This window comes from Pseudoalteromonas arabiensis (assembly GCF_001550155.1).
Classification (GTDB): domain Bacteria; phylum Pseudomonadota; class Gammaproteobacteria; order Enterobacterales; family Alteromonadaceae; genus Pseudoalteromonas; species Pseudoalteromonas arabiensis.
In genome coordinates this window covers 229,692-287,362 of the sequence record NZ_LRUF01000021.1, presented here as the reverse complement: position 1 = coordinate 287,362, position 57,671 = coordinate 229,692, and the positions used below count along the sequence as shown (strand labels likewise).

Below are 57,671 nucleotides of genomic sequence, written 5' to 3'. Positions count from 1 at the left end.
TTCATTGCATCTGTCATCGCAGTGCGGATAACACCTGGTGCGATTGCACCAACACGGATACCAAAGCGACCTAATTCTTTCGCCCAACCCGTTGTCATCGCAACAACACCGGCTTTAGACGCTGCATAGTTAGTTTGGCCAATGTTACCAGCACGGGCAACACTCGACATATTAACGATAACGCCGCCTTTGCCAGACTCAATCATGTGGCTTGCAGCTTCACGACCGGCTAAGAATACACCGGTTAGGTTAACATCAATTACAGATTGAAACTGAGCCAACGACATTTTATCAACCACTTTGCCTTCTTTTGCTTTGATAAACATACCATCGCGTAAGATACCTGCGTTATTAATTAACACACCAATATGACCAAAGTCTTTGTTAATCGTGTTAAACGTTGCTACCACAGCGTCTTCATCGGTCACATTAGCAGCATACGCCATCACTTTTGTGCCATGCTTAGCAAGCGCTGATACTGCAGTATCAAGTACGTCTTGTTGCATATCGATAAGGGCGATGTTCGCGCCAAGCGATGCAAATTTTTCAGCCATCGCAAAGCCTAAACCTTGCGCACCACCAGTAATTACAATGTTGTTGTTTTTAACTTCCACAACAAACTCCTACTTCGAGAATAATTTAAAAATAGCGCTAAAATCATCACTACCTGCACCTTGATGCTGAAGCATAGTGTATAGATTCTTCGCCATTGACCCCATTGGGGTAGATGAATTACTTTGTTGAGCCGCTTCCATAGCAAGGCCTAAATCTTTAGCCATTAAATCAACCATGAAGCCAGGTTTATAATCATTACTTGCTGGCGCCGTTTCCATTACACCAGGGCATGGGTTGTAAAGCTCAAGTGTCCAGTTACGACCAGAGCTGGCAGTCATAATGTCGCTTAACACTTTTGGATCAAGCCCATTGTTAATCCCCATTTGCAGGGCTTCACTAGTACCTGCCATTAAAATGCTCAGAAGCATGTTGTTACAGATTTTTGCCACTTGGCCAGCGCCAATATCACCAGCATGGAAGATGTTTTTACCCATATCAACTAAAGCAAGCTTAGCTTTTTCAAAATGGCTTTGCTCACCACCAACGATAAAGGTTAAAGTACCCGCTGTTGCACCTGCAACACCACCTGATACCGGCGCATCAACAAAATCAATGCCTTTTTGAGCAAGTTCGCTACCCACTTGACGCGCTGATTCTGCATCAATGGTTGAGCAGTCAATGACTAGGGTTTTGCTATCAAGTAAGTTGATAAGACCCGTTTCACCTAAGTAAAGCGACTTAACATGCTTACTTGCTGGTAGCATACTGATAAAAATATCAGCGCCAATAGCACACTCAGCTGCATCATTTGCAGCAACCGCACCTTTATCGGCAAGTTCACTGACTGCTGTTTTATTTAAGTCAAACACACGAACTGTGTGACCTGCATTAACAAGGTTTGCCGCCATCGGGCCACCCATGTTGCCTAAACCAATAAATCCTATTGTTAATTTAGCCATTTGTTTACCCCTTCGACTTAAGATGACGTTAATGAGTTAAGTGGGTGAGATTGCTCATCCCAGCGTGGTGTAAAGAAACTATCTACAACTGCTGCGTCAATATCGCTAAGCGATTTAAACTGCCAGTTAGGTGCACCGTCTTTGTCGATTAGTAGCGCACGAACCCCTTCTTGGAACTCGCCTACTTCGCCACAGCGTACCGACATGCCTAGCTCCATTTTGAAGCACTGTGCTAACGTCATCTCTTTTGAGTTTGCTAATTGACGTTCAACCAGCGCACAACTAAGCGGACAACCATGCGCTAATGACTTTTGCGCACGAGTAAGCCATTTGTCTTCGGTATCTAAACCTTGGATGTAGTCGATTTTGCCCTGCAATGAGTCAAATTCAGCCAACTTTTGAATAACCTCAAGGTTATCTTTTACGTTTCCTTTAGGTACACGGCCTGAAATATTATCGATTGAGATTAAAATTTTAGTCAGCTTTTCGTGATTTAATGAAGCCGTTTTGCCCCACTTTTCAGCTGTGATAGCCGTTAACATAGCATCATATTTATCGGCAGTTGCATAGTGATCAGCAAGATTAACAAACAATGCGTCTTCAGCATTGATAGACGCTGCAGTTAATCCTAAAAAGAGACCCACTTGCTCAGGCATTTTATGTAAGAAATAACTGCCACCAACATCAGGGTATAAACCAATGGTAAGCTCAGGCATTGCAATACGAGAGGTTTCTGTTACCACGCGGTGACTTGCCCCTGCCATTAAACCTAAGCCGCCCCCCATAACAATGCCATTACCCCAAAGTAATATTGGCTTTTCATAGCAATGAATTAGATAGTCTAATTTATACTCAAGTGAGAAAAAGTCTTCGATGTAATTAGCTGGCTCACCCGTGCTCATTGCCTTGTGAAGGCTTACTACATCGCCACCGGCGCAAAAGGCTTTTTCGCCAGCCCCTTTTAAAATAACCATGGCAACAGTGTCATCTTCAGCCCATTTTCTAAGCTGCGGCTCAAGCAGTTGGATCATGTCGTAATTTAAGGCGTTTAACGATTTTGGCGCATTGAGTGTCGCAATTGCAATGAGGCCACTTGCGGCCTCTGCAGTTTCAAACACCACAGGCGCATCTTGATGATTTAGTAGTGTTACGTTAGTCATTAGCCATTTACCCAATTAGCTTTACGCTTTTCTAAGAACGCATTCACACCTTCTTTTTGGTCTTGCGTATCGAATAATTGTACAAATAACTCACGCTCTAATGGCAATGCATGAAGCATCGGTTGTGTACGACCTTTTTGAATAAGTTCTTTACATGCAGTCACAGCAACTGGGCTTTGCTCGCCAACTTGGTTAGCAAGTTTCATTGCCGCCGCTAAACTTTCACCAACGCCAACCACTTCTTCAACAAGGCCTATCTCGCGTGCTTTGTCTGCTTTAAGGCGCTCGCCACATAAGATCATGCGTTTTGCCCAGCCTTCACCTACAAGCCATGCAAGATTTTGCGTACCACCAGCACAAGGCAGTAAGCCAACTTTTGCTTCTGGTAATGCCATTTGTGCTTGCTCTTCGGCAATACGAATGTCACAAGCAAGTGCAACTTCAAGGCCGCCGCCCATGGCATAACCATTAATTGCTGCAATTGATACGCCACGGAAATTGGTTAGTGCTTCAAATGCATCACCAAACACTTTTGACATAGTGGCAGCTACGCCTTTGTCACCACTGGCAAACACGTTTAAATCGGCACCAGCGCTAAAGAACTTTTCACCTTGACCTGTGATCACTAATGCATACACATTTTTGTTGGCATTTAGCTCAGTCACAGTCTCTTTAAGTGCGGTTAATGTATCTTGTGTCCAGGTATTCGCTGGCGGGTTGTTCATGGTTAAAACCGCTACGTTACCTTCAATATTTAAATCAATCGATGGATTAGACATAGTATGCTCCTTATAGAATGTCGCCAGCTGACTCGGCTAAGATACGACGTGCGATAATCACACGCATGATTTCGTTTGTGCCTTCAAGAATTTGATGCACACGTACGTCTCTGAAATGACGCTCTAATGGGTATTCTTTGATGTAACCGTAACCACCGTGAATTTGCAGTGCATCATCACATACTTTAAAACCAACATCTGTTGCAAAACGTTTTGCCATTGCACAGTACGTAGTTTTTTCACTGTCACCGGTATCAAGTTTAAATGCGGCTAAGCGCACCATTTGACGAGCCGCAACAAGCTCTGTGTTCATATCGGCAATCTTAAATTGCAATGCTTGGAAAGCAGCTAATGGCTTACCAAATTGCTCACGTTCTTTTAAGTATTCGCGTGCGGTGTTAAGTGCTGCTTGCGCTGTACCTAACGAACAGGTAGCAATATTAATACGCCCCCCGTCTAAGCCTTGCATTGCAAACTTAAAGCCTTCGCCTTCTTGACCTAGTAAGTTAGCCGCAGGAATTCTTACACCTTCAAAGCTAATTAAACGTGTTGGCTGGGCATTCCAGCCCATTTTTTCTTCAGCTTTACCGTATTCAATACCCGCTGCGTCAGCAGGTACTACGAATGCCGAAATACCGGCTGCGCCTTCGCCACCAGTGCGCGCCATAACAACGAGTAAGTCAGTTTCACCAGCACCCGAAATAAACATCTTAGAGCCTGAAATCACATACTCATCGCCCTCTTTTACTGCTTTGGTTTTTAGCGATGCCGCATCAGAGCCAGAGCCAGGCTCTGTTAAACAGTAAGAAGCAAGTAACTCACCCATTACTAATTGCTCACAGTACTGGGCTTTAACATCATCAGTACCAAAACTTGCAATCATCCAGGTCGCCATATTATGAATGGTCAACATAGCTGTCGTTGCTGTACAGCCCATCGCAAGCTGTTCAAAAATAATGCTTGAATCTAGGCGAGATAAACCTAAACCGCCCGCTTCCTCAGGGGTATATAAACCACAAAAGCCAAGCTCACCGGCTGCTTTTATCGTATCTTTAGGGAAAATGTGTTCTTGGTCCCACTTAGCTGCATGTGGAGCAAGTTCAGACTCTGCAAACTGACGGGCTGTTTGTGCAAATGCTTGCTGATCTTCGGTTAAATTAAAGTCCATAGTAGACCTCTATTTTGTTGTCTTATTCTTGTGTGAATACCAACCCACAATAATACTTAAGTATTTTGAGGGATTAAATCTGTCGCTACCTGCGTTAAAAATTTCTCATTTAGAACAACTAAATAACGAAATTTTTGCCTTGTTATCAACTAGATTTATTTGCCTCAAAAATCTCACTTAATTAAGTGAGTTGGTATAACTCTTATTGTCGTTTAAATGTGTGTTCTTTGAGCGAGCGTGTGCTCGCTCAGCAGTAAATTAATTACGGCTTATTTAAGGTTGATACTCATGTTCGGGCCTGAGGCGATATCATCCTCGAACCAACGTGAAGTAATCGTTTTCGTTTCTGTGTAAAAACGAATACCTTGCTTACCATAGGTGTGTTGATCACCGTAGAATGAGCCTTTCCAACCTGTGAAAGAGAAAAACGGGAGTGGCACAGGAATTGGCACGTTGATACCAACTTGACCTACTTCGATTTCATGTTGGAATTTACGTGCAGCAGCGCCGCTTGATGTGAATAACGAAGTACCGTTACCGTAAGGCGAGTTATTGATAAGCGCAATAGCCTCTTCTAGAGTATCTACAAACATACAAGCCAATACAGGACCAAAGATCTCTTCTTTGTATAAACCCATCTCGGTTGTTACATCAGTAAATAGCGTTGGACCCACCCAGTTACCTTGCTCGTAACCTTCAACAGTAAAGTCAGAGCCATCAATTAAGCACGTTGCACCTTGTTCTTTACCACTTGCGATAAGTGATAAAATACGATCTTTAGCTGCTTTAGATGTTTGTGGACCATAAGCCGCGTTTGCATCATCCCATACACCTGGGCGTACGTTTTCAAAGCCTGCTTTAATTTCATCAACCCAGTCTTTTGCTTGACCAACAAATACAGCAACCGAAATACCCATACAGCGCTGACCCGCAGCACCTACAGACGCACCTACTAGGTTGTTTACAACATGCGATTTACTTGCATCAGGCATAATAACCATGTGGTTTTTTGCACCTACACACGCTTGCACGCGTTTAAGGTTTGCTGTGCCTTTTGAATAGATGTATTCACCTACACCACACGAGCCAACAAATGAAATAGCGCGTACTGCTGGATCTTCTAATAAACGGTCAACTTGTGGTTTTGTACCGTGAACAACTTGTAACACCCCTTTTGGCGCGCCCGCTTCAACAAATAGTTCAGCTAAACGCATCGGTGTTAGTGGATCTTGCTCTGAGGGCTTAAGAATAAAGGTGTTACCACACACAATAGCCAGTGGGAACATCCATAATGGGATCATTGCAGGGAAGTTAAATGGCGTAATACCTGCACATACACCCAGTGGCTGCATGTAAGAGTAAGTATCGATTTTACGCGCTACGTTTTCCATTGTTTCGCCCATCATCAGTGATGGTGCATTGGCTGCTTGCTCAACCACTTCAATACCACGCCAAACATCGCCTTTGGCATCTTCAAATGTTTTACCCAGCTCATGACAAATAATCGTCGCAAGCTCGTCATGGTTTTCTTTTAACAGTGCTGCGTATTTCATCATAATACGCGCACGCTCAGAAATTGGCACTTCTTTCCATGTTTTAAACGTTTCTTTTGCAGAGGCAATAGCTGCATCCATTTCTGCATCCGTTGCACACGCCACTTGCGCTAACACTTCTTGGTTTGCAGGGTTGATAACATCAATCAACTGCGTTGAACTTGATTGGGTAAATTCGCCGTTGATAAATAAAGGTACTTGGTGCATGAGGCACTCCTCCCCAGTGGGTATAAAGAGGCCGCAACATGATAGTTTTTAAAATACGTTGCGGCTGTGAGAGATTTAGTTCAAAAACGTAATTAAATTACTTCGACTGCCATAGCAACAGCTTCACCACCACCGATACACAGTGAGGCAACACCTTTGCTAAGACCACGATTCTTTAATGCATGAATTAACGTTACTAAGATACGCGCGCCGCTGGCACCAATTGGGTGACCAAGTGCACAGGCACCGCCGTTAACATTTACTTTGCTTTCATCAAGTTTTAACTCGTTAATTGCAAGCATAGTCACCATTGCAAACGCTTCGTTGATTTCCCATAAATCAACATCATTAACAGACCAACCGGCTTTTTCTAAAAGCGATTGCATCGCGCCAACCGGTGCTAAAGTAAACTCGCTTGGCGCTTGTGAATGTGTGCTGTGAGCTACGATACGGCAAAGTGGCGTTAAACCTTGTGCTTTAGCATCTGATTCACGCATTAACACAAGCGCTGCTGCACCATCAGAAATTGATGACGAGTTTGCAGCTGTAATCGTACCGTCTTTTTTAAATGCAGGACGTAAACCTGGGATTTTATCAGGGCGAGCATTGCCTGGTTGCTCATCAATCGCAACGGTCACATCACCTTTGCGTGTAGAAATAGTGTGCGCGGCAATCTCGTTTGCAAATGCGCCTGTTTCAATCGCGCTGTTTGCTTTAGTCAGTGAGCTAAGTGCAAAATTATCCATTTGTTCACGACCAATTGAATACTGATCGGCAGTGTCTTGAGCAAAACAACCCATTGCTTTGTTGTCGTAAGCATCTTCAAGGCCATCACACATCATGTGATCTTTTACTTCGCCATGACCCATACGCATTCCTGAACGTGCATTCGGTAACATATAAGGCGCATTACTCATGCTTTCCATGCCACCAGCAACTGCGGTATTGATAGAGCCTGATTTAATTAAGTCATGGGCAAACATTGCAGCTTTTAAGCCAGAGCCACATACTTTGTTGATTGTTGTTGCGCCAGTACCTTGATTAAGGCCCGCTTTTAACATTGCTTGGCGCGCAGGTGCTTGACCAAGACCAGCTGGTAATACACAGCCCATGATCACTTCGTCAATCTTATCGGCAGATAAACCGGCTTGATCTAAGCTACTTTTAATAGCTGTAGCACCTAGATCAGTTGCGTGTACACCACTTAGTGCGCCCATAAACCCCCCCATTGGGGTACGTTTTGCGGCAACAATAACAACGGCTTCAGTAGTCATAATTGGCTCCATGTAAGTGGTTATCATCATGTGTTCAAATCATGTGTAACCAAACAGTTAATTTGTTATAGTTTAATTTCGATTTAATTCAGCATACATAATATTTACGTTTACGCCAACGTAAATCTAAAATCAACTTTTTTGCGGTCGTTAAAACTGTAAACTTATCTGTATTTTGTTGTATTAAAAATCGAACATCTGCTTACAAGGCTAGATAAATAAAGCTTTTCAACATATCCAACCAGTTATCTTTATAAGTCTAAAGTATAACACCCAAATCACCCTTTACCTTTACGTAAACTTCACTTATATTGGTGTTATTCGAATGAGGTAAATAAATCATGAAACAAGACAATCAAACAAACTTCGAAAGCGCAGCAGTTGAACCTGCTAGCAATGAGCAAACGTTTAGTATCAGCGAACTAGCAAAAGAATTTGATATTACAACTCGCTCTATCCGCTTTTATGAAGACCAAGGGCTGATCTCACCTGATCGCAATGGTCAAACCCGTATTTATTCAAAACGCGACAAAGTAAGACTAAAGCTTATTCTACGCGGTAAACGCTTAGGTTTTACCTTAGCTGAAACGGGCCGTTTGTTTGAACTTTACGATGCAGATAAATCAAGCGCTAAACAGCTAGTGACTATGCTTGACCTTATCGCAGAGAAAAAAGCAGACCTAAGCCAACAGATGGACGACATTAAAGTTGTACTGATGGAATTGGTTACAGCAGAACGCCGCTGTCGTGAAACCCTTAATAATTTAGACGAATAACCTGACAACAACCTCGTCAACAGACTCTCACAGGAATACACATTATGAGCACTATTTCACTATACAAAGAAATGAACTTCGGACTTGGCGAAACAGCAGACATGATCCGCGATCATGTTAATAGCTTTGCTAGCCAAGAAATTGCCCCACTTGCAGAACAAACTGATGTAGACAACGCCTTCCCTAATCAACTTTGGCCACAGCTTGGCGAAATGGGTTTATTGGGTATGACAGTGCCGGAAGAATTTGGCGGTGCAGGCCTTGGTTACCTTGAGCATGTAATCGCAATGGAAGAAATTAGCCGTGCAAGTGCATCGATTGGTTTAAGTTATGGTGCTCATTCAAACTTATGTGTTAACCAAATTAACCGTAATGGGTCTCAGGCACAAAAAGAAAAATACCTGCCTAAGCTAATCAGTGGTGAGCACATTGGTGCCCTTGCGATGAGTGAGCCAAATGCGGGTTCTGATGTTGTATCGATGAAATTAAAAGCTGAGAAAAAAGGCGATGTGTTTGTGCTTAACGGTAACAAGATGTGGATCACTAATGGTCCAGATGCCGATACCTTTGTTATTTATGCAAAAACAGATTTAAATGCTGGTCCTAAAGGGATCACCGCTTTCATCGTTGAACGTAACACGCCAGGATTCTCTACTGCGCAAAAGCTCGACAAACTAGGTATGCGTGGCTCTAACACCTGTGAATTAGTGTTCGAGAACTGCGAAGTGCCCGCAGAAAACATTCTAGGTAACTTAAACGAAGGCGTAAAAGTACTTATGAGTGGTCTTGATTATGAGCGTGTTGTACTAGCAGCTGGCCCGCTTGGCATTATGCAAGCATGTATGGACATTGTTGTTCCTTATATTCATGAGCGTAAGCAATTTGATAGCCCAATTGGTCAATTCCAGCTTATTCAAGGCAAAATCGCTGACATGTACACGCAAATGAATGCAGCTCGTTCATACGTTTACACGGTAGCGCGTGCCTGTGACCGCGGAGAAACAACGCGTAAAGATGCCGCTGGTGCGATTTTATATGCAGCAGAGCTTGCTACTAAGATGGCCCTTGATGCTATCCAAATCTTAGGGGGTAATGGTTATATTAACGAATACGCGACAGGTCGTTTATTACGTGATGCAAAACTGTATGAAATTGGCGCTGGTACGTCTGAAATCCGCCGCATGCTAATTGGCCGCGAATTATTCACTGAAAGCCGATAGGACCTTGTTATGACGATTTTAAAATCGAGTGTAAACCCACACGATCCGCAATTTTTGCAAAATCACGACAACATGGCAGCACTCGTAAGTGACTTACGTGAAAAGGTAGCTGATATCCGTTTAGGTGGTGGCCCAGCCCTGATTGAGCGTCATCAAGGCCGTGGTAAATTGTTTGTTCGAGACCGTATTGAAACGCTACTTGACGAAGGCTCACCATTTTTAGAGATTTCTCAATTTGCTGCCTTTGGCGTCTATGAACAAGCCATTCCTTGTGCTGGAGTGGTGGCTGGTATTGGTCGTGTTAAAGGCGTTGAATGTATGATCATCGCCAATGATGCCACCGTAAAAGGCGGGACTTACTTTCCGCTTACAGTAAAAAAACACCTACGTGCCCAAGATATCGCAGAGCGTTGTCATTTGCCGTGTATTTATTTAGTTGATTCAGGCGGTGCAAACCTGCCCGAACAAGATGATGTGTTTCCAGATAAATTACACTTTGGCCGTATTTTCTACAACCAAGCACGTATGTCTGGTAAAGGCATTCCACAAATTGCGGTCGTAATGGGTTTATGTACCGCAGGTGGTGCATATGTACCTGCTATGGCTGATGAAAGTATTATAGTAAAAGAACAAGGCACAATTTTCTTAGCAGGCCCACCGCTGGTTAAGGCGGCTACGGGTGAAGAAGTGAGCGCTGAAGAGCTCGGTGGTGCCGATGTTCACTGTAAAACATCAGGAGTTGCCGACCACTACGCTGAAAACGATGCTCATGCACTTTCAATTGCACGCCAATGTATCGAACGAATTAATTATCAGCGCCCTACTGCACCCTTACTTGATGATGTTAAACCGCCGCGTTACGACATTAACGAAATATACGGCATTGTTGGTACCGACCTAAAAAAACCATTTGATGTACGCGAAGTGATTGCCCGTGTTGTTGATGATTCATCATTTGATGAATTTAAACGCTACTTTGGTGAAACCTTAGTAACAGGCTTTGCAAAAATCTTTGGTCACCCTGTGGGTATTGTTGCCAACAACGGCATTTTATTTAGTGAGTCAGCGCAAAAAGGCGCGCACTTTATACAGTTATGTGCACAACGTAAAATCCCTTTGGTGTTTTTACAAAACATTACTGGCTTTATGGTTGGTAAGAAATACGAAGCAGAAGGCATCGCCAAACATGGTGCGAAAATGGTAACCGCTGTGTCATGTGCTGATGTACCAAAATTCACAGTGTTAATCGGTGGCTCGTATGGAGCTGGTAACTACGGTATGTGTGGCCGCGCGTTTGAACCAACCATGATGTGGATGTGGCCAAATGCCCGTATCTCTGTGATGGGTGGAGAACAAGCAGCAGGCGTTCTTGCACAAGTTAAACAAGACGGTTTAGCCCGTAAAGGCGAAAGCATGACTGATGAGCAAGTCAGTCAGTTTAAAAAGCCAATTATCGAGCAATACGAAAAACAAGGTCATCCATATTACGCCAGTGCCCGCCTTTGGGATGATGGTATTATCGATCCTGCTGATACTCGCAATGTATTAGGGCTGGCCTTAAGCGCAGCTAAAAATGCACCAGAGCGCGATTCGCAGTTCGGCGTATTTAGAATGTAATGGAGGCCTTATGTCAGTAACACTCGAAATAACAAAATCAAATGTGGCTGTGCTGGTACTAAGTCGCCCTGAAAAACACAATGCATTTAACGAAGAAGTCATCAGTGAGCTGATCCGTTTAATTGAACACGCAAATAGCTGTGATGTGCGCGCACTGGTTTTAAAAACCGAAGGTAAACACTTTTCTGCTGGCGCTGATTTAAATTGGATGAAGTCGATGGCTGGCAATGACTTTGCAGAAAACTTAGCGGATTCAATGCAGCTAGCAAAGCTTATGAAAGTCCTTGCTACAAGCCCACACCCAACAATTTGTGCCGTACAAGGTGCTGCATTTGGCGGTGCATTAGGCTTGATTGCGTGTTGTGATATCGCGATTTGCCAAGACGATGCACAATTTTGCTTAAGTGAAGTAAAGCTGGGTCTTATTCCTGCGGTTATCAGCCCTTATGTTATTAAAGCTATTGGTGAACGCGCTGCACGTCGTTACTTTTTAACGGCAGAGATTTTTGACGCGCATACAGCCAAGCAACTGGGTTTAATTCACCAGATCACCGGCGATTTGCAAACAGCGCTCGACAAACATTTACAAAACCTTGTTAACAATGGCCCTGTAGCTGTCAAAGCAGCAAAGCAGCTTATAAATGATGTGGCTGGTAATGTAATTGATGATGCACTTATTGAGTTAACCGCAGAGCGCATTGCACGCATTCGTGTATCTGAAGAAGGCCAAGAAGGCCTCACTGCTTTTTTTGAAAAACGTGCCCCTAACTGGCAGAAATAGGAACCATTATGACAACAAAATCATTGAAAAAAATTCTCGTTGCCAACCGTGGTGAAATTGCCTGCCGTGTTATGCGTACAGCTAAACAAATGGGCTTAACGACAGTCGCTGTGTACTCAGATGCGGATAAACATGCTCAGCATGTAAAGCTAGCTGATGAAGCGTATCACATTGGCCCTGCACCGAGTAAAGATTCGTACTTAGTGGCAGATAAAATCATCGATGTTGCAAAACAAGCAGGTGTTGATTGTATTCACCCGGGTTATGGCTTTTTATCTGAGAACTCTGACTTTGCTCTCGCGTGTGAGAAAAATGATATCGCCTTTATTGGCCCACCAGCATCAAGCATCGAAGCCATGGGTTCAAAAACCCGCGCTAAAGAAATTATGCACCAAGCAAATGTACCTTTAGTGCCTGGTTATTATGGTGACAATCAAGATACTGATTTTTTACAAGCTGAAGCTGAAAAAATTGGTTATCCCGTTCTTATTAAAGCGGCCTTTGGTGGCGGTGGTAAAGGCATGCGAGTTGTAGAACACGCAAAAGACTTTATCAGTGCTCTTGAAGGCGCAAAACGTGAAGCAAAAGCAGGCTTTGGCAACGATTTAGTGCTTTTAGAACGTTATGTCACTAAACCTCGCCATGTTGAAGTACAAGTTTTTGCTGATAGCCATGGTAACTGTGTGTACTTAGGCGACCGTGACTGCTCTTTACAGCGTCGTCACCAAAAAGTAATTGAAGAAGCCCCAGCACCTGGTTTATCTGATGCACTTCGTAAAAAAATGGGTGAAGCTGCGGTACGTTGTGCCCAAGCGATTAACTATCGCGGTGCAGGTACGGTTGAATTTTTACTATGTGGTGATGAATTCTTCTTCATGGAAATGAACACCCGTTTACAGGTAGAACACCCAGTAACAGAAATGGTAACCGGTGTTGATTTGGTGAATTGGCAAATCAACATAGCGGCAGGTGAAGCATTACCTCTTAACCAAGCAGATATTCAGCTACAAGGTCACAGCTTTGAAGCGCGTATTTATGCTGAAGACCCAAGTAATGATTTTATTCCGTGTTCGGGTCATATTGATGCCCTATTCACACCGGATGAATCTGAGTTTGTTCGTATCGATACAGGCATTGCAGCAGGTGATGAAATTAGCCCGTTCTACGACCCTATGATCGCTAAGTTAATTGTTCATGACGATAACCGTGAGGCAGCGCTTGGGCGTTTATCAAAAGCACTTGAGCACTTTCACTTAGCGGGTTTTAGCTGTAACGTTAATTTCTTACATAATCTTGCTAACCACCCTACTTTTCAAGCAGGTGCACCCGATACGCACTTTATTGAAGACCAAGGTGAGCACCTTGTTGCTAAAAGCGAGCAACAGTCTGTTATTGCGACCGTTGTTGCAGCTTATGCGTATGCTCATCAACTAAAAGGTGAAAGCAGCAGCCCATGGCAACAATTAACAGGCTTTATGCTTAACAGTGACGCTAAAACAACCATCCCGTTTGTTGATTTAACTATTCATGCCATTAAGACTTCAGATGGCTTTAAAATCAGCCAAGATGGGGTTGACTATACAACCTCAGGTAACCTTGATAATGGCCTTGCTAACTTAGTGATCAATGGCGAAAAGATCGTCGCCCATGTTAATCAAACAGACACTCACATCACAGTGATGTATAAAGCACAGCAAACGATACTTGAGCTTGTTGATAAACATTACATTAGTGAACACGAAGGTGAAGCACTACCTCTAGCTGCACCACTCAATGGTACTGTTGTTAAACATTTAGTTGAGGTTGGTAGTACGGTTACTAAGGGGGACGCGGTCGTTATCATTGAAGCTATGAAAATGGAATACACCCTTAATGCCCCGCATGATGGTGTATTAACGAGCTATTGCTTTGCTGAAGGCGAACTGGTGAGTCACGGTGATATGCTCGCGATTGTTGAAGAGCCGGAGGCGTAATGGCACAGTTTCCTGATTTTGTTCGCATTGTAGAAGTTGGCGCCAGAGACGGTTTGCAAAATGAAGCCGCCGTTAGCACGCAAGATAAAGTCGATCTTATCAACGCCCTAGCTGAAGCTGGTCTTAAAGATATTGAAGCAGGCGCATTTGTGTCACCTAAATGGGTGCCACAAATGGCTGACTCTAGCGATGTAATTAGTGCGTTAAATTTACAAGACGTTAATTTAAGTGCCCTCACCCCGAATTTACGGGGTGCAGAGGCAGCAAAACTAGTCGGCATACAAGAATTTGCTATCTTTACAGCAGCAAGTGAAGCGTTCTGTCAAAAGAACATCAACTGCTCTATTGATGAAAGTATTGATCGCTTTAAAGATGTCATGGATTTTGCCAAAGCGAATAACATTCGTGTTAGAGGTTACGTTAGCTGCGTTATGGGTTGCCCATATCAAGGTGATGTCGACTACAATGATGTATTAAACGTATCAGAGCGATTACTCGAGCTTGGTTGTTACGAAATTAGCCTAGGTGACACCATTGGTGTGGGTACGGCGAAAAAAGTCGATGAGTTATTAGATTTACTCTTGCAACATATTGATAAATCAAAACTCGCTGTACATTTTCACGACACCTACGGACAAGCGCTCACAAATATTTACACCGCCCTAAACCGCGGTATAGCAACGGTTGACAGTGCAGTTGCAGGCCTTGGTGGCTGCCCTTACGCAAAAGGTGCGTCAGGAAATGTTGCCACTGAAGATGTAGTTTACTTACTACAAGGGCTTGGCATAGAGCATGGAATTGATTTAGAAAGACTGGCGAAAGCTGGTTGGGCTATTTGCAGTGCATTAAATAAACAACCTGTCAGCAAGGTATCACTTGCTCTAAAGAACACTCAGAATAATTAAGGAGTAGGCTCATGGCCGGTTTCGATAAAGTAGTTTCAAGTTATGAAGCTGCAATGGAAGGTTTAAAAGATGGCGATACTATTATCGCTGGTGGCTTTGGCTTGTGTGGTATTCCTGAGGGGCTTATCAGTGAAATTAAGCGTAAACAAACTAAAAATCTAACCGTTGTTTCAAACAACTGCGGTGTAGATGATTTTGGTTTAGGGGTTTTACTTCACGATAAGCAAATTAAAAAAATCATCGCTTCTTATGTGGGTGAAAATGCGCTTTTCGAAAAACAACTACTTGATGGCGAAATTGATGTTGTTTTAACACCACAAGGTACACTCGCTGAGAAGATGCGTGCCGGTGGCGCTGGTATTCCTGCGTTTTATACTGCTACAGGTTACGGCACTCCGGTTGCTGAGGGCAAAGAAGTCAAAGAATTTGATGGCCGTCCGTATATCTTAGAAGAATCAATTACTGGTGAGTTTGCCATTGTTAAAGCATGGAAAGCCGACCGCTACGGTAATCTTGTATTTCGCCATACAGCAATGAACTTCAACCCGATGGCCGCGACAGCAGGTAAAATTACTGTTGCTGAAGTCGAAGAGATTGTAGAACCAGGTGAACTTGAGCCTAGCCAAATTCATACCCCAGGTATTTATGTTAATCGCGTGATCAAAGGCGACTTTGAAAAACGCATCGAACGTGTAACAACTCGCGATTAAGGAGCAATAAAATGGCATTATCACGTGAACAAGTTGCAATGCGTGTTGCACAAGAGCTACAAGATGGCTATTACGTAAACCTAGGTATTGGTATCCCTACCCTAGTTGCTAACTATGTCCCAGATGGCATCGAAGTCATGCTGCAGTCTGAAAATGGCTTACTGGGTATGGGTGCGTACCCAACTAAAGACCAAGTTGATGCAGATATGATCAATGCGGGTAAAGAAACCGTGACAGCAGCCACAGGTGCAGCAATATTTAATAGTGCAGATAGTTTTGCCATGATACGGGGTGGTCATGTAGACTTAACAGTATTAGGTGCATTTGAAGTTGACCAGAACGGTAACATCGCATCGTGGATGATCCCAAAGAAGCTAATTAAAGGCATGGGTGGCGCGATGGACCTCGTTGCTGGCGCGAAGAATATTATTGTTACGATGACTCATGCAAGCAAGCATGGTGACTCTAAGTTATTAGAAAGTTGCACTTTACCGCTAACTGGGGTTAACTGTGTAAAGAAAATCGTAACTGATTTAGCCGTACTAGAAGTTAAAGACGGCGCATTTCATCTAATCGAACGCGCTCCGGGCGTGTCGGTAGACGAAATCATTAGCAAAACGGCAGGCAAATTGCTTGTTGAAGGTGATGTTCCAGAGATGGTTTTTTAATCCACTCACATCCCATGTACCGACCTCATTCCCAGTGCCAATGGCGCTGAGTTACCCAAAATCCCTCGCAAGAGGGATTTTTTTTATCTATTGATTTACTGTGAGCTGCACCAATTTGTCACATAAATAGTATAAAATGCCCTAACTTTGTGAAGTGAAAGTCTTTAAAGTATAGGGTGTTACCTGTTTCAGAAAACTGCTAAAATCTTTTAAATGCAATAAAAGTAGATTAAACAATCAATTAAAGAGTCTATTTTATGCATTTGTGCAAATATTAGCTATATTCAACCTTTACTCTCTTACTTTTTACATTTTGGGATAATAATTGCTTAGCAGTTAGTTAACTAACACGCGCTATTGAGACTTACTGAAATTAACTATGCAAACACCTATTCGTGGCTTACGCTCATTTTGTTTTGCTGCACGCACCCTTAGCTTTAAAGATGCGGCAAACCAACTCTACCTTACGCCTTCTGCCGTAAGCCATCAGATCAAACAATTAGAAGAACAATTGGGTATTGAACTGTTTGAACGTCAAACCCGCTCTATCCGCTTAACAGCTGCGGGGAAAAATTTTTATGACTCTGTATCGCCGCTTATTAAAGCGCTAGAAAAAACCATTAACGAGTTTAGTCAGTTACAAGAGAACGTGACTATAAGTATTACGCTACCTGAGTTTTTCGCCAGTGAGCTGTTAATGCCAAAACTGAGCGAATGGACTAGCGATCATCCAAATACAAATTTACAGCTTAATACCTTAAAAACGCGTAAAGAGCTGACTAAGCAAAGCGATTTATCGATTGTATTGTCTTCGTCTAAACCGCACGAAGGGGTTGTACATGAGCTGTTTTCGCTTTCGTATACGCCAGCTTGCAATAAAGAAAACTGGCAAGCATGGCAAGAAAACCCATTTCAGGCATTAAATGAAGTTCCTCTAATACTTCATAAAGCGCGTCCATGGGCTTGGCACCAATGGGCTGAGCATGCTGGTATTGATGACTTTGCACCAAAGCAAATTATTCAAGTTGATAGTATGTTTGGTGTGGCACGTGCCGCGCAACAGGGTATGGGTATTGCCCTAATCCCCTTACCTATCAGTCAGACTTGGTTTGATGAGCAATGGTTATTTAATTTCACTAATATGCCATTAAAAACCAAGGATAAATATTACTTAGTGCAACACGAACCAAGTGAAACCAATGCACAACTAGAACTATTCATAAAATGGATGCTTGATACTTTTAAGCACCTTAAGTAGTCATTATTGCCCTCAGAGAAATCTGAGGGTTATCTAAATTTATAATATCTTAAATAACAATCAACTCAGCTTTAACTCGTTTTATCACACACTTAACTTGAGTCTTTATCATCGTCTCGCTTTTGTTTTTTACGCTGCTGATGCTTTGCTTTGGTGACATTTTCATATATCGGAGGTGGGATTGGAAATAGCGAAATAAGTGGGAACAATGCCATAAATAAATATGCTCCCTTTGGCGCCTTTTTAGCCCACCGCACCATCAAGGTTAGGGCTCTTAGTAATATATAAAAGCCGATTAAACCTATAGTAATTATCAGTACAAGCGTAAGTAAGTCCATTTTCAATCCATCAGTAAGCCCTTAACTTAAAGTGAGGACAGTTAGACTTTTTAAATCATCGGATTATCGTTCAGCTATTTAAAAACTCTATACTTTTAATTTACGACAATTAACTTACAACCCTTATAAACTAATACACACAGCGCTTAGTCTTAAATTATTATATTAGACTAAAGTCTATAAGTTAATTTTCTTCATCTATTGAGTGTTTTTTTATCGTTTGTTGAATTTTTTCTACTCAACTAAAGTTCAACTGTCGGCACTTGATACCGATATAACAGAGGAAAAGATTATGTTTAGTACACTTATGAAACGCGTTGTAGTTAGCTCTTTATTAACTTGTTCAGCTATGGCAATGGCTGATCAAAGTGACTATAAATTAATGGTAATTGACCAATCGACACAGGCAAGTGCTGAGGTTAACCGTCAATACGAATTAGCATTTAACCAATGTGCGTTAAGTGTTCAAGCAAAGAATTTTACCGAAGCTGAAACGCTTTGTTCAAAGGCAATCAGTTTACTAAATACAAGCAAAGTACCTGCTTATAAACGCCGTGAATTAACGTCATTTGCTTTAAGCAACCGCGGTGTTGCTCGCATCATGTCTGAAAACGACACAGCGGCACTCTCTGACTTCTACGAAGCAGTACAAATTTCAGGTAACGAGTTAGTAGAACACAACTTAACTCGAGCGAAAAAGAACTTAGCATTATAAGTTCTCTCAAAATTGTGTTGTCTCAAAACCCAGCTTTGGCTGGGTTTTGTCGTTTATGTACCCATCTTTTTACTTACGGCAAAAATACAATAGCGATTTAAAAGTTAAGCTGACGAAGCTTACCTTAATCCTCCGATAATGCCTGTTTGTAACTTAAATCAAAGTTTTTGAGCAACTGATTCAGGTAGTTCAGGTTTATCTGATTAGGTTTAAAATTTTGCCCCTTTTCAATATTTGCTATGTATTGTTTTAGCTTTACTTTGTCTTTATTCCAAAAAGCGATGTTCCCTAAGACAAAGTCATTCCAATACATTTTTGAATTACTTGAATCTTCATTCGGATCCAATACTTTATTTGCATGAAAGATCGCGTGTTGATAATTACCCGCGAGCCCTTCCATTTGCGCTAAATGCCAAGTTAATGAGCTTTCTTTTGAATTATTATGTGTAATAAAACGTTTAATCAGAATAGCGGCTTCAGTATGACAGCCTGATTTTTCTAACAATCTAAACCCAGCATCATCAGTCTGATCAAATTGCTGGTATGTGAGGTTTAAATCGTCTTTTAATCTTTCTTCAAGGGCAGCTTTACAATCAGCAAACGCAACATTCGATATAAATAAAAATCCAATTGATAAAAGCCCTGTTTTCATAATTCTTTCCTTGTGATTCTCAATATTGGCTTGTTTATGATTCTTTGACAAAAATTTTAATTGTTTTGCTAAACACCGCGGTTCTCATATACAAGCATATCTACTCAGGTTCAGAAGCATTTTCAACTTGTAAATATACAGGTAACGTTGAAATTTAAAAGTCACTTTGGAATGCTTTGTCCATAATTTTTAAAAAGCTATTTTTAACAAAGTTACTAACCAATGGCCACTGCTAAAAAGTTACCTCGTTTATCAAAACCTATCTCCATATAAGAATCACAATCTACAGATGCAAATAACGTTTCTATAAATAAGCGTAGGCACAAAAATTTATAAGCACTCAGTCAAAGTTTCAGTTGTTAAAAAATACTAGAGTCGACATTACATACTCTCACCCCCCATAAAACCCTGAGTTCTGAGCAATTACTCTATAGATTAAATTTCTTCATCTATCAGGTTTAATTTAATCGTTTGTTTAGCTTATAGGAATATTTTAAAGTTCACTCGTTGGCAAGAAACACCAACTTATTCAAAGGAAAACTATCATGTTAAAAACACTTGTAACCACTATTGCACTTAGCTCTTTATTAACTTGCTCAGCGATGGCAGTAGCCGCACAAGCTGATTATAAACTGATGGTAATTGAGCAACCTCAAACCAACGATAATGCAACCAGCCAATACGAAACTGCCTTCAACCGCTGTGCATTAAGCGTTAAAGAAAAGAATTTTTCAGAAGCAGAAAGCCTGTGTACACAAGCAATTTCTCTTCTAAGTACAAGTAAAGTACCAGGTTATAAACGCCGCGAGTTAACATCGTTTGCACTTAGTAACCGAGGTGTTGCACGCATCATGTCCGAAAACGATACAGCCGCGCTTTCTGACTTTTATGAAGCAGTGCAAATTTCTAAAAATGAACTTGTAAACCACAATTTAAGCCGTGCAAAACAAAACTTAGCACTGTAGTTGTAAAGGTTCCCCCAACCAAATTGTTGTCGAAAGCCCGGTTCTTGTGTGTTCTGACCGGGCTTTTTTTCGAGTTGATTAAAGGCCAATATCAAACTGCTGCTTTAAAGCTCTAACTTGGTCACTGTGGGTAGATAGATATAAGTTAAATTGCTCAATAACATCAGGGTATTTAACTGTTGATAGATGGAAACTTTGCACATCTACCGCAAGTTTATCGTGAAAGTACACGGGCACTCTATTTTCAAACTCTTCTCGCATTTTATAGTTCAAAACATCTTTAGATATGTAAATACAATTTATTCGCTTTAAAAGTAATAAAGAAATTAATTCAGTCGTATCAGCCGTCTCCACAACGTCGATCTGCTTTTTCATAAAATGTGATTTATAACTTTGTGATGTAAAGCCTCGAACTTTACCTATCCTGCTACAATCAGAAAGCGTGGTATTTTGTTGCAAACTCGCAATGCCTGTCACTGTATTCAAAATTGATTCTGAGTAAATAATCGGGTTAGGTTTCGAAAATGTATCTTTAAAGGATTTTTGCCACTGCGGATTGTCAGGATATTTAAAATCAATATAGTTTTCGGCAACCAGATCCCTATAAAGACGATTTAAAGGGGCGGGATAAAACTTAACGCTATAACCAAATTCTCGGCTGAATTGTTTAAGCAATTTTTCACTAAATCCAGTGAAGTTAGGCTTCTTACTGTCACTGCCATCGTAATAAGGTAGATACTCTATATTCTCTACACCTATCACGATGGCTTTTAATTCCTTACACATCAATCCATTAGAAAATAAGCACAATTTTAAAATTAACGTATAAATTAGTTTGGTTTTCAACACGAAAAAGTATCTTGTTTCTCCAGTCATAGTTTTAGGATAGGCTATAACTATGGTTTCAACTAATTTTTACTAATAACATTTAACTACGCGGAACAAATTCAAGTACTGTAGCATTAATACAATATCTATCTTGCCCTCTTGGACCTTCCCCCGGAAATAAGTGCCCTAAGTGAATTCCTGAACTTTTCGATTTTAGCTCGATACGCTGCATACCATAGCTATTATCTTCATGCATCGTTACACTATTTTTGACTGGGTGAGTAAAAGACAACCACCCTGTTCCCGAATTAAATCTATCTCGGGTATCAAATAATGGTGCACCACTTAATTTGTCAATAAAAATGCCATCTGGGGTATTTTTAAAAATGTCGTATTCCTTACAAAACGGGCTGTCTGTTCTGGAATGAAATGCCACTCTAAAGGCCTCACTGTCACCCAATTTAAATGCGCCCAATGCTTTGTAAAACTCTTCCTTATTCACATACCCTTGACGACCATAAACTTCTTTACCATCTTCGATAAATAAAAGTGTAGGTGTTGCCCAAGTAGGTGTGTTAATAACCAAGCCAGCAAGTTGATCCGCATGGCGAAAAGTCATAGGGATTGTGCCCTTGTATGCATTAGCAACTTCTTTTTTAAATTTTTCGCAATACGGGCAATAGCCTTTAGCATCAATTACTACAATATGTTTGTTAGCGAGTAAGGCAGTGTTATCTATTTTAGGCTTTTCAGATGGGCTAAATACAACCCCTGTAGAATGATCAGGACAGTAGCCATTCGGGTTTTTCTTTATATAGTCTTGATGATACTCCTCTGCTTTAAAAAACCTATCAAGCGGTTTTATTACCGTTTTAATTTCGCCAAATCCCGCTGATGATAATTTTTTTTGATACGCTTCTTTAAGGCGATTTGCACTAACAAGCTGATTGGAGTTGCTGGTTAGAATAGTCGACCGATATTGTGTGCCAATATCATTGCCCTGCCGATTAAGCTGTGTCGGATCATGACTTTCAAAGTAATGTTTTAAAAGATCTTCTGTGCTTAATTTGTTGCTGTTATAAGTAACTTTGACTACCTCAGCGTAATTGTTTTCATCAAAACGACGAGAGCTACGTGTAATGTTTTTATATGTCGCCTTAAAGCCCTGCCCATCAGCATAACCCGATACCGCATCGAGCACACCGTTGAGGGCTTCATAGCGTTTTTCTGCGCCCCAAAAACAACCCGAACCTAATACTATAGTTTCAATATGTTTAGTTGCATTAGGCAGGTCTTCTTTAGCCAAAACGGGACTGATACTAGCAACTGCACTGACGGTGAACCATGCCACCAATAAAGACTTAATTGTCATACTAATTTACCTCGTCATAGCGTGTGTATTTAATAGACCTAAGAGAAATATAAAATATTTCAACTTAAACGCATCCCACGGGCTATTCACCGCTTAAAATTTAACTCTTTAGTGTTAATAGGGTAAAAAAAGCTTTTTTTTAACATTGGGATATATAAATGAGAATTGCACATAGCTTATCTGCTCTTGCATTGGGTATAACGCTTGCTACGCAAGTGAATGCAGCAGAGTTCACTTTTAAGCAATCTATTCAAGCTACAGATAACACTTTGGTATTGTTTTTAGACACTGAAACACAAATCGCCAAATTTAACCATTTAGCCGCAGAGACACAAACTCATATTAACAAAGTGATTGATTTTTCAGACTTTGAAGCTAAATATGGTAAAACATTAGAGATCATTGCTCCAAATGGTAGCCAGCATCAACGTATTCTTTTAGTTGGCTTAGGTGAGCAAGCAAAGCTAGATGCAGCTAAAATGGCAAAGCTGGGTGGCAATGTACATGCACAGCTACATAAAGCAAAACAAGAAAACGTCAGCCTTGATTTCTCTACAATCACTGATCAAGAAACTAACGCTAAATACGCTGCAGAGTTTGCCCATGGCGCAAATCTACGTGATCACCGCTTTGAAGTTTACAAAAAAGAAAAAGATAGTCACTTAGTGAGCTACACAGTCGATGTTGAAAATATAGACCAAGCGGTCAAAAACCATACTTTACTGCAACACATAGAAGAAGGCGTATTTTTAGCACGCGACTTAACAAGTGAAGTTGCAACTGAAATGACGCCGGCTGATTTTGCAAAAGCTGCAAAAGAACTTAAAAAGTTAGGTGTCAAAATTTCTATTTTAGAGCCTAAGCAAATCAAAAAGCTTGGTATGGGTGCACTAGAAGCAGTTGGTCGTGGGAGCGAACAAGGTTCACGTTTAGTTGTTGCGCATTATCAAGGTAATAAAAATACACCGATCGCTTTAGTGGGTAAAGGTATTACTTTTGATTCTGGTGGTTATAGTATAAAAACAGGTGCATCAATAGCCCGCATGAAATCAGATATGGCCGGTGCAGCAGCGGTACTTGGAACGGTTAAAGCAATGGCACTTGCAAAAGCTGATACTAATGTCGTTGCAGTAATGGGCATGGCAGCCAATATGGTGTCACAATTTGCCGTTGCACCTGGCGATGTAGTACGCACAGCCGAAGGTCTAAGCGTAGAAATTGTAAACACCGATGCTGAAGGTCGTTTAGTGCTTAGCGATGCAATGTGGTACGCTCGTGATAAATTTAAACCAAGTATTATGGTTGACGTTGCAACATTAACCGGCTCTAAAATTGGTGCTGTAGGTAATGACTATGCCGCCATTTTCTCTGAGGATGATCAGTTAGTAGAGCAACTAACTATCGCAGGTAAACACGTAAACGAAAATGTATGGCGTTTACCACTAGGCTACGAAGATGCACTAAAGTCTGATATCGCAGACTTAAAAAATATTGGTTCACATGGCCCAGGTGCAACAACAGCAGCAAGCTTCCTGAAAAACTTTGCGGGTGAAACTCGCTGGGTTCACATTGATATTGCCGGAAATGCGCTTAACAGCAAAGCAAAAGATGAGCTTGCTGAAGGCGGCACTGGTTACGGTGTGCGTTTGTTATCTAACTGGCTTCTAAACAACCAGTAACAAAAAGATTGCCTACAACAGCAGGTTGTAGGCAATTAACACTCGATTAAAATACAAAAACTGTATTTACATCAACAAATTCGTGCTTTTATGCTATGTTGCTATGACTAATCACTTTTAAATTGGGATGCAATGACTACATACAGCTCGCCATCGATTACTGTACTTACCACTCACTGCATTTATTTTGATGTAAGTCATTCAGAACAGACAATTCTAGAAACACAAAAAAAGGTCTGGGCTTTAGCACAACTCTGCCAACAATCTGGTGATTTTATTGATGTGGTGCCAGCGAACAATAATCTGACTTTATATTTAAACGATCCTTTAAGACTGCAGTATTGGTTATCAGCTTTGAATGAGCACTGGCTTGAAGTCTCATTATTAAAATTTAACTCTACCCACCATAAGTTACCGACACGGTACGGTGGAGTTCATGGCCCTGATATTAAACATGTTGCACACTATCACAACCTAAGCGTGGATGATGTAGTACAATTACATAGTAGTGGCACCTACCATGTATTATTTTTAGGGTTCCAGCCTGGCTTTGCCTATCTAAGTGGTTTAGATAAAAAGTTATACACACCAAGACGTAGCGATCCTCGTACATCTGTTCCTAAGGGTTCAGTTGCTATTGGCGGTGAACAAACTGGTATCTACCCAGAAACTTCACCAGGTGGCTGGCAAATTATAGGTCACACCGACTTTAAATTATTTGATATTAATGCCCCCTCTCCTTGCGCTTTTGCGCCAGGTGATACCATCGAGTTTACAATCAAGGAGGTGCTATCGTGATCACCGTTGTTAAACCGGGTATGCAAATGTCTATACAAGATCAAGGACGCACAGGTTCGAGACATTTAGGTATTGGTCAATCAGGTTGCATTGACCCATATGCACAAATTATTTGTAACCGATTAGTCGGTAACCCTGATAATTGCCCTGTACTTGAAATCACGCTGGGTCTTGCTGAAATTAAATTCGATAATGATTACTACATTGCCCTACACGGCACGGATATGAAAGCCACAGTCAATGGTAACCCTATTCAACCAGGCTGGAGCTATTACATAAAAAAAGGCGATGTATTAAAGCTTAATGCTGCACGACACGGATTTCGAAGCTACCTTGCTATAGGGGGTATTTGGCAATTACCAACGCCTATATTAGGCTCTTACTCTACCGATTTAACCGCTAAGTTTGGTGGTTTACATGGTAACGCTTTAAATCCTGGTGACAGCATAGACATTACACCACAGTACAAAACCAAAATTGGTTTAGGTGCGATGCTTCCACCAAAAAGTACACACATACGTGTTTATGAAGGCCCTCACAATAAATTACTGTCAGAGCAAAGCATCGACAAGTTTATTAATCATTCATGGCATATTTCGCCGAGTAGTAACCGCATGGGAGCGAGGTTAAGTAGTGATGAATGCAAATTAGAACATGCTTTATCATTACCTTCTATGGCAGTCATGCCTGGTAGTATCCAGTTGCCACCGAGTGGCGAGCCTATTGTTCTTTTAAATGATGCTCAAACAACGGGTGGTTATCCATTACTTGGTACAGTAATTGAGGCTGATTTGAGACACTTTGCCCAATTAAAACCGGGGGATTTTTTACACTTTGAATTCGTCAGTCTAAATGAGGCAACCAAAGCACAACAAAAACTAACTTCTCACCTAAATCAATTAAAAATTGCTCTAGAATATAAAAATAAACAGTAAAATAGTGAGCAGCACACCTCGGTGCTGCTCTATTTATAGATACTTGTATACACAAGATCGTCAGTACAAATTATTTAAGTAGTCTATTGCACAAAACTAGTGCAAAGACTAACTGCAAAATAGCTACTCGCTTTTAAATATAGAGCGATTTCCGATTTATCCATTGTCTATGAGCTTATTGCAAAACAGTTATTGATCATTTTGGTGCAACACCCACCTATTGTGGTGCATATTTTATTCTTAAATATTTAGAAAACCTGTGTGACTTAGGTAATTATTTCTGTTAAAACAAAGGTTCGCAGTTTTAAATTTATGTTAACTGCACACATAATAGGAATGAGGAGTCACTATGTGTTCAATTTTTGGTGTATTAGATATTAAATCTGATCCCACACAATTGCGTGGTCAAGCAATTGAGATGTCAAAACTTTTAAGACACCGCGGGCCTGATTGGTCTGGCGTATATTCGTCTGATAAAGCGATTTTAGTTCATGAACGCCTTGCTATTGTCGGTGTATCAAGTGGTGCCCAACCACTGTATAACCCTGAACGTACTAATATACTTGCTGTTAATGGTGAAATTTATAACCACAAAGAATTAGCTGCAAATCTAGAAACCGATTTTACTTTTCAAACGCAATCAGACTGTGAAGTCATATTGGCTTTATACAAGCAGAAAGGTCCTGAATTTTTAGACGACTTAAATGGTATTTTTGCGTTTTGTTTATACGACGAAGAGCAAGATGCCTACTTAATAGGCCGTGACCATATCGGTATTATTCCACTTTATACGGGTCATGATGAGCATGGTAACTTTTATGTAGCCTCAGAATTAAAAGCACTTTCGCCAATTTGTAAACACATTGAAGAGTTCCCTCCTGGGCACTTCTTATGGAGCAAAGATGCTCAATTACGAAAATACTACGCCCGCGATTGGCAAAGCTATGATGCAGTAAAAGACAACGATGCTAAAGTTAGTGATGTAAAACAAGGGTTAGAAGCGGCTGTTAAACGCCAATTAATGTGTGATGTTCCTTATGGTGTATTACTATCTGGTGGTTTAGATTCATCGGTTATTTCTGCTATAACGCAACGTTTTGCTGCAAAACGGATTGAAGATAACGACGAATCTGATGCATGGTGGCCAAAGCTTCATTCATTTTCGGTTGGGCTTGAAGGTTCACCTGACTTAGCTGCGGCACAAAAAGTAGCTGATATGATTGGCACGGTTCACCACCCTATTCACTTTACGATACAAGAAGGTATTGATGCACTACGTGAAGTGATTTATCACATCGAAACGTATGACGTAACCACCATCCGCGCCTCAACGCCAATGTATTTAATGGCACGCCAAATCAAAGCCATGGGTATTAAAATGGTATTATCGGGTGAAGGTGCTGACGAATTATTTGGTGGTTATTTATACTTCCATAAAGCACCAAATGCGCAAGAGTTCCATGAAGAGCTTAACCGTAAAGTGTCTAAGCTTCATATGTTTGACTGCTTACGTGCTAATAAATCAATGGCTGCATGGGGTGTTGAAGCACGTGTACCGTTCTTAGACAAAGAGTTTGTTGATGTCGCAATGCGTATCAACCCTGAAGCAAAAATGTGTAAAGACGGCAAAATCGAAAAACACATTATTCGTGAAGCATTCGACGGCTACCTACCAGATGAAGTACTGTGGCGTCAAAAAGAGCAATTTTCTGATGGCGTGGGTTATAACTGGATTGATACTTTAAAAGAGTATGTGAACGAGCAAGTAAGCGACCAAGATCTGGCTAATGCAAAATACAAATACCCAATTAATACGCCTGATTCTAAAGAAGCCTATTTCTATCGTAGTATTTTTGAAGAACACTTCCCAGGTGATGCCGCCGCTAAATGTGTTCCTCATGGAAAGTCTGTTGCATGTTCAACACCTGAAGCTCTAGCTTGGGATGAATCATTCCAAAACAATGCAGATCCTTCTGGTCGTGCTGCTGGCGTTCACAACGACGCGTATAAAAAATAAGCTTTTAATATTATGCTGCAAGTTCCGCTTGCAGCTATTTAATCAATGTAACAATCTAGCATCTCGAAAATTTCACTGTCATCAAATAATTACCTATCTACACCACAACTGTTTAAATTACATTCAAATGAGCTAAAAAACTGTATTTATTCGGATATTTAGGGACAAAAGCATTTACATTTGTGTACGACCTCCTACACTAAAGATTAATCATGGGCACTATTATGATTAGTATTCAAACTATTTTTAAATTTCGAACGTAAAAATACTGATATAGCTAATTTGTGTGCCTACCGGCCGTTTAGCTATCTGCTAAATAAAATTACAACAAGAGGTATTCATGAGCGAACATCATGACAAGTACAGTATCGACAATACAGATTACACTGTCGGTCAGGACAATGTACAAAAATGGGGCTTTGATGTGCATAACCCCGTGTTTGGTATTAGTGCAGGCTTAATTGCGCTATTTTTAGTGGCTACACTCATTTCTGACGCAGAAACCGCTAAATTAACCCTTAACGGCATTAAGAATGACATTATTAATAATTTTGATGGCTTTTTTATGTGGTCAGCAAACTTATTCGTATTGTTTTGCTTGGCGTTAATTGTGTCTCCTTACGGTAATATCCGCCTTGGTGGCAAAGAAGCGCGACCAACCCACTCTCGTATTTCATGGCTGGCAATGCTATTTGCTGCAGGTATGGGTATTGGCTTAATGTTTTGGGGTGTAGCTGAGCCCGTTGCCTATTTTACAGGCTGGTATGAAACACCACTCGGCGTTGAAGCTAACACGCCAGAAGCTGCCAAACTAGCAATGGGTGCAACTATGTTCCATTGGGGTTTACACCCTTGGGCAATTTACGCGGTGGTTTCACTTTCACTCGCATTCTTTTGTTATAACAAAGGCCTGCCGTTATCTATTCGCTCGATTTTTTACCCTATTTTAGGTGACAAAGCGTGGGGCTGGCCTGGTCACCTTATTGACATTCTGGCTGTGCTTGCAACCTTATTTGGTCTAGCGACCTCACTTGGTTTAGGTGCACAACAAGCTGCTGCTGGTATTAATCATGTATTTGGAACCGATGGCGGCATTGGCTTACAAATTGGCGTTATTGTTGGTGTGACTTTACTTGCTGTGATTTCTGTCGTTCGCGGTATCGACGGTGGTGTAAAACTACTTAGTAATGTAAACATGATTATCGCTTTTGTATTACTCGTGTTTGTTGCACTTGTTGGTTTTTCTGCAGCATTTGGCAACCTTTCTAATACAGTAATGGGTTATGTCGAAAACATTATTCCACTGAGTAACCCGCATGGCCGTGAAGATGAAACCTGGATGCACGGTTGGACTGTATTCTACTGGGCTTGGTGGATTTCATGGTCACCGTTTGTAGGTATGTTCATTGCGCGCGTATCTGAAGGACGTACAATTCGTGAGTTCTTAATTGCTGTATTACTCGTGCCTACCGTTGTTACTATCTTCTGGATGTCAATTTATGGCGGTATCGCAATTGAGCAAGTGGTGGATAAAGTGGGTGTACTAGGAGAAAAAGGCTTAACCGATGTACCACTGGCTATGTTCCAAATGTTTGAAGCTTTACCTATGTCACAAGTGCTTTCATTCATTGCAATTGTGCTGGTACTCGTGTTCTTTATCACTTCGTCTGATTCAGGTTCACTCGTTATCGATTCGATTACCGCAGGCGGTAAGGTCGATGCGCCTGTGCCACAGCGCATTTTCTGGGCGACCATTGAAGGTGCAATTGCTGCTGCTCTAGTTTGGATTGGCGGCACGCAAGCTATCGAGGCATTACAAGCTGGCGCTGTATCGACTGGCTTACCTTTCACATTTGTATTGTTGCTTATGTGTGTGAGCTTGCTGCTTGGTTTAAAAACCGAGCCAAGAAACTAATCAATTAAACATTTAAAAAACGCCGCATCTGCGGCGTTTTTTAAATGAACTGTTCTATTAATGCGTTTTCAGAATTGCTGCTTAATGTTTGTATACTTCCCCACCACCATCTCAGTCTCGTTAGTTTAAACAATCAATTCGCTTAATGGGGTATCGGGGCGATAATGATATGCGATTTGAGCTTGCAATAACTCTGCTGTCGCGATCGCATCATTGAGTGCATTGTGATTTTGATAAACGGGTAGAGAGTAGCGAGATCGTGAATCAGCTAAACGCACAGAACCGAGCTTTGTATTTAATAATCGTCCTAATAGGCCTTGCTTTGCTTTGAGTGCTCTTCTCTCCAACTCAAGCGTGTCTATCACTGCAAATTCGAGACCTTCGCCTAATCGTGCTTTAAGCGCTTGAAATAGAAAGTACCGTTCAATAGGCGCAAAATGCACAACAATCAGCTTGCCTTGCAAAGCATCAAGCAGCGGTTCCATAATCGATGTAAAGTCAGGAGCTTCGCTTACCTCTGAATGAGTTATGCCATGAATAACAATAGACTCTTCAGCGAGTTTTTGTCTTGGTTGCACGACCCAATGCTGACTATGTTTACAAAAAATACGCCTGACATTAAATGGCACTAACCCGACACTGACAATATCATCTTTATCAAAATTTAGACCGGTCGTCTCAAAGTCTAACGCAACCAATGGTACTTCACTAATCGGTAAGCTGCCATTTGATATAGTCGACTGGTAAAAATGTTTAATTAATGGATGCGTACTTTTTTCAGCTAACTGCTCATAGCGCTTAGGCCAATCAAATTTTGAAGGGTGAACGGCCATTATTTCATTCCTGAATTGGCAGAGTAGCGAAATTTTAAGAAGTTTTGCGCTTTATCTAAAATAGCGAACGCCTCTTTTAAGTTTCGCTGCTCAAAAGGGGATAGCAAATGTGGCTCTAAATCGTTATCAGGTTCTTCATCGAGCATTTCAATTTGCCAAGCTTGATGTCGAATGCGGATCATAGCGATATATTCAAGGGCATCTCGTAAGTCTTGCGCTTTGCCTTCGGGAAGAAGCTTTGCATCGATAATGTCTTCAAGACGCTCAAATGAATTTTGCTTTCGACTACCAATTGCCAGTGCGTGTACACGTATAACATCAGACAAAGGTGCTGTCCCACGGCGTTTCAAATTCATAGAACGCTTGTGCTGACCATTGTGCTCTAAAACGAAATCTTTAAAAAAGCCTAGCGGTGGGGTTCGGTTACGCGCATTCGCTGCCATATTGGCTAAGAATCGTTTATTGCTACGCCCTTCTTTTGCAATAAAACGTTTTAATTCATCAGCCCATTTGGTTTTGCCGTAAACGCCGTCCAAATCAAAAAAGATTGAACTGTGTAATAAAGCTTGAGGCTTAGGCTCTGCTATCCAGCCTGCAAATTGTTCTTGCCATTGCTCTCGTGTTAAACGCCACTTTTTAAATGACGCCATAATTTCACCATCGCAGTACCTATAACCACACTCAGCCAAGCCATCACAGACAAAATCAGCGAGCTTTTGGAAATAATCATCGTGCATAGACTCATCAAAACTATTATCAAGAATAATGGCATTGTCTTGGTCGGTCACAATTAACTGCTCATCTCGCGCCATAGACCCTAATGCGATAAAACAATACGGAACAGGCGGTGGGCCAAATTGCTCTTCAGCTAAATCAAGCAAGCGCTGTTTAAATGTGCGCCCTATTACGGCCATTGCCGTGCCAATCATGTGTGAATTAGCATCTTCATTCACCATACGCACAAACACATTAGGAAGTTGCCTTGCATAATGTGCTAAATCTTCCACCGATTGCTGCGCTAAGATACCGCGCACTAATAACAAGCTACTTTGCGACTCGTAACGTAAAATATCGGATAATGAAATAACACCTATAGGCTTTTTCTTCACCACTATGGGGAGATGATGAATATTGTCTCTAAGCATGGCGAGAACAGCTTCAAATACATACGCATTGCTATCAAGGAGTAGTAAATCTGTTTGCATTATTTGCTGAGCATGTGACTCATAACTCAGCCCTTTAGCAATTACACTTGAGCGTAAGTCTCTGTCGGTAATGATCCCCACTACTTGGCCGTCATCATCATCGGGGTCATCACTAATAGGTTTGTCTGCATCAGTAACTAGAACAGAGGAAACCGACTCTTGTGTCATTACCTGCGCCACCATTTGAACTGTCGCATCTTTGGCAACCGTGACAACATCACGATGCAATAAAGATTTTACCTTAGCTGTGGTTAAATCGTTACTATCAGCTTGCTCAACGATTGCTTGATGTAAACGCACATTACCGTCGGCTTCAAAAAAATCCGCAAAGGCATCAAACTGGTCACAATACTGATTAAATAACTCTACATTAATACAATAAACAAGTGTGTCTTCAAGTGCTTTTGCTGGAAACCGAACTTTACGATTCATTAGCAAACCCATTTGCCCAAAAATACCGCCAATAGTTAAACGGTTATACAAGTCTCCGTCACGACGATACATTTCAACCGCACCGGTACGAATAACGTATAAATCAGCGATATCTTCGCCATAATTTAATATTTGTGTACCTGCGCGAAAATAAGCAATTTCAACTTGTGATGCGAGTTTATTAATGGCCTCATCAGGGAGATCATCAAAAGGAGCATGATCTTTCAAAAATTGGGCAATATCGATGTGTTCGGCTTGCATATGCGTACCTAGTTAGAAACTTTTTCTTGATTGTGAGCGTAATCGGCTATTTTTTCAAAGAAAAATAGCCGATTTTAATGAATTAAGCTTTTTCAAGCTCATCGGCAAGTAGTTTAGACTCATCCCCTCTTGGTTTAGTAAAGCGCGCTAAACCGAGGTAAATAACAGGGGTTAAATAAAGCGTAAATAACACAGCAAGGGCTAAACCTCCAAATACAACCCAGCCTATTGCATTTCGTGCTTCGGCTCCGGCCCCGGTTGAAAGAATGAGCGGTAAAGCACCCAGTAAAGTTGAAACCAATGTCATGGCAATAGGTCGTAAACGCACCAGAGCGGCTTCTTCAACTGCAACTCTAACAGAGCGGCCTTGATCCCGTAACTGGTCAGCAAACTCCACCAATAAAATCGCATTTTTAGCAATCAAACCAATTAACATCACAAGGCCTATTTGTGAGTAAATGTTCAATGAGGTACCCGTTAAATACAGGGCTAATATTGCCGATGTAATACCGAACGGTACGGTTATCATTACCACTATGGCACTATTAACGCTCTCAAACTGGGCTGCCAACACCAGTAACACAATTAAGAATGCTAAAACATAGGTTACCAGTACTTCATTGGCGGTTTCTTCAAAGGTAAGGGCTTCACCTTTAAACGCGAGACTAATACCACTTGGTAAACTTTGCTGAGAAATTTCACGTATTTTAGTTACCAGCTCAGCGATTGTCACATCCTCAGGTAACTCCATGCTTAGCTCAATAGCTCTTCGCTGTGCATGACGCTCAAGCTCTGCAGCAACCCCTTCTTCCGTAATAGTTGCGACGCTGCTAAGTGGTACTAGCTCCCCATCGCGCGTGCCAACATAGAGATTAGCTAAATCGCTAGGGTCCGTTATTGTTTGGTTTTGAGCTTGCAGCATAATTGGGATTGATTGATCACCAATGTTTAAATCGGCGATATCATCACCATTGATTGCCGCTCGAAGCGTCACTGATATATCACTGAGCGATACCCCTAGCTCTTCAGCGCGGCGCCTATCAATATTAACCCGCAATTGTGGCTGCGATGGCTGATACGAAATACGCACAGGGGCAACAGCTGGCATCGCTTTTTCAATTTCAGCAGAGAAGTCTTGTGCGGCTTTAAATATCTCTAAATAGTCTTGGCCAAGTAGTGCAAGCTCGATTCCCCCACCTTGACCACGTAAGTTCAAGCTATTTGAGCCACCAGGATAACCCGCAGCTCCTGGAATATTACCTAATGGTTCGCGAATTTTATCAATAATCTCTTGCTGACTAAAATGACGTTCATCCCAATGCTTTAACGGTACTGTAATGAATACGATGTTAGGATCCCACTGCCCAACCACAGTGCAAATTGACTCAATTTCTCCGCTTTTAACATAAGGTAATAAAATATCTTCCATTTGCACGGCTTGCCTATCCATAAAATTAAGGCCCACCCCATCTGGGCCACGGGCAAAAATCCGAATTTTGCCGCGATCTTCTGTTGGTAATAACTCATTATCTAAATTGAAATAAAGTGCACCAGAGCCTACTGCAACCAATAAACACGCAAAAAATGTTAACCATGCATGTTCAAGCACACCATGAATAGAGCGTTTATAAATCGCTGCTAAACCATGTCCCAATTTAGCGAAAGGATGAAAACCACCTTGCTTTAATTTCAGCTTAGAGGTCAATGCTGGTACTAATGAAAGGGCTACAAAGCTGGAAATAATCACTGCACCGGCCAGTACCCCACCAAATTCTCTAAACAGTCGCCCTGCTGTTGAAGGTAAAAAGGCGATAGGCACAAATACTGCTGCAAGTACTGCGGTAGTTGCCACTACTGCAAAAAAAACTTCACGGGTGCCAATAACCGCTGCTGCACGTCTGCCCAACCCTAAACCACGCTGACGCTGTATGTTTTCACTCACCACAATCGCATCATCAACAATTAGGCCTGTTGCTAACACTAATGCCAGTAAAGTTAAAATATTAATCGAAAAACCAAGTGCCCAAATAAGCGCGAGCGATCCAATTAATGCCACAGGTATTGCAAAGGCAGGAACAAGGGTTGCTCGCCATGAGCCAATAAACACCCAAAGCGTAATCACCACCAGCAACACTGTCAGTAATAAAGAGTTGATAACCTCATCAACGGAGCTTCTAATAAACTGTGCGTCATCAGAGGTAAGCGTAAACTCCATTTCAGGAAAACGTTCGCGCATTCCTTCAATTAAGCTAAGAACTTCATCAGATATTTCGATAGTATTAGACTGTGCTTGACGAATAATTTCCATACCAATCACAGGCGTGCCATTGAGTCTTACGAATGAACGCGGATCTGCAGGGCCAAAATACACCGCAGCGACATCACCAATTCGAGTATCATCACGAACAATAATATCGGCTACCTGCTCAGCAGAAATAGATGTTGCATCGGCACGCACAATCACTTGTTGATCGCTCGACTTTAAACTTCCCGCTGGTACGTCAAAAGGCGCTTGGCGAAGCACGTTAGCAATATCAGGCACAGTTAGATTAAAGCTACTCAGTTTAAGTGGGTCTATTCGAACACGTAATACACGTTCGCGGTCGCCGTTTAAGCGTACATCAGCAACCCCTGGAATAGTTAAAAACTGCGGTGCTAAATCGACATCAACGCGCTCTGTTAACGCCTCAAGTGACAATCTTTCGCTTGATACCGTTAACGATACAACCGCTTCGGCATCGTTATCGGCTTTTATTATAGATACACGTTCAACCTCTTCAGGTAGTTCACGCTGAACACGCGCGACTGATTCTCGAGTTTCATTTGCTGCATCGTCTAAATTTATGCCAGGTCGAAACTCAACCACAATGCGAGCGTTATTCTCTTCACTTTGCGCGCGAATAGTCTTAACGCCACTTACCCTTGCTACAGCTCCTTCAAGCTTACTGGTTACTTCGGTATCTACAGTTTCGGGTGAGCCACCAGGAAATGAGGCTGAAACAGTAATTCGAGGTCTATCCACGTCAGGTAATTCACGAACTTCAACACCTGCTATCGCTGCAATACCAGCAATGATGATCAACAAATTCAGCACCACAATTAATACTGGCCGACGTATTGCCATTGATGGTAAATCTTCCATCATAGGTTGCTGTTTCATTATTGCTCCTTGGCCAGTTTAATATTATTAATATGAACTAACTCTTGGCCAGGACGTAAACGCTGAACACCTTCAGTTACGAGTAAATCACCTTGTTTTAATCCACCGGACACGAGTAAACGCCCTGCTAATCGCTGTTCAATTTTGACATCAACACGGGTTGCTTTATTATCAGCGCTTTTCCACACATAAGGACCAGCAGCGCCCCACATCATGGCAGCTTCAGGTACTACAGCGAAATCATCACCAAGTATATTTATATGGACTCGAAAGCTCATCCCCGGCATAAACTGCTTGGCTGAGTTATCAAGTTTTGCTTTCGTTCTTAAAGTGCGCGTTTGTCCATTTATACGCGAATCTAATTGTGCAATTTTTGCCTCGTAAGCTTTCTCGCTAAGCCAAGGAGTCACTTCCACACTGCCTTTGTGACGCAATACATTAACAGCGGCCTCTGGCGCATTAAAGTTAATATAAAGCTCAGTAGTGTCATCAATCGTTGCAATAGCTGTTTGGGTGGTGATCCTATCGCCTACTTCAACATCGGTAAGGCCCATCACGCCACTAAATGGGGCACGCACTTGACGGTCTTCTAATTCAGTTTCAGCCTGAGTTAACTTAACTTTAGCCAGTTCAAATAAGGTTTTAGCATCATCTAGATCACTTTGTGGAACAGCACCTCTGGCATGACTTTCAACTAATCGCTTCATAGTGCGCTCAGTATCTTGTAATGTAATTCGAGCTTCTGTAAGGGCTGCTTTTTGACGGCGAGAATCTAACTCGAGTAACAATTCACCTTTTTCGACATTATCTCCTGGTTTGAAATGTACATGGGTGACTCTATCCCCTACAGCAGGATAAAGTGTTACTGAATGAATTGCCTCAGCGTTACCAACCGCTTTTATTTGCTGTTTTGTTTGTTCTAATGTAACGGGTTGTACGACAACATTTGCTGCATGCGCTACTGTTATAAAGCTAATACAGGCTAAAAATGTCCATGATTGAAATCTGCCAAGCTTCAAAATTTCACCTAAATAAGAATCGTTTTAATTGTTACGAAGTGTAACAGCTTTGTGATCAATAAGAAGATATGTTCGATTAATAGCAGTTCAGTGCGGCTAATATCATTATAAAGGCTGGCAAAGTTTACTGATTAAGGGCTGCAAGTGAAATATTCTTAGCTAATTGATATAGCGCGGGTATTAAATAAAGAGTAATAATGAGAAGTAAGTAGCATGGCAATGGCTACTCACTTTTTAAATAAATCGAGCAACTAGATGTTTACCTTGGTAACTAGTTCTATAGAGTTAAAACCTAAACATAAGCGATGCCACGATTGTTTGTGTTGAGATATCGGCTATGTCTGTTTTTTCATAGTCGATTGTAACCGCTACGTTATCACTAAAACCATAGCCAACACCAAAGCCCGTTAACAAGGATACTCCGGTATCACTTTTTTCAACCACGCTATAAGATTCTGCTGATTCTTGTAAGTAGCTAAAATCATTGTCCCAGACGTACGCACCAGCGTGTGCTCTTAGGAAAAAACTCCCCGTAATTGGGTAAGTGGCAATAATTCGTGTATCAAAGGAAAGTGTTTTAAAATCTCCTTCGTACACAGTTTCCTTGGTCGGTTCATTTTTATTATTGACCGTATCACGATAAATATTAAAGTTTGCCTCCCCAGGTAAACCGAGCCCCACTTCAACGGCAAAAAATTGGTTAAACTGATAACCATAAAAACCCCTAAAGCCTTTACCTGACTGCTCATCACTGTAATTTAGTGGTGCGAAGGAATCTTGCTCTATCGAAGGGATAAAATTAATATCGTAATTATTATTTTGTAGCGCCAAACCAAAGTAGCTGAATTCATTATTAGAATTGGCATGCGACAGTAACGGCATTAGGCATAGTGCCGCTGTTGTAAGCTTAAGTTTCATAGATATCCTTCTCTTTTTGTTCCAACATTTTTAAATAACTAGCCAAGCTAATAAGCTATATTCAGCGAATTAAAACTCTGTATAAAATATTTGAAAATTAGTTGGTTGTATAAAATTTTTCAAAAGCGGCGCTAATGTACACCACTAAGGAACAACATTAAAGTTTTCACTATTATTAAACGCAAAAAACCCCAGACAATGCTGGGGTTTCTATCAATTCATAAAGCTAAAAATTACTGTTGGCGCTGTGCTTCTTTTTGCGCTTTTTTCGCTTCTTTACGCTTACGAAGTACTTCTTGCGCTTCGTTACCAATGTGACCTTCGCCACGCGCTTGTGCTAATTCAATTTGCTTTTGGCGCTCAGCAAAACGAGCACGTTGCTCTTCTGTTAGGCTGTCGTGACAGTGATGACACGAAACACCTTCCATGTATTCAGGCTTTTGCTTTTCTTCTTCAGTGATTGGCATACGACACGCGTGACATTGGTCGTAAGAACCTTTTTGTAAATCGTGATTTACCGCAACACGGTTATCGAAAACAAAACACTCACCTTCCCACATGGTTTCTTCTTTTGGTACTTCTTCTAAGTACTTAAGAATACCGCCTTCTAGGTGGAACACTTCGTCAAAGCCTTGCTCTTTCATGTACGCAGTTGATTTTTCACAGCGAATACCACCAGTACAGAACATAGCGACTTTCTTGTGCTTTTCTGGGTCTAGGTTTTCTTTTGCCCACGCTGGGAATTCACGGAATGTTTTAGTGTTTGGATCAACCGCATTTTGGAAAGTACCGATCTCGATTTCGTAATCATTTCGCGTATCGATAAGAATCACTTCAGGGTCTGAAATTAACGCATTCCAATCCGCTGGCTTTACGTATGTACCCACTACTTCACGCGGGTCGATACCTTCAACACCCATAGTGACGATTTCTTTTTTCAGCTTTACCTTAGTACGGTAGAACGGGCATTCGTCATCGTATGACTCTTTAGTCACAATGTTGTCTAGGTTTGGTTGTGAATCTAACCATGCAAGTAGGTTATCGATACCTTCACGTTTAGCAGAAACAGTACCGTTAATACCTTCGGCCGCAAGTAACAAAGTACCGCGTACTTCATTGTCTTCCATTACTTTAAGTAGTGGTTGGCGAATCGCTTCAAAATTAGGAAGGGCTACAAATTTGTAAAGTGCGCAAACAACAAAGTGCTCGCTAGTTACATTGTCTTTATGAACAGCAGTCATGGTGTTACCTTTTGCTTTAAATGCCCATTTGGGGCGTTAACCGAATCGCAAATCCGGCGCATTGAGGGCGCGTATTTTACGCGAATTAACGATAATTGCAAAAACTGATGCGAAATAGCTGTGTTTTTACTGTCTCCAAGTGAGGCAAGTGCGTTATAATGAACAGGATTTACAAATTTTGCTCATCGGAGATTACGCATTGCATTTTACTGAACTTGGGATTGATACACGCCTCGAAAAACAACTTGCGCATCAAGGCATCACCCAGCCCACTGACATTCAAGCTCACGCGGTACCAACAGCTATCGCAGGCCATGATATTTTTGCACAGTCAAAAACAGGATCGGGCAAAACGCTGGCGTTTTTATTACCTGCTGTACAACGTGTAATGAAACAAAAAGCACTCAGTAAACGCGACCCTCGCGTTTTAATCGTTGCGCCTACCCGCGAATTAGCAACCCAGGTATACAGCCAATTAAGACTGTTAATTGCTGGCACAAATATTAGTGCCGTAAAAGTACTGGGTGGTGAAAACTTTAATGACCAAATTAAAGCACTTCGTAAAGACCCTCATTTTGTGGTGGCAACTCCGGGGCGTTTAGCTGACCATTTAAGTCAACGCTCATTACAGCTTTCAGGCTTAGAGCTTTTAATTTTTGATGAAGCTGACCGTATTTTAGATTTAGGCTTTACCGAGCAAGTTAAAATGATCAACGAGCTTGCTGATCACCGTTTACGCCAAACGTTATTGTTTTCAGCAACCCTTGACCATGCACAAGTTGATGCCCTGTCACGTAACTTATTACGTTCACCAAAACAAATTTTATTAAGTGCCTCTAACGAGCAACATAGTGACATTACTCAGCAGCTTTATTTAGCTGATCACTTAGATCACAAAGAAGCCCTACTTGAGCACTTTGTAAAACAAGACAATGTTGGCCAATGTATTATTTTCACTGCAACACGTGCCGACACTCAGCGTTTAAGCCAGCTATTGAATGATAAAGGCTTTAAAGCGCAAGCACTCGCGGGTGACTTAACTCAGGCTAAACGCCTTGAAATCATGGATGCCTTTAGCCGTGAAAACTTCAAAATTTTGATCACTACCGATGTTGCATCACGTGGTCTTGATTTATTAAGCGTGACCCACGTAATTAACTTTGACCTACCAAAACATGCTGAAGAATATGTGCACCGTATTGGTCGTACTGGTCGCGCAGGCTTTAAAGGCACTGCTATTTCGTTAGTTGGCCCAAAAGATTGGCCAAGTTACAAAGCAATTAAAGCATTTTTAAATGATGAATTAAGCTTTTTCACCGTTGACGGCCTTGTTGGTAAATTTAAAGGTCTGCGTGAGAAAAAACCAAACACAGTTTGGAAAAAAGCAGAGAAAAAAGTGGCTGCTAAACCTGCAAAACCAAAACGCAAAGCATCCCCTAAAAAGCCAAAAGCCCCTATTCAAGCACCAATTGATGTAGATGGTTTTGCTCCAATGCGCCGTAAGAAAAAGCCAGAACAGGAATAATAATGAGTATTTTAGGAACCACACAAACCCTTTTCGTTAACGAAATATCTAACGAAGGTGCTTATTTAGATGGCCGTGATTTAGGCGAAGTATTCTTACCAAGCAAAGAAATTGATTACGAACTAGAAGCTGGCGACAGCGTGCAAGTATTCATTTACTTAGATCACGCAGGTCACCCAACAGGCACCACTAAAAAACCTTTAGCTGAAGTGGGCGAATATGCCCTACTACGTGTTAAAGCAATCAACAGCACTGGTGCGTTTTTGGATTGGGGCCTCGAAAAAGACGTACTAGCGCCATACAACGAACAAAAGCCAAAAATGAAAGACGGCTTTTCTTATCTTGTACGTTTATACCTAGATAACGCCAGCCAACGTATTTGTGCATCAAGCAACTTTAATAAGTTTTTATCAAAAGATGAACCAACTTACTCTGTAATGGAAGAAGTTGATTTAATCGTTGCCGGTAAAACAGACCTAGGCTACAAAGTACTTGTAAACGAAGCTCACATTGGTGTTGTTTACTACAACACGGTATTTAAAAAGCTATTTGTTGGCCAGCGTTTAAAAGGCTTTATTCAAAAAGTACGTGAAGACGGCAAAATCGATGTACTACTTGAAAAGCCAGGCATGGGCAAAGTAAACGACTTAGGCGAAAAAATCCTAGACAAATTAAAAGCCGAAGGCGGCGTACTTCACCTAGGTGATAAGTCAGACCCTGAAGCAATTAAAAAGACTTTCTCAACCAGTAAAGCAAACTACAAAAAAGCCATTGGCGGTTTGTTTAAGCAAGGTTTGATTGATATTGAAGCGACATCGATTAGGTTGAAGTAAGCTGTAAGCTCGTCTGTATTAAGTGATTAAGAAAAGAGTAAAGTGAAAAGCTTTACTCTTTTTTGGTTTTTGAGGTATTGATAGCTTTAATGAGTAGACGCTATAAATTTTCTAACACTATTTTGAGCAATTTTATTTAGAAATGAAAGACAGCGTTGTGCCATGATCTGACATTGGAAATGCTCTTTTAAGATGTGAGCAACACAATGCCGAAGCCCCTAAAGATCGCACGATTTAATTAGATTGAACATTTCATGCGGCCAGCTATAATCTTATTGTAAATCCAGATTTGGAGATTGGACCATGCACACATTAACAGCAAATGATGCGAAACGTAATTTTGGTGAACTACTTCTTAGCGCCCAGCGTGAGCCAGTAAAGATTAGCAAAAACAGTAAAGACGCCGTAGTAGTAATGTCTATTAAAGATTTTGAAGAGCTAGAGGCAATGAAAGCTGATTACCTCAAACATTGCTTCGAGTCAGCCAAACAAGACTTAGCGCAAGGCAATGTGGTCGATGGTGAAGACTTTTTAAGCGCCTTGTAATGCGCTATGCAAGAGCATAAATACAAACTTAGCAAATTAGCTCAGGCTCATTTATTAAAAATAAAAAACTACACCGTTAATAATTTTTCACAGATGCAGTGGCTCAACTACAAAGATACGTTACTGACTGGATTTCAAATGCTTGCTGAAAATCCAGAGGTTGGTCGACGTTGCGAGAACATTTACCCCAAAGGATTTTACTTCCCTGTTGGTAAGCACACAGCTTACTTTACAAAAGAAGACGGCTTCATTTTAGTTGTAGCCGTACTCAGTCAGTCACAACTACCACAAAACCACTTATGATTGATTCTTCACCTATACTTGAATTTAGGGTGAAGTTCTTGATTGGTAAACTCACGGCGTTTTAAGAGGCAAGTAATTGTTTGCCAAAATGTGAAACTAAGTGGAACCGAGTAAACTGCTACGAGTCCGACTTGAAAACCCTTGTTAGGTATTTAAGTTATTAATCAACCACGTATCGATTTAAGGTTCATGTGGTTTAATTTCCATGATGTTTATCAAGTCCATATTTACTTTTCACTGCAAGCATCGATAAAATCTTGAGGTTCAATCACTATTATCTGCCTGTTGTTTCCAACTTTTTTTTCTATCTCTTTACGGTCAAAAATAATGGTACAACCTGCATAATTTGTTGCCTCAACCGTAGATAAATCTTTATCCATTTTGTCTGTTAACAGTGATGACTGTTCATATTCCCATATACTATTTTCATTCGCTTTGATTGGTTTCATTTCCAAAAAATGAGTGCCGTATTCGTTAACAAAGGTAAGCTTCACTCTAATAACTTCGTTGGTTTCATTTATAATATTTCCCCAGTAAATGTTTGAACAGGCACTGAGTAGGATAGTCACCAGTGTTATCAGTAAATACTTGCAAGTTTTTATTAAGCTTTCCATAGGATTTCAGAACTCCATATTAAGCGTTTAATATCTATTTCCATGGCAATTGAATCATTGACCCTTTGAAATTTTTCTTCTTTTTGCTTGTTCTTATCATAATATTTCATTAAATCAAGGTTACCGCTCATAGGATATCCAGGTGTAGATGATTTTATATTCTGAAATAGCGGGTTAGTAGAACCTTTATGACCCCAAGATAAACTGATACCACCAACGTACATTAATACAGAATGACCAAATTCATGCGCTGAAACTAACTTAAAATCATTATCAATTTGTTTTTGTGGAATACGGTTCGCGCTCTGACCTCTTTGGTAGATAAAGCTTGCATCTATACCTAATATTGCAGGGTTTATTGACCTGTTATAATCAGGACTGTCTTCTATTTTTAAGTCAACAGGAATAGCATCACTGCTGCTTTTATGTAAAGCGTTGACTATTACGTTAAAGCGCACCCCACCAACAGTAATAGTATTAGACCAATACTGCTTAATCCCCTCCATAGCGAGAGCTTTTAATTTTCTATAATCTGCCTGCCTTAAATTATTTTGCTTAAAGTTAAGAAATACATTAATGCTAATGGTTCTCAAACGACTATTAATGGTTGTTTTAGCCCATGTTGCTCGGTGAGCGCCATTATGAACTTTTATTTCTCTTCTTCTGCCTTGTCTAGGAGGACCTACTCTTATCATTCGAAAATTCGTGGTTGGTTTATCAATCGCCTTATGTAGATGTTCTTCAAACCTTTCTAAAGTAAGGGCATTTTTTTGTGGGCTTGCGGTGGCTAAATCCATTTTTATACTCCATGGTATTAGGAGATTATTTAACTAAAAGGTAGCTAACAATCATCCCTGATTCCTTTAAGTGTAGAACTATATCGCTTAGGGTATTTTATTGTCAATCAATATACTGCATCACCAAATTTCTTAAATCCAGCCATTAAAAATATTGATATAACCAAGGTGGCACTAGAAGTTTATAGGAACTAAAACTATCTCTTAAATACCTAACACTTTGGTATTTATGCGACACGCAGTTTATGTTGCATAATCGCTTGTTGGACTGAGAAGCTAACAGCTTTATTTTCACACGTCAAAAGGCTGCTACCCTAGCAATTAAGCAGGTTAAATAATTGATTTTAAGTTTAAGATTTAGCGGTAACATCACAAACAAAAAGAGCACTGTATTTAGCGCGATAAAAACCGTGCCTACAATGCTCTTTAAAAACTATTTTAAAATAACAAAAGTTATTTTAGTGAGTCGTTAATTTCTTTTAATGTTGCAACTGGGTCTGCCGATTGAGTGATTGGGCGGCCTACAACTAAATAGTCACTGCCATCTTCTACAGCTTGTTTTGGTGTCATGATGCGCTTTTGGTCACCTGCATCGCTGCCTGCAGGACGAATACCAGGGGTAACCAGTTTAAAGTCTGCGCCTAGTTCTGCTTTTAGCTTTTTCGCTTCTTGTGCTGAGCACACTACCCCATCAAGGCCTGATTCTTTGGCAAGCTTTGCGAGGTAAATTACTTGCTCTTCTGGGGTTTTATCTACACCTAAACGAGTAAGCTCTGCGGCATCCATACTGGTTAGTACAGTTACTGCAATCAGTAATGGCGCATCATCACCAAACTGTTCTAAAGCGTGTTTTGCTTTAGTCATCATTTCAACGCCACCAGAGGCATGCACGTTAACCATCCATACACCCATTTTTGCAGCCGCTGTCACAGCTTTAGCCACTGTGTTTGGAATATCGTGAAATTTTAGGTCTAAGAATACATCAAACCCAAAGTCGATTAGTTCCTTAACAAAGCTAGGACCAAAATACGTGAACATTTCTTTACCTACTTTAAGGCGACACGCATCAGGTGATAATTGCTTTACAAACGCAAGAGCTGTTTGTTGATCATCATAATCAAGGGCAATTAATACTTTTTTTGAATCTTCGACAGACATAACTTTCCTAAAAACTAATGGACTAATATGAATTAAAAACCGTCTATGCCACGGCTTGGAACAATTGTTTCCCAGTGCTTACAAGATGGACATACCCAATAAATGGTATGACTGGTAAAGCCACAGTGCTGGCACTGAAAATCAGGTTTGGTTGCGATATAAGACGTTACTAGCTTATCAATTTGATCGAGTACATCTTTAATATCGTTGTTTTGTTTGGCAAGTAGCTGTAATAAAAAGCTAAAGCCACGGATAGTTGGATGACGTTTTAAACTATCCGTTAAAAATTTGATTGCTTGATCAATATGACCTTGTTCTAGTAAAGCTTGGCAGTGTTTTATTTTTATAAGTACCCCACCCTTATCGAGCAACTCGTTGAGTAGCTCATGAAATTGATGAGTTAAATTAAGCTTTTCGTAACTTATAGCTAGCTGTTCAACAAATACAGGGGCAAAAAAGGTAAATTGGCAAATTAGCTCACGCCAATAGTAGATTGCTTTTACGTAGTCTTCTTTAATAAATGCACTGTGGCCAAGCTCATACAATGGGCGAATAGCTTTGTGGTTTAAGCTAATGGCTTTACGCATAATTTGCGTATCATTATCTTGTAAGGCCGCTTCACAGTAAAAGTTGGCAATGGCTTTTATATGCTGAGGCTTAGTGAACAAATCACTGTGCGCCTCGTACATATTGATGCCTTTTTCCCATTCACGGGTTTGTGAATAAAGATTAATAATTGGCTCTAACGCGTCTTTGTTTCCTGCCTTTACAAGCCAAACTAAGTGTTCTTCTGCACCATCTAATAAGCCTGCCATAATATAATCTTCTGCAAGCTCAAGTCGGCTAGTAGCAGCTTGTTGCTCATCAAGGCTTGGGTGTTTTAATAATAGCTCATGAATTTTAATTGCGCGGTCAAGCTCGCCACGGCGGCGGAACATGGTTGCAAGTGTTGAGTAGTGTTCAACTGAATCAGCAGCGACTTCAAGTAGATTAATAAGGTGTTCTAAGCCTTGATCTTCTTCTCTGTCTAAGAGAAATTTAAGGCCTTTAGAATATTCAGAGGTGATTTGTCTATTAAGCTGATGAGCTTGGTTTTTAGCACTGTTTTTACCCATTATCCAACCGTAACCGGCTGCAACGGGTAAAAGTAAAAACAGAAGCTCAATCATGATTAGGTGTCTTTATTAGCAACAAGCTTTTTATTGTTTTTTTCAGGCGCTAACTTTTTCTTTAAGCGATAATTTTGCCACTTTAACTGCGAAAACAGTGTAAAGCTTATAAAACAACCAATGGCGACACCTAAAACAAAGCAGATACTTATTACAACAGCTAAGGGCAACGTATTACTGGCAATTAAATAGTTGATTTGCACCAATTGTGGATTTTGTGAACCAAGTACAAACGCAATAAATAAACACAGCGCTATTAATACAATTTTTAATACCCTAAACAAGTAACTACTCCTGTATAAAACTAGGCAATACTCTCATTTACGCGATCACGTAATTCTTTACCTGGTTTAAAATGTGGTACGTGCTTACCGTCTAACTCAACTGTTTCGCCAGTCTTTGGATTACGACCTGTGCGTGGAGAACGATAATGCAATGAGAAACTTCCAAAGCCACGGATCTCAATACGATCTGAGCTAGATAATGAACCGGCCATTTGTTCAAGAATTTCTTTAACGGCATTTTCAACATCTTTCACTGGGATATGTGCATGTTGTTCAGCTAGTTGTTCTATCAATTCTGACTTAGTCATAACGTTTCCTTAAAAAGAGATAAAGGAAGGGCAAAACTGCCCTTCCAATTAAAGACTATTGATTAGTCTTTTTGAGCATTTTTGAATGCTGCAGCCATTGCGTTTTCGAACGCAGGCTCTTCTTTCTTAAGCTTCTCTAGTACTTCTTTCTCTTCTGCTTCGAAAAGAGCTTTAACTGATAAGCTTAAAGTGCGGTTCTTACGATCAACACCAACGTATTTCGCTTCGATTTCGTCGCCTTCAGAAACTACAGTTGTAGCATCTTCAACACGCTCTTGAGCGATATCAGCTACACGGATGTAACCTTCAACGCCTTCGATTAGCTCAACAGTTGCGCCTTTCGCATCAACTTCAGTCACTTTACCTTTAACAATAGCACCTTTTTTGTTTGCGTCCAGGTAGTTATTGAAAGGGTCAGCTTCGATTTGCTTAACGCCTAGAGAGATACGCTCACGCTCTGGGTCAACTTGCAATACGATAGCAGTGATTTCGTCGCCTTTCTTGAATTCACGTACAGCTTCTTCGCCTGGCGTGTTCCAAGAAATGTCTGAAAGGTGAACAAGACCGTCAATACCGCCTTCAAGACCGATGAAGATACCGAAGTCAGTGATTGATTTGATCTTACCAGTAACTTGGTCGCCTTTGTTTTGTAGACGAGCAAATTCTTGCCATGGGTTAGCAATACATTGCTTAAGACCAAGAGAAATACGACGACGCTCTTCGTCGATTTCAAGAACCATAACTTCAACAGTGTCACCTAGTGAAACAACTTTTGAAGGGTGGATGTTCTTGTTAGTCCAATCCATTTCAGAAACGTGTACTAGACCTTCTACGCCTTCTTCGATTTCAACGAAACAACCGTAGTCAGTAAGGTTAGTTACACGACCAGAAAGCTTAGAACCTTCTGGGTAACGACCAGCGATAGCTGCCCATGGATCTTCGCCAAGCTGTTTAAGGCCTAGAGATACACGAGTCTTCTCTTTGTCGAATTTAAGAACTTTAACTGCGATTTCGTCGCCAACATTAACGATTTCTGAAGGGTGCTTAACACGCTTCCACGCCATGTCTGTGATGTGTAGTAGACCGTCAACACCACCAAGGTCAACGAACGCACCGTAGTCAGTAAGGTTCTTAACGATACCTTTAACTTCTTGACCTTCAACAAGGTTAGCAAGAAGTTCTTCACGCTCTTGTGAGTTTTCTGATTCGATAACTGCACGGCGAGAAACAACAACGTTGTTACGTTTTTGGTCAAGCTTGATTACTTTGAACTCAAGCTCTTTACCTTCAAGGTGAGTTGTGTCACGTACTGGACGAACATCAACAAGTGAACCAGGTAGGAAAGCACGGATTGAATCAACTTCAACAGTGAAACCGCCTTTAACTTTACCGTTGATAACACCAGTAACAGTTTCTTGCTCTTCACACGCTTTCTCAAGACGGATCCACGCTTCGTGACGCTTCGCTTTCTCACGAGAAAGGATAGTTTCACCGAAACCGTCTTCGATTGCATCTAGTGCAACATCTACTTCGTCGCCAACAGCAACTTCTAGTTCACCAGCAGCATTTTTGAATTGCTCAGCAGGGATTGCACTCTCAGATTTAAGACCAGCATCAACAAGTACGATGTTGTTCTCGATTGAGATAACTGTACCTTTAACGATAGAGCCTTGCTCTGCTTCAAAACCCTTTAGGCTTTCTTCAAATAACTGCGCAAAATTTTCTGACATTATACGTCTCTAAATAATTAAATAACCAATTAGCAACCATGCTGCATGGGGTTGTTAAAATAGCACTGGCCTCCTGCCGGCACCTTAAAAATTTACTTTTTAGCTTTAGGAAGCTTACCTGCAAGCACGGCTTCATCTAACAAAGTTACAACTTTATCAAACACTTGCATTGCATTAAAATCACTTGTGTCGATTTCAATGGCGTCATCTGCAGGTACAAGCGGCGCAACTTCACGATTCATATCGCGATGATCACGCGCCTTTATATCCTCAAGTAGACCACTTAGTGTAACATCTAGACCACGTTCGTTCAACTCTGTAAAACGTCGACGCGCGCGCTCCTCAGCAGAGGCAGTTAAATATATCTTCAGTGGTGCATCAGGGAACACGACCGTTCCCATATCACGACCATCAGCAATTAAACCATTTTCAGTTCTAAATGCTCGCTGGCGGCGTAACAATGCTTCTCTAACTCGCGGCAGTGCTGCTACTTTTGAGGCAGCAGCGCCTACTTCTTCGTTTCTAATTGTGGTTGTGACATCCTCGCCTTCCAAAATAATTTTCGATGTGTGTGCTTGGCTATCAACCAAAAATTGCACATCTAAATTTGCAGCAAGAGGAACAAGACCTTCTTCATTGTCTAATTCAATTTGATGATGGAGTGCCGCAAGTGACAACACACGATAAATCGCACCGCTGTCTAATACATCCCAACCTAATTTCTCGGCTAACAAGCGGCAAACAGTTCCTTTACCTGAACCACTTGGGCCATCTATGGTGATAACGGGCATTGATAACGCCTGCATTTATAACCTCCTGCAATGCACACCAAAATAAAACCGCGATATTATACGTCAGTTCTGATAATAGATCCGCATTTAGAGTGTAACTTTTTATATTTTCTTCTGTTTTATTGAGTTGAGACAGACTCTAGTACTTTGAAAAACGTTGGAAAAGTTTTGTATGTACACTTAGGATCGTTAATGGTAATTGGCTTACCGCCAACTGCCACCATCGCAAAGCACATGGCAATACGATGATCGTTATAGGTATCAATCGCTACATCGTTAAATGTTTTAGGTGGTGTAATTTCGATGAAATCTTCCCCTTCAACAACTTCAGCACCTACTTTTCGAAGCTCTGTGGCCATGGCATATAAGCGATCTGTTTCTTTCACGCGCCAGTTATAAATGTTGCGAATGGCCGTTTTACCTTTTGCAAAAAGCGCAACAGTTGCTAGCGTCATTGCGGCATCTGGGATTGCATTGGCATCAATATCTACGGCGTTAAGCTCTCCCTTACGAACCACCAGCTTTTCATCGTACCAATCGATTTTAGCGCCAACTTGTTCCATGACTTTAGCAAAGCCAATGTCGCCTTGAACAGATGCAGCACCTACCCCATTGATCTCAATTTCGCCGCCCGCTATTGCAGCTGCCGCAACGAAGTAAGAAGCACTAGATGCATCCCCTTCAACCATAATACGTTCAAGTGCTTGATACTGTTGACAGCCTTTAACGTAAAACGTTTCGTAATTGTCATGGCTCACAGTAACGCCAAAACGCTTCATCACATCAAGGGTGATATCGATATAAGGTTTTGATACCAAGGTGCCTTTAATAGTGATTTCTGTGTCGCCATTAAATAGCGGGGCTGCCATTAATAATGCAGTTAAAAATTGACTTGAAATGCTGCCATCAATGTCAACTTTACCACCGTTGATTTTGCCGCCTTTAATGGCCAGTGGTGGATAATCTTTGCTTTTTAGGTATTCAACATCACCGCCAAGTGCTTGTAGCGCATCAACCAAATGGCCGATTGGGCGCTCTTCCATACGAGGCTCACCCACCAGTTGGTATTCGCCTTCAACAGCAGCTAAAACAGCTGTAAGTGGACGATAAGCAGTACCGGCATTGCCTAAAAATAGCGGCTCGCTAGGTGTTTTAAATTTACCGGCAACACCTTCGACAGTTGCCACTGTTTTATCTTCATTAAGCGATACATTAACGCCTAAAAGTTTTAGTGCACCTAACATATGACGAATGTCATCACTATCAAGTAGGTTTTCTACAACTGTGGTGCCCTCTGCCAGCGCTGTTAACAGTAAAATACGGTTTGATAAACTTTTTGAGCCAGGCAGTGTCACACTGCCATTTACCTTTGTAATCGGTTCAAGACGAAGCTGTTCCATAATTAGCTGTTCTCCTTGGCGAATTTATCCATAAAATTAACCAAAGCTTGAACACCTTCTAACGGCATCGCGTTATAGATACTTGCACGCATACCACCGACAATACGGTGGCCTTCAAGAGCTAATAAGCCTGCTTCTTTTGACTCAATGATAAACTTGTCATTAAGCGATTCGTCGTTTAACCAAAACGGTACGTTCATACGTGAACGGCAATGCTTAGCAACTTTATTATTATAAAAATCAGAGTTATCAATAAAATTGTAAAGTAGCTCTGCTTTTGCGATATTTTGCTCTTCCATGGCTTTAACGCCGCCATTTGCTTCAAGCCATTCAAAGACTTCAGCTGCTAAGTACCACGCAAATGTAGGTGGCGTGTTATACATACTGCCTTGTTTTGCTTCTAATGCGTAATCAAGAATACCTGGCTTTGCAAGGCCCTCGCGCTCAAGTAGCGTTTTGCGGATAATAACAATCGATAAGCCAGACGGACCGATATTCTTTTGTGCACCAGCGTAAATAAGATCAAACTGATTCACATCAATTTCACGCGATAAAATAGTCGAAGACATGTCAGCCACAATGGGGGCTGATGGATGTGAAGGCACATCAAAAATTTCAATACCATCTACGGTTTCATTTGGGCAATAGTGAATGTACGATGCATCCGCAGGTAATTCCCAGCTGCTCGCTGGTTTGATAGAAAACTGGCCATTTTGCTGCTCATCATCACGAACATTGATGCTTTCAACAGCAGTAAATTTTGCGGCTTCTTGTGTCGCACCTTTCGACCATACACCGTTTTCACAATAAACGGCGGTTTTATCATTAAGGTGAAGATTCAATGGCACAGCGCTAAATTGACCACGGCCACCACCGTGCATAAATAACACTTCAAATTCATCGCTAATATTCATTAAACGACGCAGGCTAGCTTCACATTTAGCTGTGAGCTCTATGAAATCACTACTGCGATGGCTGATTTCCATCACAGATACACCTAAACCTTGCCAATCTATAAATTCTTTTTGTGCTTTTTGCATTACTGCCGGCGGCAGCATTGCCGGTCCTGCACAAAAATTATATTTAGTCATTACTTTGCCTCATTCCAGTAATTATAGTGCTAATAAAAAAAGCGGCCGAAGCCGCTTTTTAAATCAATGTTATTCTGAAGGTGGGTTATCACCCGTTTCTTCAGGATTTGTATCGACTACTTCAACGGCCTCGCCTTCGATGGCTTCAAGCTCATCAACTTCGATTTCTTCGATACGTTGTAAACCAACTACTTGCTCTTCGTCAATAGTTCGTATCAAAATAACGCCCTGTGTATTACGACCAACTGTAGAAACCTCATTAACCCTAGTACGTACGAGTGTACCGCGATTAGAGATAATCATGATTTCGTCGTTGTCATCAACTTGTACTGCACCAACCACAGCGCCATTACGCTCGCTTACTTTGATTGATACAACACCTTGCGTTGCACGGCTCTTCGATGGGTAATCTTCAAGTGCCGTACGCTTACCGTAACCATTTTCAGTCACAGTGAGGATTGCACCATCTGACTTAGGTACGATTAATGACACCACGCGTTGATCGTCTGCCATCTTAATACCACGAACACCCGTCGCTGTACGGCCCATTGGACGTACACCTTTGAAGCGGATTTCTGGGTTACCATTTTCGTCTAGAACTGCATTGCCGTTTTCATCAACGACAGCTGATTCTTCCGCTTCTTTAAAGCGAACAACTTTACCCGCATCAGTGAATAGCATGATTTCATTCGTGCCATCAGTGATATCAACACCAATTAGGCTATCGCCTTCATTTAGGTTCACAGCGATGATACCGCTGGCACGTTGACGGCTGTATGCTGTAAGTGGTGTTTTCTTAACTGTACCGAACGCAGTCGCCATGAAGATGTATTTATCTTCTTCGTACTCACGTACCGGTAAGATAGCAGTAATACGTTCATCCGCTTCAAGTGGTAATAAGTTAACAATTGGCTTACCGCGCGCCGCACGGCTTGCAAGTGGTAACTGATATACTTTAAGCCAGTATAAGCGACCTGCCGTTGAGAAACACAGGATAGTATCGTGTGTATTGGCAACTAATAGACGTTCGATGAAATCTTCATCTTTCATCTTCGTTGCTGACTTACCTTTACCACCACGACGCTGTGCTTCGTAGTCAGATAATGGTTGATACTTAACGTAACCTTCGTGAGAAAGCGTTACAACAACGTCTTCTTCATTAATTAGGTCTTCAAGGCTGATATCGTGAGCTGCTGCACTGATTTCAGTACGACGTTCGTCACCATATTGCTCTTTAATTTCTACTAGCTCGTCGCGGATAACTTCCATTAGGCGATCTGGGCTTGAAAGTATAAATAAAAGCTCAGCAATAAGATCAAGGAGTGTTTGGTACTCGTCTAAAATCTTTTCATGCTCAAGACCCGTTAGCTTGTGTAAACGTAGGTCTAGAATTGCTTGTGCTTGTTGCTCAGATAAATAGTATTGACCGTCACGGATACCTAAATCATCAGCTAACCAATCAGGACGTGCAACGTTATCTTCACCTGCTTTTTCAAGCATTGCTTTAACAGTACCCAGCTCCCATGAGCGTGCTGTTAATGCTGCTTTTGCTTCTGCTGGTGTTGGTGACTTACGAATCAGTTCAATAATCGGATCGATATTCGCAAGAGCAATCGCTAAGCCTTCAAGCGTGTGAGCACGGTCACGGGCTTTACGTAAATCAAATACCGTACGACGTGTAACCACTTCACGGCGGTGTACGATAAACGCTTCAAGCATTTCTTTAAGGTTAAAGCACTTAGGTTGGTTGTTATCTAGTGCAACCATGTTCATACCAAACACAGTTTGTAACTGAGTTTGTGCATAAAGGTTATTTAAGATTACTTCTCCAACATCACCACGTTTGATTTCGATAACGATGCGCATACCGTCTTTATCTGATTCATCACGTAGTGCGCTAATACCTTCAATCTTCTTATCTTTAACAAGCTCAGCGATCTTTTCGATAAGGCGTGCTTTGTTAACTTGATAAGGGATTTCGTGGACGATGATCGTCTCACGGCCAGTTTTTTCGTCCACTTCGATTTCAGCGCGAGCACGAATGTAAACTTTACCACGACCCGTTAGGTACGCTTGCTCAATACCTTTTTTACCATTGATAATCGCCGCAGTCGGGAAATCTGGACCTGGGATATATTCAATAAGGTCAGCAATTGTCATATCAGGGTTTTGAATAAGCGCTAAACAACCATTGATAACTTCTGTTAAGTTATGAGGTGGAATGTTTGTCGCCATACCAACCGCGATACCCGAAGAACCGTTTACTAATAAGTTAGGTACTTTAGTAGGTAATACGTCAGGAATTTGCTCAGTACCATCGTAGTTAGGTACGTAATCAACCGTTTCTTTTTCTAAGTCAGCTAATAATTCATGTGACATTTTCGCCATACGGACTTCCGTATAACGCATTGCTGCCGCAGAGTCACCATCAACAGAACCAAAGTTACCTTGGCCGTCAACTAGCATATAGCGTAATGAGAAAGGCTGCGCCATACGAACGATGGTGTCATATACCGCGCTGTCGCCATGTGGGTGGTACTTACCGATTACATCACCAACAACACGTGCTGATTTCTTGTAAGGTTTATTCCAATCATTATTGAGTTCGTTCATTGCGAATAAAACACGGCGGTGAACAGGCTTTAAGCCGTCACGTACGTCTGGCAATGCACGCCCTACGATTACACTCATCGCGTAATCAAGGTAGGAATTTTTTAATTCATCTTCAATATTGACTGGCAGAATTTCATTGGCGAGATCAGTCATTTGATTTCACATTCCTTCAGTATTGACTCATAAAGAGGCAAAGCGCCGTCTTCAGAGCTTTAGTTATTATTTCCAGACCATGCTATCACAATTTATTTAGATTTACAGGCGCTAAATCTTTGCGATTTATTAATTTACCCCTATATAATGGCCTCAGATTGACGAGGAAGTTTTTTATGACCGAACATCAAAATGTAGATAATGCAGAAATTGCAAAGTTTGAAGCCATCGCAGAACGTTGGTGGGACCGCGACGGAGAGTTCAAACCTCTTCATGAAATAAATCCTCTTCGCTTGGATTTTGTTGCCGATAAAGTGGGCGGCTTATTTGATAAAGAAACCTTAGATGTTGGCTGTGGCGGCGGCATCTTAAGTGAAAGTATGGCACGTATGGGCGCAAAGGTGACCGGCATCGATATGGGTCAAGAGCCATTAACCGTTGCCAAACTACACAGTTTGGAAACCGGCGTGCCCGTTGATTATATTAAAGTACCCGCAGAAGAGTTTGCTGAAGAGCACCCTGCTCGCTTTGATGTGATCACTTGTATGGAAATGCTGGAGCATGTTCCAGATCCTGCTTCTATTATTCGTGCTGTAGCAGAACTTGCCAAACCGGGCGCCGATGTGTTCTTTTCAACATTAAATAAAACCCCGAAAGCATACTTATTTGCCATTGTTGGCGCTGAAAAGCTTTTAAAAATGGTGCCCGAAGGTACTCATGACCACAAGAAGTTTATAAAACCTGCACAGCTTATTGCATGGGCAGAAGAGGCAGGCTTAAAAGTAAGAGCCAGTACAGGCCTTACCTATAATCCGTTCTCTAAGCAGTACAGCTTAAATGATGATGTCAGTGTTAATTACATTCTTCACTTTGAGAAACTGGTCTGATGAGTGGTGTACAAACACCCTCTATCGATTTTGATGCGTTTATCTTTGATTTAGATGGCACACTACTCGATACCGCAGATGACTTAGGTGGCGCATTAAACCGTGTCTTAGCTGATGCCAATGTGGCGCCTGTTGCTGAGCATGTTTATCGCCCCGCAGCTTCTAATGGTGCAAATGCATTATTAGAAGTAGGCTTTGGTGATAAATGGCCCGAACTTGAACAACTCGCCTTGCGCCAGCAGCTTCTTGACTACTACGCTGCAGATATTGCTGTGCACAGTAAATGCTTTAAGGGTATAGAGCAGCTCTTAGTTGCACTTGAACAAAAAGACATTAAATGGGGCATTATGACTAATAAACCAGGTTTTTTAACAGAGCCGTTAGTCAAAGCAATCCCTTCTTTAAGTAATGCTATGGCTGTGGTGAGTGGAGATACACTAGACGTGGCGAAGCCATCTCCAGATCCACTACTGCATACTGCTGAGATCCTCAATGTTGATCCCAGTCGTTGTTTATATATAGGGGATGCGGAGCGCGACATCCAAGCGGCAAAAGCAGCCAATATGTATAGTGCTACTGCTTTATGGGGCTATATACCCAGTGTTGATGCTGCTCTGGATTGGCAAGCTGATTTCAATTGGCATTCGCCTATTGATGGATTTAACCATATATAGTGCTATATTTAAATTTAGATACTATATATTGTGATCGGTTTGAGTTTTGAGCATTCTTTGACGATAAAAAAAACAGTCAAAATTTATTTTCAAAAACGGTAAATTTTCTAGATCTTGAGTTGATTTTTACAAATTTCATCATCAATGAATGGTCAAAGGTTAATGCTCACTAACACAATGCGCTTATCCAGTAGTTATCCACAAATAGGGGCATTTCTGTCCCTTGCAAATGATCGCAGACCACACTATCTTGTGATCTGCAATTTAAAGAACACCAGATATTGTGGCTAAATGTTATTCAATTCACACAATCTAGTGTTTAATAATAAAAATTATACTGAAGAATAAGTTTTCACTAAAAATATAATTTCCCAAGGAATACAGGCAAGACTATGAACCAACAGCTATCTGTAAGCAAACGTGACGGCCGTAAAGAGTCACTTGATCTAGATAAGATCCACCGCGTGATCGCTTGGGCCGCCGAAGGTCTAAATAACGTGTCTGTCTCGCAAGTTGAATTAAAATCACATATTCAATTTTACGATGGAATTCGTACCGATGACATTCATGAAACTATCATCAAAGCGGCAGCTGATCAGATCTCTAAAGATACGCCTGACTACCAATACCTTGCTGCTCGATTAGCTGTATTCCATTTACGTAAAAAAGCGTACGGCCAATTTGAGCCACCACGCTTATATGATCACATCACGAAATTAGTTGAAGACAAACGTTATGATCAACACTTACTTGTTGATTATACCGAGCAAGAAATCGATGAGTTAGATTCTTATATTGATCACAACCGCGACTTAAACTTCAGCTATGCTGCTGTAAAACAGCTAGAAGGGAAATATTTGGTTCAAAACCGTGTTACTGGTGAAATTTACGAAAGTGCACAGTTTTTATATATCTTAGTGGCTGCAAGCTTATTCTCTGATTATCCAAAAGAGACGCGTCTTGACTACATCAAGCGCTTTTATGATGCAGTATCTACATTCAAGATTTCATTACCAACACCTATCATGGCCGGTGTGCGTACGCCTACGCGCCAGTTCAGCTCATGTGTACTTATCGAGTGTGGTGATAGCCTAGATTCTATTAATGCGACATCGTCTGCAATCGTTAAGTATGTTTCGCAACGTGCAGGGATTGGTATTAATGCGGGTCGAATCCGTGCGCTTGGCAGCCCTATTCGCAACGGTGAAGCGTACCACACAGGTTGTATCCCGTTTTATAAGCATTTTCAAACAGCGGTTAAAAGCTGTTCACAAGGTGGTGTACGCGGCGGCGCAGCAACCCTATTCTACCCATTATGGCACTTAGAAGTTGAAAACTTATTAGTTCTTAAGAACAACCGTGGTGTTGACGATAACCGTGTTCGTCACCTTGACTACGGTGTACAGTTCAACAAATTAATGTACAGCCGTTTAATTAAAGATGATTACATCACATTATTTAGCCCATCAGATGTACCTGGTCTATATGACGCCTTCTTCGAAGATCAAGCGAAGTTTGATGAGCTATATGTTAAGTACGAGCAAGACGAGTCAATTCGCAAAAAACGTATTAAAGCGATTGAGTTATTCTCAATGTTTGCACAAGAGCGTGCAAGCACAGGTCGTATCTACTTACAAAATGTTGACCACTGTAATACACACAGCCCGTTCATTTCGACTGTGGCACCAATTCGTCAATCTAACCTATGTTTAGAAATTGCATTACCAACTAAGCCACTTAGCAATGTAATGGATGAAGAAGGTGAAATTGCACTGTGTACTTTGTCTGCGTTTAACTTAGGTGCAATTGAATCACTTGATGAATTAGAAGAGCTTGCTGAACTTGCAGTTCGTGCGCTTGATAACTTACTTGATTTCCAAGACTACCCTGTTCCAGCAGCTAAAAACGCGACTATGGGTCGTCGTACGTTAGGTATTGGTGTAATTAAC

51 protein-coding genes (2 of these 51 cut by a window edge) are annotated in these 57,671 nt (G+C 41.2%); 23 read left to right on the top strand and 28 right to left on the bottom strand.

Features of this window, described 5'->3' with window-relative positions:
* From PAARA_RS10915 to PAARA_RS10885, 7 genes are all read right to left on the bottom strand, one after another.
* Positions 1 to 614, bottom strand: partial view of an SDR family oxidoreductase gene (locus PAARA_RS10915; protein ID WP_062569063.1) — the 5' portion only. The gene continues 148 nt to the left of window position 1, outside the view; 614 of the gene's 762 nt are visible here — the first part of the coding sequence; it begins with the start codon at positions 612 to 614; its stop codon lies off the left edge, out of view.
* A 9-nt stretch (positions 615 to 623) separates the two neighbouring features.
* On the bottom strand, positions 624 to 1,514 hold the full coding sequence (mmsB, locus tag PAARA_RS10910; protein ID WP_062569062.1) for a 3-hydroxyisobutyrate dehydrogenase: 891 nt from the start codon (positions 1,512 to 1,514) through the stop codon (positions 624 to 626).
* 17 nt (positions 1,515 to 1,531) lie between these two features.
* Positions 1,532 to 2,674 (bottom strand): enoyl-CoA hydratase/isomerase family protein, encoded by a 1,143-nt coding sequence (locus PAARA_RS10905; RefSeq protein ID WP_062569061.1) that lies wholly within the window; start codon positions 2,672 to 2,674, stop codon positions 1,532 to 1,534.
* Entirely contained in the window at positions 2,674 to 3,453 is a 780-nt protein-coding gene (locus tag PAARA_RS10900) for an enoyl-CoA hydratase (RefSeq protein ID WP_062569060.1), read from the bottom strand. Before PAARA_RS10900 ends, PAARA_RS10905 begins: the two co-directional genes overlap by 1 nt.
* A gap of 10 nt (positions 3,454 to 3,463) precedes the next feature.
* On the bottom strand, positions 3,464 to 4,621 hold the full coding sequence (locus PAARA_RS10895; RefSeq protein WP_062569059.1) for an acyl-CoA dehydrogenase family protein: 1,158 nt from the start codon (positions 4,619 to 4,621) through the stop codon (positions 3,464 to 3,466).
* 269 nt (positions 4,622 to 4,890) lie between these two features.
* Positions 4,891 to 6,381 carry a CoA-acylating methylmalonate-semialdehyde dehydrogenase gene (locus PAARA_RS10890; protein WP_062569058.1) on the bottom strand — a complete coding sequence of 497 codons (1,491 nt, stop codon included), beginning with the start codon at positions 6,379 to 6,381 and terminating at the stop codon, positions 4,891 to 4,893.
* Between the two features lie 92 nt (positions 6,382 to 6,473).
* Positions 6,474 to 7,655, bottom strand: coding sequence for a thiolase family protein (locus PAARA_RS10885; protein ID WP_062569057.1), 1,182 nt, complete (start codon positions 7,653 to 7,655; stop codon positions 6,474 to 6,476).
* Between the two features lie 341 nt (positions 7,656 to 7,996).
* Here PAARA_RS10885 and PAARA_RS10880 point away from each other — a divergent pair, with 341 nt between their 5' ends.
* The 9 genes from PAARA_RS10880 (at position 7,997) to PAARA_RS10840 (ending at position 17,563) form a co-directional block, all read left to right on the top strand.
* Entirely contained in the window at positions 7,997 to 8,431 is a 435-nt protein-coding gene (locus tag PAARA_RS10880; RefSeq protein ID WP_054553803.1) for a MerR family transcriptional regulator, read from the top strand.
* A gap of 44 nt (positions 8,432 to 8,475) precedes the next feature.
* Positions 8,476 to 9,651, top strand: a complete 1,176-nt coding sequence (locus PAARA_RS10875; RefSeq protein ID WP_054561519.1) for an isovaleryl-CoA dehydrogenase — start codon at positions 8,476 to 8,478, stop codon at positions 9,649 to 9,651.
* A 9-nt stretch (positions 9,652 to 9,660) separates the two neighbouring features.
* A complete protein-coding gene (locus PAARA_RS10870; protein WP_062569056.1) occupies positions 9,661 to 11,268 on the top strand; it encodes a carboxyl transferase domain-containing protein in 1,608 nt (535 codons plus the stop codon).
* A 10-nt stretch (positions 11,269 to 11,278) separates the two neighbouring features.
* Entirely contained in the window at positions 11,279 to 12,049 is a 771-nt protein-coding gene (locus PAARA_RS10865) for an enoyl-CoA hydratase/isomerase family protein (RefSeq protein WP_062569055.1), read from the top strand.
* An 8-nt stretch (positions 12,050 to 12,057) separates the two neighbouring features.
* On the top strand, positions 12,058 to 14,022 hold the full coding sequence (locus tag PAARA_RS10860; RefSeq protein ID WP_062569054.1) for an acetyl/propionyl/methylcrotonyl-CoA carboxylase subunit alpha: 1,965 nt from the start codon (positions 12,058 to 12,060) through the stop codon (positions 14,020 to 14,022).
* Positions 14,022 to 14,927: a hydroxymethylglutaryl-CoA lyase gene (locus tag PAARA_RS10855; protein ID WP_062569053.1), complete on the top strand. Its 906-nt coding sequence runs from the start codon at positions 14,022 to 14,024 to the stop codon at positions 14,925 to 14,927. Before PAARA_RS10860 ends, PAARA_RS10855 begins: the two co-directional genes overlap by 1 nt.
* Before the next feature lie 11 nt (positions 14,928 to 14,938).
* Positions 14,939 to 15,637, top strand: coding sequence for a CoA transferase subunit A (locus tag PAARA_RS10850; protein ID WP_054553797.1), 699 nt, complete (start codon positions 14,939 to 14,941; stop codon positions 15,635 to 15,637).
* A gap of 11 nt (positions 15,638 to 15,648) precedes the next feature.
* Positions 15,649 to 16,305, top strand: a complete 657-nt coding sequence (locus PAARA_RS10845; protein WP_054553796.1) for a 3-oxoacid CoA-transferase subunit B — start codon at positions 15,649 to 15,651, stop codon at positions 16,303 to 16,305.
* A gap of 379 nt (positions 16,306 to 16,684) precedes the next feature.
* On the top strand, positions 16,685 to 17,563 hold the full coding sequence (locus tag PAARA_RS10840) for a LysR family transcriptional regulator (protein WP_062569052.1): 879 nt from the start codon (positions 16,685 to 16,687) through the stop codon (positions 17,561 to 17,563).
* Positions 17,564 to 17,655: 92 nt separating this feature from the next.
* Here the strand turns inward: PAARA_RS10840 and PAARA_RS10835 are convergent, their stop codons facing one another.
* Positions 17,656 to 17,901, bottom strand: coding sequence for a hypothetical protein (locus tag PAARA_RS10835; protein WP_062569051.1), 246 nt, complete (start codon positions 17,899 to 17,901; stop codon positions 17,656 to 17,658).
* 292 nt (positions 17,902 to 18,193) lie between these two features.
* Between PAARA_RS10835 and PAARA_RS10830 the strand changes: the two genes are divergently transcribed.
* Positions 18,194 to 18,616, top strand: coding sequence for a hypothetical protein (locus PAARA_RS10830; RefSeq protein WP_062569050.1), 423 nt, complete (start codon positions 18,194 to 18,196; stop codon positions 18,614 to 18,616).
* A 124-nt stretch (positions 18,617 to 18,740) separates the two neighbouring features.
* On the opposite strand, the gene PAARA_RS10825 is transcribed toward PAARA_RS10830, so the two are convergent.
* Positions 18,741 to 19,268 carry a hypothetical protein gene (locus tag PAARA_RS10825; RefSeq protein WP_062569049.1) on the bottom strand — a complete coding sequence of 176 codons (528 nt, stop codon included), beginning with the start codon at positions 19,266 to 19,268 and terminating at the stop codon, positions 18,741 to 18,743.
* A gap of 545 nt (positions 19,269 to 19,813) precedes the next feature.
* Between PAARA_RS10825 and PAARA_RS10820 the strand changes: the two genes are divergently transcribed.
* Positions 19,814 to 20,233, top strand: coding sequence for a tetratricopeptide repeat protein (locus PAARA_RS10820; protein WP_062569048.1), 420 nt, complete (start codon positions 19,814 to 19,816; stop codon positions 20,231 to 20,233).
* 78 nt (positions 20,234 to 20,311) lie between these two features.
* Here PAARA_RS10820 and PAARA_RS10815 read toward each other — a convergent pair whose 3' ends face one another.
* Both PAARA_RS10815 and msrA read right to left on the bottom strand, forming a co-directional pair.
* Complete coding sequence (locus PAARA_RS10815; protein ID WP_157066194.1) at positions 20,312 to 20,995, bottom strand: type 2 periplasmic-binding domain-containing protein; 684 nt, start codon at positions 20,993 to 20,995, stop codon at positions 20,312 to 20,314.
* A 166-nt stretch (positions 20,996 to 21,161) separates the two neighbouring features.
* Positions 21,162 to 22,433, bottom strand: coding sequence for a peptide-methionine (S)-S-oxide reductase MsrA (gene msrA, locus PAARA_RS10810; RefSeq protein WP_062569046.1), 1,272 nt, complete (start codon positions 22,431 to 22,433; stop codon positions 21,162 to 21,164).
* 158 nt (positions 22,434 to 22,591) lie between these two features.
* On the opposite strand from msrA, the gene PAARA_RS10805 reads away from it, so the two are divergent.
* From PAARA_RS10805 to PAARA_RS10785, 5 genes are all read left to right on the top strand, one after another.
* On the top strand, positions 22,592 to 24,112 hold the full coding sequence (locus PAARA_RS10805) for a leucyl aminopeptidase (RefSeq protein ID WP_062569045.1): 1,521 nt from the start codon (positions 22,592 to 22,594) through the stop codon (positions 24,110 to 24,112).
* Between the two features lie 132 nt (positions 24,113 to 24,244).
* On the top strand, positions 24,245 to 24,910 hold the full coding sequence (pxpB, locus tag PAARA_RS10800) for a 5-oxoprolinase subunit PxpB (protein WP_062569044.1): 666 nt from the start codon (positions 24,245 to 24,247) through the stop codon (positions 24,908 to 24,910).
* On the top strand, positions 24,907 to 25,845 hold the full coding sequence (locus PAARA_RS10795; RefSeq protein ID WP_062569043.1) for a 5-oxoprolinase subunit C family protein: 939 nt from the start codon (positions 24,907 to 24,909) through the stop codon (positions 25,843 to 25,845). The genes pxpB and PAARA_RS10795 overlap by 4 nt, the downstream gene beginning before the upstream one ends.
* A 349-nt stretch (positions 25,846 to 26,194) precedes the next feature.
* On the top strand, positions 26,195 to 27,862 hold the full coding sequence (gene asnB / locus PAARA_RS10790; protein WP_062569042.1) for an asparagine synthase B: 1,668 nt from the start codon (positions 26,195 to 26,197) through the stop codon (positions 27,860 to 27,862).
* 340 nt (positions 27,863 to 28,202) lie between these two features.
* Positions 28,203 to 29,777, top strand: coding sequence for a BCCT family transporter (locus PAARA_RS10785; protein WP_062569041.1), 1,575 nt, complete (start codon positions 28,203 to 28,205; stop codon positions 29,775 to 29,777).
* Positions 29,778 to 29,902: 125 nt separating this feature from the next.
* Here PAARA_RS10785 and PAARA_RS10780 read toward each other — a convergent pair whose 3' ends face one another.
* The 6 genes from PAARA_RS10780 to trhO all read right to left on the bottom strand — a co-directional run bounded on the left by PAARA_RS10780 (position 29,903) and on the right by trhO (position 38,846).
* Positions 29,903 to 30,610, bottom strand: a complete 708-nt coding sequence (locus tag PAARA_RS10780) for a 3'-5' exonuclease (protein WP_062569040.1) — start codon at positions 30,608 to 30,610, stop codon at positions 29,903 to 29,905.
* Positions 30,610 to 32,508 carry a DUF294 nucleotidyltransferase-like domain-containing protein gene (locus PAARA_RS10775; RefSeq protein ID WP_062569039.1) on the bottom strand — a complete coding sequence of 633 codons (1,899 nt, stop codon included), beginning with the start codon at positions 32,506 to 32,508 and terminating at the stop codon, positions 30,610 to 30,612. The genes PAARA_RS10780 and PAARA_RS10775 overlap by 1 nt, the downstream gene beginning before the upstream one ends.
* 82 nt (positions 32,509 to 32,590) lie before the next feature.
* Positions 32,591 to 35,668, bottom strand: a complete 3,078-nt coding sequence (locus tag PAARA_RS10770; protein WP_062569038.1) for an efflux RND transporter permease subunit — start codon at positions 35,666 to 35,668, stop codon at positions 32,591 to 32,593.
* Positions 35,668 to 36,645: an efflux RND transporter periplasmic adaptor subunit gene (locus tag PAARA_RS10765; protein WP_062569402.1), complete on the bottom strand. Its 978-nt coding sequence runs from the start codon at positions 36,643 to 36,645 to the stop codon at positions 35,668 to 35,670. The genes PAARA_RS10770 and PAARA_RS10765 overlap by 1 nt, the downstream gene beginning before the upstream one ends.
* Positions 36,646 to 36,972: 327 nt before the next feature.
* Positions 36,973 to 37,605, bottom strand: a complete 633-nt coding sequence (locus PAARA_RS10760; protein ID WP_062569037.1) for an outer membrane beta-barrel protein — start codon at positions 37,603 to 37,605, stop codon at positions 36,973 to 36,975.
* 233 nt (positions 37,606 to 37,838) lie between these two features.
* Entirely contained in the window at positions 37,839 to 38,846 is a 1,008-nt protein-coding gene (gene trhO / locus PAARA_RS10755; protein ID WP_062569036.1) for an oxygen-dependent tRNA uridine(34) hydroxylase TrhO, read from the bottom strand.
* A gap of 199 nt (positions 38,847 to 39,045) precedes the next feature.
* On the opposite strand from trhO, the gene PAARA_RS10750 reads away from it, so the two are divergent.
* The 4 genes from PAARA_RS10750 (at position 39,046) to PAARA_RS10735 (ending at position 42,053) form a co-directional block, all read left to right on the top strand.
* Complete coding sequence (locus PAARA_RS10750) at positions 39,046 to 40,371, top strand: DEAD/DEAH box helicase (protein WP_062569401.1); 1,326 nt, start codon at positions 39,046 to 39,048, stop codon at positions 40,369 to 40,371.
* Between the two features lie 2 nt (positions 40,372 to 40,373).
* The gene (locus PAARA_RS10745) at positions 40,374 to 41,204 is read left to right on the top strand and encodes a CvfB family protein (RefSeq protein WP_062569035.1); all 831 of its coding nucleotides are present in this window, start codon (positions 40,374 to 40,376) and stop codon (positions 41,202 to 41,204) included.
* 303 nt (positions 41,205 to 41,507) lie between these two features.
* Positions 41,508 to 41,750, top strand: coding sequence for a type II toxin-antitoxin system Phd/YefM family antitoxin (locus PAARA_RS10740; protein ID WP_062569034.1), 243 nt, complete (start codon positions 41,508 to 41,510; stop codon positions 41,748 to 41,750).
* Positions 41,751 to 41,756: 6 nt separating this feature from the next.
* Positions 41,757 to 42,053 carry a type II toxin-antitoxin system RelE/ParE family toxin gene (locus PAARA_RS10735; protein ID WP_062569033.1) on the top strand — a complete coding sequence of 99 codons (297 nt, stop codon included), beginning with the start codon at positions 41,757 to 41,759 and terminating at the stop codon, positions 42,051 to 42,053.
* Between the two features lie 227 nt (positions 42,054 to 42,280).
* Here PAARA_RS10735 and PAARA_RS10730 read toward each other — a convergent pair whose 3' ends face one another.
* From PAARA_RS10730 to gyrA, 11 genes are all read right to left on the bottom strand, one after another.
* A complete protein-coding gene (locus tag PAARA_RS10730) occupies positions 42,281 to 42,667 on the bottom strand; it encodes a hypothetical protein (RefSeq protein WP_062569032.1) in 387 nt (128 codons plus the stop codon).
* Positions 42,655 to 43,464, bottom strand: a complete 810-nt coding sequence (locus PAARA_RS10725; RefSeq protein WP_062569031.1) for a hypothetical protein — start codon at positions 43,462 to 43,464, stop codon at positions 42,655 to 42,657. Before PAARA_RS10725 ends, PAARA_RS10730 begins: the two co-directional genes overlap by 13 nt.
* 453 nt (positions 43,465 to 43,917) lie before the next feature.
* Complete coding sequence (gene pyrF, locus PAARA_RS10720) at positions 43,918 to 44,622, bottom strand: orotidine-5'-phosphate decarboxylase (protein ID WP_062569030.1); 705 nt, start codon at positions 44,620 to 44,622, stop codon at positions 43,918 to 43,920.
* A gap of 32 nt (positions 44,623 to 44,654) precedes the next feature.
* On the bottom strand, positions 44,655 to 45,791 hold the full coding sequence (gene lapB, locus PAARA_RS10715) for a lipopolysaccharide assembly protein LapB (RefSeq protein ID WP_062569029.1): 1,137 nt from the start codon (positions 45,789 to 45,791) through the stop codon (positions 44,655 to 44,657).
* Positions 45,792 to 45,793: 2 nt separating this feature from the next.
* A complete protein-coding gene (locus tag PAARA_RS10710) occupies positions 45,794 to 46,075 on the bottom strand; it encodes a lipopolysaccharide assembly protein LapA domain-containing protein (protein WP_062569028.1) in 282 nt (93 codons plus the stop codon).
* A 20-nt stretch (positions 46,076 to 46,095) separates the two neighbouring features.
* A complete protein-coding gene (gene ihfB, locus PAARA_RS10705; RefSeq protein WP_062569027.1) occupies positions 46,096 to 46,383 on the bottom strand; it encodes an integration host factor subunit beta in 288 nt (95 codons plus the stop codon).
* 62 nt (positions 46,384 to 46,445) lie between these two features.
* Positions 46,446 to 48,113 (bottom strand): 30S ribosomal protein S1, encoded by a 1,668-nt coding sequence (rpsA, locus tag PAARA_RS10700; RefSeq protein ID WP_062569026.1) that lies wholly within the window; start codon positions 48,111 to 48,113, stop codon positions 46,446 to 46,448.
* A 92-nt stretch (positions 48,114 to 48,205) separates the two neighbouring features.
* Complete coding sequence (gene cmk / locus PAARA_RS10695) at positions 48,206 to 48,919, bottom strand: (d)CMP kinase (RefSeq protein ID WP_062569025.1); 714 nt, start codon at positions 48,917 to 48,919, stop codon at positions 48,206 to 48,208.
* Positions 48,920 to 49,023: 104 nt separating this feature from the next.
* Positions 49,024 to 50,304, bottom strand: a complete 1,281-nt coding sequence (gene aroA, locus PAARA_RS10690; RefSeq protein WP_062569024.1) for a 3-phosphoshikimate 1-carboxyvinyltransferase — start codon at positions 50,302 to 50,304, stop codon at positions 49,024 to 49,026.
* A 2-nt stretch (positions 50,305 to 50,306) separates the two neighbouring features.
* Positions 50,307 to 51,395 (bottom strand): 3-phosphoserine/phosphohydroxythreonine transaminase, encoded by a 1,089-nt coding sequence (gene serC / locus PAARA_RS10685; protein WP_062569023.1) that lies wholly within the window; start codon positions 51,393 to 51,395, stop codon positions 50,307 to 50,309.
* A gap of 69 nt (positions 51,396 to 51,464) precedes the next feature.
* Positions 51,465 to 54,161 carry a DNA topoisomerase (ATP-hydrolyzing) subunit A gene (gene gyrA, locus PAARA_RS10680; protein ID WP_062569022.1) on the bottom strand — a complete coding sequence of 899 codons (2,697 nt, stop codon included), beginning with the start codon at positions 54,159 to 54,161 and terminating at the stop codon, positions 51,465 to 51,467.
* A 176-nt stretch (positions 54,162 to 54,337) separates the two neighbouring features.
* On the opposite strand from gyrA, the gene ubiG reads away from it, so the two are divergent.
* The 3 genes from ubiG to nrdA all read left to right on the top strand — a co-directional run.
* Positions 54,338 to 55,048: a bifunctional 2-polyprenyl-6-hydroxyphenol methylase/3-demethylubiquinol 3-O-methyltransferase UbiG gene (ubiG, locus tag PAARA_RS10675; protein ID WP_062569021.1), complete on the top strand. Its 711-nt coding sequence runs from the start codon at positions 54,338 to 54,340 to the stop codon at positions 55,046 to 55,048.
* Positions 55,048 to 55,722, top strand: a complete 675-nt coding sequence (locus tag PAARA_RS10670; RefSeq protein ID WP_062569020.1) for an HAD family hydrolase — start codon at positions 55,048 to 55,050, stop codon at positions 55,720 to 55,722. The genes ubiG and PAARA_RS10670 overlap by 1 nt, the downstream gene beginning before the upstream one ends.
* Before the next feature lie 392 nt (positions 55,723 to 56,114).
* On the top strand, positions 56,115 to 57,671 hold the 5' portion of the coding sequence (gene nrdA / locus PAARA_RS10665; RefSeq protein ID WP_062569019.1) for a class 1a ribonucleoside-diphosphate reductase subunit alpha. Its footprint extends 729 nt past the window's final position; 1,557 of the gene's 2,286 nt are visible here — the first part of the coding sequence; its start codon is at positions 56,115 to 56,117; the stop codon falls past the right edge of the window.

Excerpts from the sequence above, each read along its gene's own strand:
- PAARA_RS10820 (WP_062569048.1), top strand. The coding sequence starts at position 19,814 with ATGTTAAAAACACTTGTAACCACTATTGCACTTAGCTCTTTATTAACT.
- PAARA_RS10890 (WP_062569058.1), bottom strand. The coding sequence starts at position 6,381 with ATGCACCAAGTACCTTTATTTATCAACGGCGAATTTACCCAATCAAGT.
- PAARA_RS10830 (WP_062569050.1), top strand. The coding sequence starts at position 18,194 with ATGTTTAGTACACTTATGAAACGCGTTGTAGTTAGCTCTTTATTAACT.
- PAARA_RS10805 (WP_062569045.1), top strand. The coding sequence starts at position 22,592 with ATGAGAATTGCACATAGCTTATCTGCTCTTGCATTGGGTATAACGCTT.
- lapB (WP_062569029.1), bottom strand. The coding sequence starts at position 45,791 with ATGATTGAGCTTCTGTTTTTACTTTTACCCGTTGCAGCCGGTTACGGT.
- PAARA_RS10745 (WP_062569035.1), top strand. The coding sequence starts at position 40,374 with ATGAGTATTTTAGGAACCACACAAACCCTTTTCGTTAACGAAATATCT.
- PAARA_RS10880 (WP_054553803.1), top strand. The coding sequence starts at position 7,997 with ATGAAACAAGACAATCAAACAAACTTCGAAAGCGCAGCAGTTGAACCT.
- mmsB (WP_062569062.1), bottom strand. The coding sequence starts at position 1,514 with ATGGCTAAATTAACAATAGGATTTATTGGTTTAGGCAACATGGGTGGC.
- PAARA_RS10825 (WP_062569049.1), bottom strand. The coding sequence starts at position 19,268 with ATGAAAACAGGGCTTTTATCAATTGGATTTTTATTTATATCGAATGTT.
- PAARA_RS10860 (WP_062569054.1), top strand. The coding sequence starts at position 12,058 with ATGACAACAAAATCATTGAAAAAAATTCTCGTTGCCAACCGTGGTGAA.
- PAARA_RS10870 (WP_062569056.1), top strand. The coding sequence starts at position 9,661 with ATGACGATTTTAAAATCGAGTGTAAACCCACACGATCCGCAATTTTTG.
- PAARA_RS10835 (WP_062569051.1), bottom strand. The coding sequence starts at position 17,901 with ATGGACTTACTTACGCTTGTACTGATAATTACTATAGGTTTAATCGGC.
- PAARA_RS10900 (WP_062569060.1), bottom strand. The coding sequence starts at position 3,453 with ATGTCTAATCCATCGATTGATTTAAATATTGAAGGTAACGTAGCGGTT.
- PAARA_RS10730 (WP_062569032.1), bottom strand. The coding sequence starts at position 42,667 with ATGGAAAGCTTAATAAAAACTTGCAAGTATTTACTGATAACACTGGTG.
- PAARA_RS10845 (WP_054553796.1), top strand. The coding sequence starts at position 15,649 with ATGGCATTATCACGTGAACAAGTTGCAATGCGTGTTGCACAAGAGCTA.
- PAARA_RS10670 (WP_062569020.1), top strand. The coding sequence starts at position 55,048 with ATGAGTGGTGTACAAACACCCTCTATCGATTTTGATGCGTTTATCTTT.
- gyrA (WP_062569022.1), bottom strand. The coding sequence starts at position 54,161 with ATGACTGATCTCGCCAATGAAATTCTGCCAGTCAATATTGAAGATGAA.
- rpsA (WP_062569026.1), bottom strand. The coding sequence starts at position 48,113 with ATGTCAGAAAATTTTGCGCAGTTATTTGAAGAAAGCCTAAAGGGTTTT.
- PAARA_RS10740 (WP_062569034.1), top strand. The coding sequence starts at position 41,508 with ATGCACACATTAACAGCAAATGATGCGAAACGTAATTTTGGTGAACTA.
- PAARA_RS10725 (WP_062569031.1), bottom strand. The coding sequence starts at position 43,464 with ATGGATTTAGCCACCGCAAGCCCACAAAAAAATGCCCTTACTTTAGAA.
- PAARA_RS10875 (WP_054561519.1), top strand. The coding sequence starts at position 8,476 with ATGAGCACTATTTCACTATACAAAGAAATGAACTTCGGACTTGGCGAA.
- PAARA_RS10785 (WP_062569041.1), top strand. The coding sequence starts at position 28,203 with ATGAGCGAACATCATGACAAGTACAGTATCGACAATACAGATTACACT.
- PAARA_RS10855 (WP_062569053.1), top strand. The coding sequence starts at position 14,022 with ATGGCACAGTTTCCTGATTTTGTTCGCATTGTAGAAGTTGGCGCCAGA.
- ihfB (WP_062569027.1), bottom strand. The coding sequence starts at position 46,383 with ATGACTAAGTCAGAATTGATAGAACAACTAGCTGAACAACATGCACAT.
- PAARA_RS10735 (WP_062569033.1), top strand. The coding sequence starts at position 41,757 with ATGCAAGAGCATAAATACAAACTTAGCAAATTAGCTCAGGCTCATTTA.
- msrA (WP_062569046.1), bottom strand. The coding sequence starts at position 22,433 with ATGACAATTAAGTCTTTATTGGTGGCATGGTTCACCGTCAGTGCAGTT.
- PAARA_RS10840 (WP_062569052.1), top strand. The coding sequence starts at position 16,685 with ATGCAAACACCTATTCGTGGCTTACGCTCATTTTGTTTTGCTGCACGC.
- asnB (WP_062569042.1), top strand. The coding sequence starts at position 26,195 with ATGTGTTCAATTTTTGGTGTATTAGATATTAAATCTGATCCCACACAA.
- serC (WP_062569023.1), bottom strand. The coding sequence starts at position 51,395 with ATGACTAAATATAATTTTTGTGCAGGACCGGCAATGCTGCCGCCGGCA.
- pyrF (WP_062569030.1), bottom strand. The coding sequence starts at position 44,622 with ATGTCTGTCGAAGATTCAAAAAAAGTATTAATTGCCCTTGATTATGAT.
- PAARA_RS10770 (WP_062569038.1), bottom strand. The coding sequence starts at position 35,668 with ATGAAACAGCAACCTATGATGGAAGATTTACCATCAATGGCAATACGT.
- ubiG (WP_062569021.1), top strand. The coding sequence starts at position 54,338 with ATGACCGAACATCAAAATGTAGATAATGCAGAAATTGCAAAGTTTGAA.
- aroA (WP_062569024.1), bottom strand. The coding sequence starts at position 50,304 with ATGGAACAGCTTCGTCTTGAACCGATTACAAAGGTAAATGGCAGTGTG.
- trhO (WP_062569036.1), bottom strand. The coding sequence starts at position 38,846 with ATGACTGCTGTTCATAAAGACAATGTAACTAGCGAGCACTTTGTTGTT.
- PAARA_RS10780 (WP_062569040.1), bottom strand. The coding sequence starts at position 30,610 with ATGGCCGTTCACCCTTCAAAATTTGATTGGCCTAAGCGCTATGAGCAG.
- PAARA_RS10895 (WP_062569059.1), bottom strand. The coding sequence starts at position 4,621 with ATGGACTTTAATTTAACCGAAGATCAGCAAGCATTTGCACAAACAGCC.
- PAARA_RS10905 (WP_062569061.1), bottom strand. The coding sequence starts at position 2,674 with ATGACTAACGTAACACTACTAAATCATCAAGATGCGCCTGTGGTGTTT.
- PAARA_RS10865 (WP_062569055.1), top strand. The coding sequence starts at position 11,279 with ATGTCAGTAACACTCGAAATAACAAAATCAAATGTGGCTGTGCTGGTA.
- cmk (WP_062569025.1), bottom strand. The coding sequence starts at position 48,919 with ATGCAGGCGTTATCAATGCCCGTTATCACCATAGATGGCCCAAGTGGT.
- pxpB (WP_062569044.1), top strand. The coding sequence starts at position 24,245 with ATGACTACATACAGCTCGCCATCGATTACTGTACTTACCACTCACTGC.
- PAARA_RS10775 (WP_062569039.1), bottom strand. The coding sequence starts at position 32,508 with ATGCAAGCCGAACACATCGATATTGCCCAATTTTTGAAAGATCATGCT.
- PAARA_RS10885 (WP_062569057.1), bottom strand. The coding sequence starts at position 7,655 with ATGACTACTGAAGCCGTTGTTATTGTTGCCGCAAAACGTACCCCAATG.
- PAARA_RS10760 (WP_062569037.1), bottom strand. The coding sequence starts at position 37,605 with ATGAAACTTAAGCTTACAACAGCGGCACTATGCCTAATGCCGTTACTG.
- PAARA_RS10850 (WP_054553797.1), top strand. The coding sequence starts at position 14,939 with ATGGCCGGTTTCGATAAAGTAGTTTCAAGTTATGAAGCTGCAATGGAA.